Annotated in this window: 54 protein-coding genes (1 of these 54 running past the window's edge); 25 read left to right on the top strand and 29 right to left on the bottom strand. The window is 72.5% G+C overall.

Going from position 1 to position 56,192, the window contains the following annotated elements; genetic code table 11:
* Together AB0B68_RS18715 and AB0B68_RS18710 are read left to right on the top strand one after the other, a co-directional pair.
* Nucleotides 1-588: the 3' portion of an asparaginase gene (locus AB0B68_RS18715; protein ID WP_357203154.1), read on the top strand. Its footprint begins 432 nt before the window's first position; 588 of the gene's 1,020 nt are visible here — the last part of the coding sequence; the start codon falls outside the window, past its left edge; its stop codon occupies nucleotides 586-588.
* Complete coding sequence (locus AB0B68_RS18710; protein WP_357203157.1) at nucleotides 585-1,328, top strand: copper homeostasis protein CutC; 744 nt, start codon at nucleotides 585-587, stop codon at nucleotides 1,326-1,328. The genes AB0B68_RS18715 and AB0B68_RS18710 overlap by 4 nt, the downstream gene beginning before the upstream one ends.
* A gap of 118 nt (nucleotides 1,329-1,446) precedes the next feature.
* Here AB0B68_RS18710 and AB0B68_RS18705 read toward each other — a convergent pair whose 3' ends face one another.
* The 3 genes from AB0B68_RS18705 to AB0B68_RS18695 all read right to left on the bottom strand — a co-directional run bounded on the left by AB0B68_RS18705 (nucleotide 1,447) and on the right by AB0B68_RS18695 (nucleotide 5,001).
* Entirely contained in the window at nucleotides 1,447-1,983 is a 537-nt protein-coding gene (locus tag AB0B68_RS18705) for a hypothetical protein (RefSeq protein WP_357203160.1), read from the bottom strand.
* 72 nt (nucleotides 1,984-2,055) lie between these two features.
* On the bottom strand, nucleotides 2,056-2,226 hold the full coding sequence (locus AB0B68_RS18700; protein WP_357203163.1) for a hypothetical protein: 171 nt from the start codon (nucleotides 2,224-2,226) through the stop codon (nucleotides 2,056-2,058).
* A 309-nt stretch (nucleotides 2,227-2,535) separates the two neighbouring features.
* Entirely contained in the window at nucleotides 2,536-5,001 is a 2,466-nt protein-coding gene (locus AB0B68_RS18695) for a glycoside hydrolase family 2 protein (RefSeq protein WP_357203166.1), read from the bottom strand.
* Between the two features lie 112 nt (nucleotides 5,002-5,113).
* On the opposite strand from AB0B68_RS18695, the gene AB0B68_RS18690 reads away from it, so the two are divergent.
* Nucleotides 5,114-6,133, top strand: a complete 1,020-nt coding sequence (locus AB0B68_RS18690) for a LacI family DNA-binding transcriptional regulator (RefSeq protein WP_357203169.1) — start codon at nucleotides 5,114-5,116, stop codon at nucleotides 6,131-6,133.
* A gap of 6 nt (nucleotides 6,134-6,139) precedes the next feature.
* On the opposite strand, the gene AB0B68_RS18685 is transcribed toward AB0B68_RS18690, so the two are convergent.
* The gene (locus AB0B68_RS18685; RefSeq protein WP_357261371.1) at nucleotides 6,140-8,512 is read right to left on the bottom strand and encodes a GGDEF domain-containing phosphodiesterase; all 2,373 of its coding nucleotides are present in this window, start codon (nucleotides 8,510-8,512) and stop codon (nucleotides 6,140-6,142) included.
* Nucleotides 8,513-8,737: 225 nt separating this feature from the next.
* On the opposite strand from AB0B68_RS18685, the gene AB0B68_RS18680 reads away from it, so the two are divergent.
* A complete protein-coding gene (locus AB0B68_RS18680) occupies nucleotides 8,738-9,130 on the top strand; it encodes a PH domain-containing protein (protein WP_357199590.1) in 393 nt (130 codons plus the stop codon).
* Here the strand turns inward: AB0B68_RS18680 and AB0B68_RS18675 are convergent.
* Entirely contained in the window at nucleotides 9,124-10,050 is a 927-nt protein-coding gene (locus tag AB0B68_RS18675) for a 2-hydroxyacid dehydrogenase (protein WP_357199587.1), read from the bottom strand. The genes AB0B68_RS18680 and AB0B68_RS18675 overlap by 7 nt on opposite strands.
* Nucleotides 10,051-10,235: 185 nt before the next feature.
* Between AB0B68_RS18675 and AB0B68_RS18670 the strand changes: the two genes are divergently transcribed.
* The 3 genes from AB0B68_RS18670 to AB0B68_RS18660 all read left to right on the top strand — a co-directional run bounded on the left by AB0B68_RS18670 (nucleotide 10,236) and on the right by AB0B68_RS18660 (nucleotide 14,989).
* Entirely contained in the window at nucleotides 10,236-12,053 is a 1,818-nt protein-coding gene (locus AB0B68_RS18670; RefSeq protein WP_357261368.1) for a SpoIIE family protein phosphatase, read from the top strand.
* Between the two features lie 92 nt (nucleotides 12,054-12,145).
* Entirely contained in the window at nucleotides 12,146-13,318 is a 1,173-nt protein-coding gene (locus AB0B68_RS18665; RefSeq protein ID WP_357261365.1) for a PQQ-dependent sugar dehydrogenase, read from the top strand.
* Nucleotides 13,319-13,378: 60 nt separating this feature from the next.
* Nucleotides 13,379-14,989, top strand: a complete 1,611-nt coding sequence (locus tag AB0B68_RS18660; protein WP_357261362.1) for a metallophosphoesterase — start codon at nucleotides 13,379-13,381, stop codon at nucleotides 14,987-14,989.
* Between the two features lie 33 nt (nucleotides 14,990-15,022).
* Here AB0B68_RS18660 and AB0B68_RS18655 read toward each other — a convergent pair whose 3' ends face one another.
* Nucleotides 15,023-17,380, bottom strand: coding sequence for a pyruvate dehydrogenase (locus AB0B68_RS18655; RefSeq protein WP_357261359.1), 2,358 nt, complete (start codon nucleotides 17,378-17,380; stop codon nucleotides 15,023-15,025).
* Nucleotides 17,381-17,502: 122 nt separating this feature from the next.
* The gene (gatB, locus tag AB0B68_RS18650; RefSeq protein WP_145785165.1) at nucleotides 17,503-19,002 is read right to left on the bottom strand and encodes an Asp-tRNA(Asn)/Glu-tRNA(Gln) amidotransferase subunit GatB; all 1,500 of its coding nucleotides are present in this window, start codon (nucleotides 19,000-19,002) and stop codon (nucleotides 17,503-17,505) included.
* Nucleotides 19,003-19,197: 195 nt separating this feature from the next.
* Here gatB and AB0B68_RS18645 point away from each other — a divergent pair, with 195 nt between their 5' ends.
* Entirely contained in the window at nucleotides 19,198-19,725 is a 528-nt protein-coding gene (locus tag AB0B68_RS18645) for a hypothetical protein (protein ID WP_357261356.1), read from the top strand.
* 37 nt (nucleotides 19,726-19,762) lie between these two features.
* Here the strand turns inward: AB0B68_RS18645 and gatA are convergent, their stop codons facing one another.
* From gatA to AB0B68_RS18620, 5 genes are all read right to left on the bottom strand, one after another.
* Nucleotides 19,763-21,238: an Asp-tRNA(Asn)/Glu-tRNA(Gln) amidotransferase subunit GatA gene (gene gatA / locus AB0B68_RS18640; RefSeq protein ID WP_357199567.1), complete on the bottom strand. Its 1,476-nt coding sequence runs from the start codon at nucleotides 21,236-21,238 to the stop codon at nucleotides 19,763-19,765.
* Nucleotides 21,235-21,540, bottom strand: coding sequence for an Asp-tRNA(Asn)/Glu-tRNA(Gln) amidotransferase subunit GatC (gene gatC, locus AB0B68_RS18635; RefSeq protein ID WP_354889995.1), 306 nt, complete (start codon nucleotides 21,538-21,540; stop codon nucleotides 21,235-21,237). The genes gatA and gatC overlap by 4 nt, the downstream gene beginning before the upstream one ends.
* A gap of 145 nt (nucleotides 21,541-21,685) precedes the next feature.
* Nucleotides 21,686-24,346 carry a bifunctional diguanylate cyclase/phosphodiesterase gene (locus AB0B68_RS18630; protein WP_357261353.1) on the bottom strand — a complete coding sequence of 887 codons (2,661 nt, stop codon included), beginning with the start codon at nucleotides 24,344-24,346 and terminating at the stop codon, nucleotides 21,686-21,688.
* Between the two features lie 157 nt (nucleotides 24,347-24,503).
* Nucleotides 24,504-26,639, bottom strand: a complete 2,136-nt coding sequence (gene ligA / locus AB0B68_RS18625; protein ID WP_357199560.1) for an NAD-dependent DNA ligase LigA — start codon at nucleotides 26,637-26,639, stop codon at nucleotides 24,504-24,506.
* Nucleotides 26,640-26,747: 108 nt separating this feature from the next.
* Nucleotides 26,748-27,011: a hypothetical protein gene (locus tag AB0B68_RS18620; protein ID WP_357261350.1), complete on the bottom strand. Its 264-nt coding sequence runs from the start codon at nucleotides 27,009-27,011 to the stop codon at nucleotides 26,748-26,750.
* A 65-nt stretch (nucleotides 27,012-27,076) separates the two neighbouring features.
* On the opposite strand from AB0B68_RS18620, the gene AB0B68_RS18615 reads away from it, so the two are divergent.
* A complete protein-coding gene (locus AB0B68_RS18615) occupies nucleotides 27,077-27,613 on the top strand; it encodes a type II toxin-antitoxin system PemK/MazF family toxin (RefSeq protein ID WP_357261347.1) in 537 nt (178 codons plus the stop codon).
* A gap of 351 nt (nucleotides 27,614-27,964) precedes the next feature.
* Here the strand turns inward: AB0B68_RS18615 and AB0B68_RS18610 are convergent, their stop codons facing one another.
* The 7 genes from AB0B68_RS18610 to AB0B68_RS18580 form a co-directional block, all read right to left on the bottom strand.
* Nucleotides 27,965-28,975, bottom strand: coding sequence for an ADP-ribosylglycohydrolase family protein (locus tag AB0B68_RS18610; protein ID WP_357261344.1), 1,011 nt, complete (start codon nucleotides 28,973-28,975; stop codon nucleotides 27,965-27,967).
* Nucleotides 28,976-29,197: 222 nt separating this feature from the next.
* Entirely contained in the window at nucleotides 29,198-29,563 is a 366-nt protein-coding gene (locus AB0B68_RS18605) for a VOC family protein (RefSeq protein ID WP_357199553.1), read from the bottom strand.
* A gap of 36 nt (nucleotides 29,564-29,599) precedes the next feature.
* On the bottom strand, nucleotides 29,600-30,604 hold the full coding sequence (locus AB0B68_RS18600; RefSeq protein ID WP_357261341.1) for a methionine synthase: 1,005 nt from the start codon (nucleotides 30,602-30,604) through the stop codon (nucleotides 29,600-29,602).
* 37 nt (nucleotides 30,605-30,641) lie between these two features.
* Complete coding sequence (gene mnmA / locus AB0B68_RS18595) at nucleotides 30,642-31,715, bottom strand: tRNA 2-thiouridine(34) synthase MnmA (RefSeq protein ID WP_357199547.1); 1,074 nt, start codon at nucleotides 31,713-31,715, stop codon at nucleotides 30,642-30,644.
* Between the two features lie 252 nt (nucleotides 31,716-31,967).
* Nucleotides 31,968-33,143 carry a cysteine desulfurase family protein gene (locus AB0B68_RS18590; RefSeq protein WP_357199544.1) on the bottom strand — a complete coding sequence of 392 codons (1,176 nt, stop codon included), beginning with the start codon at nucleotides 33,141-33,143 and terminating at the stop codon, nucleotides 31,968-31,970.
* Between the two features lie 104 nt (nucleotides 33,144-33,247).
* Entirely contained in the window at nucleotides 33,248-33,913 is a 666-nt protein-coding gene (locus AB0B68_RS18585) for a class F sortase (RefSeq protein ID WP_357199541.1), read from the bottom strand.
* Entirely contained in the window at nucleotides 33,910-34,740 is an 831-nt protein-coding gene (locus AB0B68_RS18580) for a DUF4397 domain-containing protein (protein WP_357199538.1), read from the bottom strand. Before AB0B68_RS18580 ends, AB0B68_RS18585 begins: the two co-directional genes overlap by 4 nt.
* Nucleotides 34,741-34,970: 230 nt before the next feature.
* Between AB0B68_RS18580 and AB0B68_RS18575 the strand changes: the two genes are divergently transcribed.
* A complete protein-coding gene (locus AB0B68_RS18575; protein WP_357199535.1) occupies nucleotides 34,971-35,573 on the top strand; it encodes a sigma-70 family RNA polymerase sigma factor in 603 nt (200 codons plus the stop codon).
* Nucleotides 35,527-36,360, top strand: a complete 834-nt coding sequence (locus tag AB0B68_RS18570) for an anti-sigma factor (RefSeq protein ID WP_357261338.1) — start codon at nucleotides 35,527-35,529, stop codon at nucleotides 36,358-36,360. The genes AB0B68_RS18575 and AB0B68_RS18570 overlap by 47 nt, the downstream gene beginning before the upstream one ends.
* Before the next feature lie 93 nt (nucleotides 36,361-36,453).
* Here the strand turns inward: AB0B68_RS18570 and AB0B68_RS18565 are convergent, their stop codons facing one another.
* The 4 genes from AB0B68_RS18565 to AB0B68_RS18550 all read right to left on the bottom strand — a co-directional run bounded on the left by AB0B68_RS18565 (nucleotide 36,454) and on the right by AB0B68_RS18550 (nucleotide 39,602).
* Nucleotides 36,454-37,413 (bottom strand): electron transfer flavoprotein subunit alpha/FixB family protein, encoded by a 960-nt coding sequence (locus AB0B68_RS18565; RefSeq protein ID WP_354943294.1) that lies wholly within the window; start codon nucleotides 37,411-37,413, stop codon nucleotides 36,454-36,456.
* Between the two features lie 14 nt (nucleotides 37,414-37,427).
* Nucleotides 37,428-38,207, bottom strand: a complete 780-nt coding sequence (locus tag AB0B68_RS18560) for an electron transfer flavoprotein subunit beta/FixA family protein (protein WP_357199528.1) — start codon at nucleotides 38,205-38,207, stop codon at nucleotides 37,428-37,430.
* Between the two features lie 187 nt (nucleotides 38,208-38,394).
* Nucleotides 38,395-38,808 carry a hypothetical protein gene (locus AB0B68_RS18555; protein ID WP_357199525.1) on the bottom strand — a complete coding sequence of 138 codons (414 nt, stop codon included), beginning with the start codon at nucleotides 38,806-38,808 and terminating at the stop codon, nucleotides 38,395-38,397.
* The gene (locus AB0B68_RS18550; RefSeq protein WP_357199522.1) at nucleotides 38,805-39,602 is read right to left on the bottom strand and encodes a GNAT family N-acetyltransferase; all 798 of its coding nucleotides are present in this window, start codon (nucleotides 39,600-39,602) and stop codon (nucleotides 38,805-38,807) included. The genes AB0B68_RS18555 and AB0B68_RS18550 overlap by 4 nt, the downstream gene beginning before the upstream one ends.
* 42 nt (nucleotides 39,603-39,644) lie before the next feature.
* Between AB0B68_RS18550 and AB0B68_RS18545 the strand changes: the two genes are divergently transcribed.
* From AB0B68_RS18545 to AB0B68_RS18535, 3 genes are read left to right on the top strand one after another with little or no spacing between them, the layout of a single operon-like run.
* Nucleotides 39,645-40,037 (top strand): DUF202 domain-containing protein, encoded by a 393-nt coding sequence (locus AB0B68_RS18545; protein ID WP_355005360.1) that lies wholly within the window; start codon nucleotides 39,645-39,647, stop codon nucleotides 40,035-40,037.
* Nucleotides 40,034-40,339: a DUF202 domain-containing protein gene (locus tag AB0B68_RS18540; protein ID WP_357261335.1), complete on the top strand. Its 306-nt coding sequence runs from the start codon at nucleotides 40,034-40,036 to the stop codon at nucleotides 40,337-40,339. The genes AB0B68_RS18545 and AB0B68_RS18540 overlap by 4 nt, the downstream gene beginning before the upstream one ends.
* Before the next feature lie 27 nt (nucleotides 40,340-40,366).
* Nucleotides 40,367-40,774: a PLD nuclease N-terminal domain-containing protein gene (locus tag AB0B68_RS18535; protein WP_357199516.1), complete on the top strand. Its 408-nt coding sequence runs from the start codon at nucleotides 40,367-40,369 to the stop codon at nucleotides 40,772-40,774.
* Between the two features lie 48 nt (nucleotides 40,775-40,822).
* Here the strand turns inward: AB0B68_RS18535 and AB0B68_RS18530 are convergent, their stop codons facing one another.
* Nucleotides 40,823-42,445, bottom strand: a complete 1,623-nt coding sequence (locus tag AB0B68_RS18530; RefSeq protein WP_357261332.1) for an acetolactate synthase — start codon at nucleotides 42,443-42,445, stop codon at nucleotides 40,823-40,825.
* Nucleotides 42,446-42,527: 82 nt separating this feature from the next.
* The gene (locus AB0B68_RS18525; protein ID WP_357261329.1) at nucleotides 42,528-43,301 is read right to left on the bottom strand and encodes an enoyl-CoA hydratase-related protein; all 774 of its coding nucleotides are present in this window, start codon (nucleotides 43,299-43,301) and stop codon (nucleotides 42,528-42,530) included.
* 98 nt (nucleotides 43,302-43,399) lie between these two features.
* On the opposite strand from AB0B68_RS18525, the gene AB0B68_RS18520 reads away from it, so the two are divergent.
* From AB0B68_RS18520 to AB0B68_RS18505, 4 genes are all read left to right on the top strand, one after another.
* Complete coding sequence (locus AB0B68_RS18520) at nucleotides 43,400-43,879, top strand: DUF6232 family protein (RefSeq protein WP_355005365.1); 480 nt, start codon at nucleotides 43,400-43,402, stop codon at nucleotides 43,877-43,879.
* Between the two features lie 97 nt (nucleotides 43,880-43,976).
* Nucleotides 43,977-44,459: a DUF6232 family protein gene (locus AB0B68_RS18515; RefSeq protein ID WP_355005366.1), complete on the top strand. Its 483-nt coding sequence runs from the start codon at nucleotides 43,977-43,979 to the stop codon at nucleotides 44,457-44,459.
* Nucleotides 44,456-44,845 (top strand): hypothetical protein, encoded by a 390-nt coding sequence (locus AB0B68_RS18510; protein WP_357261326.1) that lies wholly within the window; start codon nucleotides 44,456-44,458, stop codon nucleotides 44,843-44,845. The genes AB0B68_RS18515 and AB0B68_RS18510 overlap by 4 nt, the downstream gene beginning before the upstream one ends.
* Before the next feature lie 47 nt (nucleotides 44,846-44,892).
* Nucleotides 44,893-45,621, top strand: a complete 729-nt coding sequence (locus tag AB0B68_RS18505; RefSeq protein WP_357261323.1) for a hypothetical protein — start codon at nucleotides 44,893-44,895, stop codon at nucleotides 45,619-45,621.
* 24 nt (nucleotides 45,622-45,645) lie between these two features.
* On the opposite strand, the gene AB0B68_RS18500 is transcribed toward AB0B68_RS18505, so the two are convergent.
* Nucleotides 45,646-46,104, bottom strand: a complete 459-nt coding sequence (locus tag AB0B68_RS18500; RefSeq protein WP_357206335.1) for a rhodanese-like domain-containing protein — start codon at nucleotides 46,102-46,104, stop codon at nucleotides 45,646-45,648.
* Between the two features lie 70 nt (nucleotides 46,105-46,174).
* On the opposite strand from AB0B68_RS18500, the gene ftrA reads away from it, so the two are divergent.
* Nucleotides 46,175-47,206: a transcriptional regulator FtrA gene (gene ftrA / locus AB0B68_RS18495; RefSeq protein WP_357261320.1), complete on the top strand. Its 1,032-nt coding sequence runs from the start codon at nucleotides 46,175-46,177 to the stop codon at nucleotides 47,204-47,206.
* A gap of 43 nt (nucleotides 47,207-47,249) precedes the next feature.
* Here ftrA and AB0B68_RS18490 read toward each other — a convergent pair whose 3' ends face one another.
* Both AB0B68_RS18490 and AB0B68_RS18485 read right to left on the bottom strand, forming a co-directional pair.
* Nucleotides 47,250-48,146, bottom strand: coding sequence for a ribokinase (locus tag AB0B68_RS18490; protein ID WP_357206332.1), 897 nt, complete (start codon nucleotides 48,144-48,146; stop codon nucleotides 47,250-47,252).
* 23 nt (nucleotides 48,147-48,169) lie between these two features.
* Nucleotides 48,170-48,970: an ABC transporter ATP-binding protein gene (locus AB0B68_RS18485; protein ID WP_357206330.1), complete on the bottom strand. Its 801-nt coding sequence runs from the start codon at nucleotides 48,968-48,970 to the stop codon at nucleotides 48,170-48,172.
* 119 nt (nucleotides 48,971-49,089) lie between these two features.
* Between AB0B68_RS18485 and AB0B68_RS18480 the strand changes: the two genes are divergently transcribed.
* Both AB0B68_RS18480 and AB0B68_RS18475 read left to right on the top strand, forming a co-directional pair.
* Nucleotides 49,090-50,088 carry an ATP-binding cassette domain-containing protein gene (locus tag AB0B68_RS18480; RefSeq protein WP_357206328.1) on the top strand — a complete coding sequence of 333 codons (999 nt, stop codon included), beginning with the start codon at nucleotides 49,090-49,092 and terminating at the stop codon, nucleotides 50,086-50,088.
* Nucleotides 50,085-51,098 carry an ABC transporter permease subunit gene (locus AB0B68_RS18475; RefSeq protein ID WP_357261317.1) on the top strand — a complete coding sequence of 338 codons (1,014 nt, stop codon included), beginning with the start codon at nucleotides 50,085-50,087 and terminating at the stop codon, nucleotides 51,096-51,098. Before AB0B68_RS18480 ends, AB0B68_RS18475 begins: the two co-directional genes overlap by 4 nt.
* 124 nt (nucleotides 51,099-51,222) lie before the next feature.
* On the opposite strand, the gene AB0B68_RS18470 is transcribed toward AB0B68_RS18475, so the two are convergent.
* Nucleotides 51,223-52,398, bottom strand: a complete 1,176-nt coding sequence (locus AB0B68_RS18470; RefSeq protein WP_357261315.1) for an ROK family transcriptional regulator — start codon at nucleotides 52,396-52,398, stop codon at nucleotides 51,223-51,225.
* Between the two features lie 168 nt (nucleotides 52,399-52,566).
* Here AB0B68_RS18470 and AB0B68_RS18465 point away from each other — a divergent pair, with 168 nt between their 5' ends.
* The 4 genes from AB0B68_RS18465 to AB0B68_RS18450 all read left to right on the top strand — a co-directional run bounded on the left by AB0B68_RS18465 (nucleotide 52,567) and on the right by AB0B68_RS18450 (nucleotide 55,863).
* Complete coding sequence (locus AB0B68_RS18465) at nucleotides 52,567-54,021, top strand: glycoside hydrolase family 3 N-terminal domain-containing protein (RefSeq protein ID WP_357206322.1); 1,455 nt, start codon at nucleotides 52,567-52,569, stop codon at nucleotides 54,019-54,021.
* A 135-nt stretch (nucleotides 54,022-54,156) separates the two neighbouring features.
* Nucleotides 54,157-54,711, top strand: a complete 555-nt coding sequence (locus AB0B68_RS18460) for a hypothetical protein (RefSeq protein WP_357261312.1) — start codon at nucleotides 54,157-54,159, stop codon at nucleotides 54,709-54,711.
* Nucleotides 54,708-55,202 carry a DCC1-like thiol-disulfide oxidoreductase family protein gene (locus tag AB0B68_RS18455; protein ID WP_357261309.1) on the top strand — a complete coding sequence of 165 codons (495 nt, stop codon included), beginning with the start codon at nucleotides 54,708-54,710 and terminating at the stop codon, nucleotides 55,200-55,202. Before AB0B68_RS18460 ends, AB0B68_RS18455 begins: the two co-directional genes overlap by 4 nt.
* Nucleotides 55,165-55,863 (top strand): TetR family transcriptional regulator, encoded by a 699-nt coding sequence (locus tag AB0B68_RS18450; protein WP_357208605.1) that lies wholly within the window; start codon nucleotides 55,165-55,167, stop codon nucleotides 55,861-55,863. Before AB0B68_RS18455 ends, AB0B68_RS18450 begins: the two co-directional genes overlap by 38 nt.
* The last annotated feature ends 329 nt before the right edge of the window (nucleotides 55,864-56,192 follow it).

Raw genomic sequence — 56,192 nt, 5'->3', positions numbered from 1 at the left:
TGCGTCGCCAGGTCCTGGAGCACCCACGACTACCTCGACCCCGACCACCCGCTCCAGCGGGAAACCGCCGCCGCCGTCGCCCGGCTGGCCGGCACGCCGGTCGCGCACCACGCTGTCGACGGCTGCGGTGCACCGCTGTTCGGCCTGTCGCTGACCGGCCTGGCCCGCACCTTCCAGGCGTTGGTCACCGCGCCCGCCGGCAGCGACGAGGCGCTGGTCGCGCAGGCCATGCGCCAACACCCGGAGTACGTCGGCGGCTGGAACGGGCACCCGAACACCGACCTGATGCGGGCGCTGCCCGGCGTCCTCGCCAAGGGTGGGGCCGAAGGCGTGCTCGCGGTGGCCGCACCGGATGGTCACGCGGTGGCGGTGAAGGCGATCGACGGTTCGCCCCGAGCCACCACCGCAATCGCCCTCGCCGCCCTCGACGCCGTGGGCGTACCGGTGGGTGGAGCCGACGCGCTGCGCCAGGTGCCGGTGCTCGGCGGCGGCGTACCCGTCGGTGCCGTCACGGCCGTCATCGACCGGGCCACAGCATCGTCTCGGACCGAAGCGGCATCGCCTCGCACGGAAAAGGAAGAATCATGAACACATTCGAGATCTGCATCGACAGCGTCGAGGGAGCGGTCGCCGCCGAGGAGGCCGGCGCCGACCGGGTGGAGTTGTGCTCCGCGCTCTTCGACGGCGGGCTGACCCCCAGCCTGGGCACCATCGAGACGACAATGCGCGCGGTCAGCCGGATCCGGGTACACGTGATCGTCCGTCCCCGGGCCGGCGACTTCATCTACTCGCCGTTCGAGATCGAGGCCATGGAGCGGGACGTCCGGGCCGCCGTGGCGGCCGGCGCGCACGGCATCGTGATCGGCGCGTTGACCGCCGAGGGTGACGTCGACGTGCCGACCACCCGCCGACTGATCGCCGCGGCGGGCGACGCCAGCATCACCTTCCACCGGGCGTTCGACATGACCCGTGACCCGCACGCCGCGCTGGAGCAGCTGATCGAGCTGGGCGTGCACCGGGTGCTCACCTCGGGTCAGGAGGTCAGCGTGCTGGAGGGTGCTCCGCTCATCGCCGACCTGGTGCGCCGGGCCGCCGGCCGGATCGTCGTCATGCCGGGCGGTGGCATCACGCCGCGCAACATCGCCCGGATCGTCGAGGCGACCGGCGCCGACGAGTACCACTTCGCGGCCCTGGTCAGCTCGGACAGCCCGGCCGTGCACCGCAACCCGGCGCCGCTGATGGGTGGCAGCCTGAACCGGCCCGAGTACGAGCGTTCGGGCACCTCGGGCACCCTGGTCGGCCAGGTGCTCGCCGCCGCCAGCGCCTGACCGACAACACGTCCTGACCAGCGGCGGGCCTGGAGGAAGACCTTCAGGCCCGCCGGTCACGGGTGCCAACCGACGGGCCAGCGCCGGCGATGTCACCCCGGTGTGACGGCGACCGGCCTCAGTAGCCCAACAGGGCGATGAGCAGCGAGGACACCTCGGCGACCAAGAGCACACCACCGGTGCCGAGCCCGACCACCGCGCTCACCGCCACGGCGCGCGCCCGGGCCACCGGCACCGCCGCGACGGCCACCACGGTGACGAGTGCGGCGACCAAGTAGATCAACGGGTAGTCGATCAGCGCCGCAACCGGGAAGAGGTGCACGCCCACAACGAGGGCGACCCAGGGGGCGGCCAGCTCATTGCGCCGCAGCAGAGCGAGCACCCCCGCACCGACCGCGGCGACGCCGAACTCGATGCCGACGACGATGCCGAAGGTGGGGCTGGTGTCGGCGTCGAACGCCGTACCGCCCGACCAGTGACGCCAGGCGAGCAAGGCCCCGGCGGCAGCCGTGAGCAGGGAAAGAACCGAACCGGCGATGAGCACCGGCCGCCACGGCTTCGGGGGCGCCTCCTGCGCCCAACCGAACCAGCTGGTGGCGAAGAAGCCGAAAACGAACGCCGTCGCCGCCGCGTCCCGGACATGGTCGGTGATCATTGGCTCCCCGATTACTTCCTGGGCTCGACGTCTGTCTTCGCCTCGTCTGTGAGCCGCACTGGCGAGCGGCAATCATGATCGCGGTAGATACTGCCGTAGCGGGGCGGCTGCTCTGCCCGCACCCGCCACGGTGAGCCCGGCCAGCAGGTCCCGGCGCGGCGAGCGGTGCACCGCCACCCGGTCGGCCCGGCCGGGCAGCAGCCCGAGGAGCCGCTCTCGGGCCACCAGGATGGCGAGGCTCATCGATGTCCGCTCGTGGCGCGCAGGTCGCGGACCGGCTTCGGGCCATCCTGGAGCAGTTCGAGGACCCCTTCGAGTGGTGAGGGGGCACAGGCCACCCCCGCCCCCTTTGCTCTGCACCCCGATAAGCACCAGTCGCAGACCGTAGCCGTCGCATCCGCGGGTGCAGAGCAAAGGACAATCGACGAGCCCTTACCTCCCGGCCACCTCAGGCACCCGGCACCAGAGACACCCAGCGGCCACGCAACCCGACATCAGGAAGCAGCGGCCTCCGCAGCCGTGGAAGCCCACTACTTCATCGTTCGAGCCTTATCATGGGGCCGTGAGCTGACTCGACGCGATGTCGTTGACGCAGCGCAGTACCGGGCGTGCGGTCAGTGCGGCGGGATCCAGCGACCGATCCACGTGCACGGTGAACGTCGTCGACTCGCCGGGCAGCAGCGTGACCAGGGCCGTGTCCACAGTGGCCGACGCGTCCAGCCGGTCCGGGAAGAGCGTCAGGTCGCGCAGCACCGTGCGGGCCGTGACCCGGACCCGCTGCCCACCGTCGACCGGCTCGACCGTCGCGTCCCAGGCCGCCGCCGGCCAGTCCACCTCCCTGTCCTCGGCGAAGAACCACAGCGCGCGCTCCGCGGTGCCACCGGACTCCGCGACCAGCAACTCGCGCCGGACATCCTCCGGCCGCGCCAGGTCCGCCGGCAACGGCAGCACCACCGAGGAGCACGCCGGGACGTCGAGGTCGACCGAGGTCTTCGCCCTCGGCTCCCCGGTGAGCGTGAACCGGGTGACCGCGGCCGATACGGCCCACGCCTCGGCGGTCTCGTTGACCGCCACCAGGGCCAGGCCGCCGTCGCGGGGTTGCACGGTGAGCAGCCGGTCGGCGTACGCGTGGCGCAGCGCGTACCACAGGGGTTTGCGGCGGCCGTCGCCGTCGACGGCCGACCAGGAGGTCACCGGCCAGCAGTCGTTGAGCTGCCAGACGATGGTGCCGGCGCAGATGTCCCGGTGGGAGCGGAAGTGCTCCACCCCGAGCTGGATCGCCCGGGCCTGGTTGAGCTGCGTCAGGTAGTGCCAGTCGTCGAAGTCCGCCGGGGTGGGCAGGTGCGCGTCGAGGCCCCGCTGGAGCTTGGCGTCACCGCCGGCCGCCTTCTGGTGGTGCGCCATGCCCGGTGAGTCGTGGGCCAGGGGTTCGTCGCTCAACGCGCGGCGCAGCGTCGCGTACGCCGGTGGGGCCTGATAGCCGAACTCGGCGACGAAGCGCGGGACGTACTCCCGGTATCTGGTGTAGTCGTCGGTGTTCCACACGTCCCAGATGTGGGTGGTGCCGTGCGCCGGGTCGTTGGGGTGGATGGCCTCGGTGCCCGACCAGGGGCTGCCTGGCCAGTACGGGCGGGTCGGGTCCAGCTCGCCGACGATCCGGGGCAGCACGTCGAGGTAGTAGCCGCGCCCCCAGGTGCGCCCGGCGAGGGCCTGCTGCCAGTCCCAGTCGTGCCAGCCCCAGATGTTCTCGTTGTTGCCGGTCCAGAGCACCAGCGACGGGTACGGCGCGAGGCGGGTCACCTGCTCGGCGGCCTCGGCGGCGACCTCGGTGCCGAACGGCTCCTCCTCCGGGTACGCGGCGCAGGCGAAGAGGAAGTCCTGCTGGACGAGCAGGCCGCGCTCGTCGGCGAGGTCGTAGAAGTCCGCCGACTCGTACCGGCCGCCGCCCCAGACCCGCAACAGGTTGACGTTGGCCGCGACCGCCTGGTCGAAGCGCTCGGCCAACCGGGCCCGGGTGATCCGGGTGGGGAACGCGTCGTCCGGGATCCAGTTGACCCCACGGACGAAGACCGGGACGTCGTTGACCGACAACGCGAACGGGGTGCCGTGCGCGTCGGGGGTGGTGTCGAGCCGTACCGAGCGGAAGCCGATCCGGTGCGACCAGCTGTCCACTGTGTCGCCGTCCGGTGCGTGCAGTGTCACAGCGATCGGGTGGCGGGCCTGCTCGCCGTACCCCCGGGGCCACCACAGCGCGGGCTCGCGGACGGTGAGGGTGAGCACGGCCGTGCGCTGCCCGGCCGGGACGACCACCTCGGCGCGGACGCCGGCCACGGCGGCGCGGACGGTCAGCGGGACGTCCGCGACACGCTCGACCTCGACGTGCACCTCCACCCGGCCGTCGCGACCGTCCATGGTGATCAGCGGACGGACGGTGGCCAGTCGAGCGGTCGACCAGGCGTGCAGGCTGATCTCCTGCCAGATGCCGGCGGTGACCAGTGTCGGCCCCCAGTCCCAGCCGAAGTTGCAGGCCATCTTGCGGATGAAGTGGAAGGGCTCCGGGTAGGCGTTCGGCCGGTCGCCGAGCCGTTCCTGCTGTGCCTCGGCGTAGCGGTACGCGGAGTCGAACGTGACGACCAGGTCGTTGTTGCCGTCGCGCAGCAGCGGTCGCACGTCGAACCGGTAGCCGCGGTGCATGTTCGCGGTCCGGCCGACCTCCACCCCGTTGACGGTGAGCGTGGCGACGGTGTCCAGGCCGGCGCAGACCAGGTCGACGCGCTCCTCGTCGCCCGCCCGGTGGACGAATGTGGTCTGGTAGACCCAGTCGGTGCGCCCGATCCAGGCCAGCGCCACCTCGTTGTCGTCGAGGTACGGGTCGGGGATCAGCCCGGCGTCGAGCAGATCGGTGTGCACGCAGCCCGGCACTGTCGCCGGCACCGACCGACCGGCGACCTCCTCGGGCACCTGCGCTCCGGGGGCCGCCCGCACCGTCCAACCGTCGTAGAGTGCCTGTCGACTCACGATGTCACCGCACCTTCCCGCATCGAAAGATGCCAACTGAACCGGATAAGCTGAGCCACGCTACGGTCCGGAATCGGGGCTGTCAACGGCCAGAGAGCGAAGGAGCACGCCGGTGAAGCGGCCGACCATCGCCGACGTCGCCCAACGCGCCGGGGTGTCCAAGGGCGCCGTGTCGTACGCGCTCAACGGGCAGCCCGGCGTCTCCGAGGCCACCCGGCAGCGAATCCTCGCCATCGCCACGGAGATCGGCTTCAGCCGCAGCAGCGCCGCCCGCGCCCTCTCGGCCGCCACCGCCGGTGCTGTCGGCCTGGCCCTGTGCCGCCCGGCGCGGACCCTCGGCGTCGAGCCGTTCTTCATGGCGCTGATCAGTGGCGTCGAGGCCGAACTCTCCGCCCGCTCGTACGCGCTGACCCTCCAGGTGGTGGCCGACCCGGACGCCGAGATCGCGGTCTACCGGCGTTGGTGGGGCGAACGACGGGTGGACGGGGTGCTCGTCTGCGACCTGCGCACCGACGACCGTCGCATCCCCGCACTCGAACAGCTGCAACTGCCGGCGGTGGTGATCGGCGGTCCCGGCGGCACCGGTGAGCTGGCGAGTCTCTGGTCCGACGACGCCGCCGCGCTGAGCGAGACGGTGGAGTACCTGGCCGCGCTCGGGCATCGCCGGATCGCCCGGGTCGCCGGTCTGCCCGAGCTGCGGCACACCGAGATCCGCACCGACGCCTTCGCGGCGGTCTGCCAGCGGCTCGGTCTGGTCGACGCGGTCACCGTCTGGTCCGACTACACCGGCGAGGAGGGCGGCCGGGCCACCCGCCGGTTGCTCAGTTCGGCCGGCCGGCCCACAGCTGTCGTCTACGACAACGACGTGATGGCCATCGCCGGCCTCTCCGTCGCTCAGGAGATGGGCCTTACCGTGCCCGGCGACCTGTCCATCGTGGCCTGGGACGACTCGCCGCTGTGTCGGCTGGTGCACCCGCCGCTGACCGCGCTGGGCCGGGACATCCCGGCGTACGGCGCGCACGCCGCCCGGCAACTGCTCGCCGTCGTCGCCGGGCAACCGGCCGGACGGGTGCAGGACGAGACACCTCACCTCACGCCGCGTGGCAGCACCGCACCGCCGCGAGGGAGATGAACCGGTTCAGCGGGACGCTGAGGGGAATTCCTCGAAGTACGCCTCGACCCGCTCGGCAGTCGCCGGCCGGGACAGCGCGAACCCCTGCCCGTACCGGCAACCGCCCCGGCGCGCGCCCTCGACCTCCGTCGACGACTCCAACTCCTCGGCGACGATCTCGACGCCCAACCGCTCGCCCACGTTGACCACCACGTCGATCAACGGCGGTTGCCCGTCCGGCCGTGCGCCCACCAACTCCGGGCCCACCTTGAGCAGGTCGATCGGCAGGCGGCGAAGCTGGGCCAGCGAGGCGTGCTCGGCCCGGAAGTCGTCCAACGCGGTGCGTACGCCCAGCGAGCGCAGCCCGGCCAGCCGAGCCACCACCGTCGACAGGTCACCGGCGACCCTCGGCTCGCTCACCTCCACCACCAGTCGCTCCGGCGGCACCCCGTACGCGGCCAGCACGGCCGCGAGCCGCTGGACGAAGTCGGGAGTGGTCAGCTCCCGGGTGGTGACGTTGACGGCCATCCACAGCTCCCGGACGCCCACCGACCAGTTGGACAACTGCCGGCAGGCCCGGTCCAGCACCCACCACTCCAACTCGCCGACCAGGTCCAGGTCCTCGGCGACCGGCAGCAACTCGGCCGGGAGCACAGTGCCGAGCACCGGGCTGCGCCACCGCAGCAGCGCCTCAGCGCCCACCGGCTGCCCGTCGGCCAGGTCGACCACCGGCTGGTAGACGAGGTCCAGCTCCCCGCGCGCCACCGCACCGGGCAGCTCGCGTTCCAGGTCGAGCCGGCGCACCAACTGTTCCTCCAGGAACGCGTCGTACCACTCCACCCGGTCCCGGCCCAGTTGCACGGCCCGTCGCCGGGCCAGCTCGGCCTGCCGGAGCACGTCCGCCGGCCCGGCGCCGCTCACCTCGGCCAACCCGATGCTCGTCTGCACGCGCAGCATCGCACCGGCCAGCCGGTAGGGCGGGTCGAGCGCGCTCAACAGTCGGGTGCCCAGCGCGTACGCCAGCACCGGGCCGGCGGCCGTGACCACAGCGAAGCCGGTTGCCGTGCAGCCGGTGACCAGGTCGTCGGGGGCGATGACCGCACGGGCCCGGTGCACCGCCTCGGCCAGCACGTCCTCCCGGGCCGTCGGGCCGAACCCCTCGGTGCCGTGCAGGTCCACTAGCAGCAGTGCACCGGCCGGCGCCGGAACGTCACCGATCGCGGCCAGGGCGTCCAGCAGGGCGACCCGGTCACCGGGGGTGCCGCCCGCCGACGCGGCTGGCCGGTTGAGCCCCGACCACGCGGAACTGTGGTCAGGCGACCAGGTGGAGCCGACGCCCGTGGCGGTGGCTGCGCCCTCCGGGACGCCGAGGGCCTGCTCGGGCGGCGACTCCGGCGTGTCCGGCCAGCGTGCCGGCACCCCACGGCGGTGCCGCAGCGAACGGCCGGCCGGTCGCCGATGAGCGGCCCGCCGGACGGACCTGGACGCGTCACCGGCGCGCAGCAGCTCGCGCAGCACCAGGGGCGGCACCGCCGCCAGGGCCAACAGCACGCTCGTCTGGTCCGGTGCGCGGCCGGCGCTCAGGTGCAGACCCGATGCCAGCAGCAGAACCGCCGCGGGGAGCACCGACCGGGGCCAGGCCGCGGCGACCGGCTCCACCGGCTCCGTGTCGTCAGTGGCATCCGCAGCGCCGACGGCGACGAGCAACATCCCGAACACCAATGGGGGTACGGCCAGCAGCGCCACCCGACCGGCCGGCGCGGCCGGCAACGTGGCCAGCAGCACCAGCCCACCCAGTGTGAGCAGCACGCCACCCCGGCAGACCGCGGCACCCGAGCGCCGTCGTGGCCCCGCGAACGCGTTCAACGCGGCCATGCCCAACCCGCCGAGTGCCAAAGCGGCGACCAGCCGGACCGGGGCCGGTGGGCCGTCGGGGGGCAGCAGCAACCAGCCGGCGAGAGCCAGACCGACGGCCGGGCCGGTCGACTCGACCAGCCACCGCAACCGGACCGGGGCCGCCGCCCGGGATCGGCCGGGGAGCCGGTGCAGACCGGCCGTCGAGAGGGCCGCCACGACCAACGACCCGATCAGCACGGCGACGGCGTGCCCGATGCCGGCCAGCGGCAACACGACGGCGGTGAGGCCCGCCGCCACCACCGCCGCGTCGAGCAGCACCCCCGCCGCACGCGGTGTCGGATCGGTGCCGCGCCGGGCGGCCAGCCGGGACAGTCGCAGGCCCGCGAGCGTGGCGCCGGCACCGGCGGCCAACGCGATCACCATCGAGGGCGGGACCAGGTCGACGGAGCCGGCGAGAAGGAGCAGCGCCACCGCCACGGACGTGGCGGCCTCCGGTGCCGCACGGCGGGGGACGAGAACGCGGAACGGGTACGCGAGGAGCACGGCGGTCGCCTTCGTGAGGGGGCACGGGGGCGGTGCGGCGGTGCGGCGGTGCGGGACATCGGACGTTGCGAGTCCGCTACCCACGATTGGCAACGATGGACGGCCGAATTGGTTACTTGCCGGTCACTCAGGGGAGACAAAGACCTGTGTCACTGTACGGCGTACCGCACGCTGCCGGCACCGCCCGCCGCGAGCCGAAACAACCCGGAGTGGGATCATCGGAGGGTGAGTAAGCCCGACACGGTCCGCTTCCGGTACAACCAAGCCATCCTGGTGGCCGCGATCATCGCCTTCGTCGGCGCCCTGCCACTGGCCAACGCCCGGGACTACCTGCTGCCGGTGCTGCTCGTCCCGCTCGCCGTCGCGGTGTGGGCCTGGCGGGCCGGCACCGACGCCGACGCGCGGGAGCTGCGCATCCGGGCGCTGGTCGGGCAGCGTCGGATCGACTGGAACCAGGTCCTCGAGCTGACCACCGACCAGCGCGGGCGCGCGGTGGCCCGGCTCGACGACGGCCACCAGGTCACCCTGCCGGCCGTCCGAGGAGCGGATCTGCCCCGACTGGTCGCGGCGACCGGCCAAACGCTGCCGGACGCTGCGGCGGAGACCCCCGGTCAGTAGCCGTCGACCACCGTGTTGATCAGCGGTTGCCCGGCGGCGAACCGGCGGACCTGATCGCCCACCAGTCGGTAGGCCCGTGGCAACAACCCGCGCACCGACCCGCCGACGTGCGGGGTGAGAAGCACGTTCGGCATGACCCAGAGCGGCGAGTCGGCGGGCAGCGGCTCCGGGTCGGTGACGTCCAACGCCGCCGAGATCCGACCGGTCCCCAGCTCGGCGACGAGCGCCTCGGTGTGCGCCACCGGGCCCCGGGCAGCGTTGACCAGCAGCGCCCCATCGGGCATCGCGGCCAGGAACTTCTCGTCGATCAGGCCACGGGTCTGGTCGGTGAGCGGCACGATCACCACCACCACGTCCGCGTCGGGCAGCAGCCGGGGCAGCTCCTCCACGGCGTGCACCCCCTGCTCCGGGCGGGCCGACCTGGCGACAAGGGTGAAGCTCACGTCGAACGGGGCGAGCCGGTCGCGCACGGCCGCGCCGATCGAGCCGGCCCCGACGATGAGCACCCGCTTGCCGGTCAGCTCGTCGGTCGGGGTGTTCTCCGCGAACGTCCAGCGCCGCTCGGCCTGCGCCCGGACGAACGCCGGGAACGCCCGCAACTGGGTGAGGATCGCGGTGACGACCCACTCGGCGGTGGACGGGTCGTGCACGCCCCGGGCATCGCAGAGCGTCACCGCAGGCGGTGTCCGGCCGGCCCAGGCGTCCGCCCCGGCGGAGAGCAACTGCACCACCGCCAGGTCGGGCAGCTCCCGCAGCACCGCCGTCCCGTCCGAGCCACCCAGGAACGGCGGCACCCAGAAGCGGACGTCGGCCGGCCCGGACGGCATCCGGTCGGTGTGCTCGAAGACCTCCACCGTCACGTTCGCGGGCAGCTCGCCCAGGAGGTTCAGGCCGGCCTGGTGCGGAATCCATACCTTCACGTCCGCCGACGATAGTCCCCGACGCGGCGGCTGGTGCGGGCACGGCGGCGAACGGGTATGCCGGACTGTGGCGCACGAGGCCGGGACGGGCGAGACTCAGCACACCGATGTTCGGCACGGGCCCGTGCGAGGTATAAGAAAGGGTCGGAGGGCCGGTCCGCCTCCGCCCGGCAGACAGGTGCACGATGACCGACGGCTCCCCCGCCACCAACCGGCGTTCGATCGCCCCACCCGCGGCGCTCGGCGATCCGGACCGGTTGCGCGCGCTCGCCGACACCGGGCTCGACGCCACCCCGGACGAGGCGTTCGACAGGTTCGCCCGGCTGGTCAGCGACCTGTTGGACGTGCCTGTCGCGTTGGTCTCCCTGGTCTCCGCCGACCGACAGTTCTTTCCGGGCGCTGTCGGGTTGCCCGACCCCTGGTCGCAGCGGCGGCAGACTCCGTTGAGCCACTCGTTCTGCCAGCACGTGGTGGACATCGAGGCCCCGATGGTGCTGCCGGACGCCCGGCTCTACCCCCGCGTCCGGGACAACCTGGCCATCGACGACCTCGGCGTGGTCGCGTACGCGGGAATGCCGCTGACCGACCTCTCCGGCAGGGTGCTCGGCTCGCTCTGCGCCATCGACAGCAAGCCCCGCGCCTGGACGGCAGCGCAGCTGCGGACCCTGGCCGACCTTGCCGCCGCCTGCTCGTCGGAGCTGCGGCTGCGGATCGCGCTCGACGGCGCACAGGAGGCGCAGCGGCGGACCGTGCAGGCACACGAGCGGCTGGAGCTGCTGGCCGGGGTGAGCGAGACGTTGGCCGGCACCCTGGACGTGGGCACCGCGCTGCGCCGGCTCGCCGCCACCATGGTGCCGTTGCTCGCCGACTGGTGCCTGCTCACCCTGATCGGGCCGACCGGCCTGCCCCGCGAGGTGGTGTCGGTGCACCGGGACCCGGCCCGCACGGCGGACATCGACCGGTTCGGCGAGCTGCTGGGCAGCGGGCTGAGCGCCGAGTCGGTCATCCGGGCGGTGCTCCGGACCGGCCAGCCCCGGCTCGGCAGCGTGGCGTCGCTGGCCGACGTCACGAGGGGCAGCACAAACCCGGAGATGACACTGATCGCGCAGCGCCTGGGCATCGCCTCCTACCTGAGCGTGCCGGTGCGGGCCGCCGGCGGCACGGTGCTGGGGGCGATCACGCTCGTCAACGGCGGCCAGCGTCAGCCGTTCGACGACCGCGACCTGCTCACCGCAGTGGACATCGGCCGCCGGGCCGGCCAGGCCGTCGGCAACAGCTCGATGTACGGCGAGCAGCGGCACGTCGCCGAGGTCCTGCAACACAGCATGCTGCCCCGGCTGCCGGTGGTGGCGGAGCTGGAGCTGGCGGCCCGCTACCAGCCGGCGGCCGACCGGGTGGAGGTGGGCGGCGACTGGTACGACACCTTCGTGCAGCCCGACGGCGACGTGATCGCGGCGATCGGGGACGTGGCCGGGCACGACATCGAGGCAGCAGCGACAATGGGCCAGCTGCGCAACCTGGTGCGGGGCGACGCCTTCGGCCGGCCGGACGCGGTCGGGGCACTGATGAGCAACCTGGACGGCGCGATCCGTGGCCTGCGGCTGCCGATCGCCGCCACCGCGACGCTGGTGCGGATCTGTCCGCAGCGCGCCGGCGTGCACGAGATGACCTGGTCCAACGCGGGGCACCCGCCGGCCCTGGTGGTCCGCTCCGGCGGGGCGGTCGAGGTCCTCCAGGCCACACCGGAGCCGCTGCTCGGCCTGGCCCGTCCGTCGCCGCGGAGCAGCCACAGCACCAGCCTGGCCACCGGCGACACCCTGCTGCTCTACACCGACGGGCTGATCGAACGGCGGGACCGCTCGATCGACGAGGGGTTGGCCGAGTTGGCGGGCCGGCTGTCCGACACCGACAAGCTGCCCCTCGACGACCTGTGCGACCTGCTGCTCGCCTCGATCCAGCACCGTGAGGACGACACCGCGCTGCTGGCCCTGCGGGCTCGGTGAGTGGCCCACCGGGGCTCATCGGGCGGGTCCATCGGCATCCGTTGCATCTCGACGGGCCCGGCCGGGTCGCGCGGCGGGCTACCCTGGGCCGGGTGAGCGCCCGTCCCCCGTACCCTCGCATCCGCCGCCTCCGGGTGGCCCTCGCGGCGTCCTGCGCGGCGCTGCTGTTCACCGCCGGTTGCAGTTTCGGTGAGCCGGAGCCCGACCCGGCCGGCGAACCGCCCAACCTGCCCACCCCGTCCGCGTCGGCGGGCCCCGGTGGCGCCGGCCAGCAGGCGGTCGCGACGGTGCTCGCCAAGGGGCTGCGGGTGCCGTGGGCGATCGCCTTCCTCCCGGACGGCGGCGCGCTGGTCACCGAACGGGACAACGGCCGGATCCTCCAGGTCGGGCCCGAGTCCGGGCCGGACGGGCTGCGGGTCCGCCCGGTGCAGACGATCCCCGACGTGGCCGCGGCGGGCGAGGGTGGCCTGCTCGGCATCGCCGTCTCCCCCGACTACGCCCGGGACCGGACGGTGTTCGTCTACTACACCGCCGAACGGGACAACCGGGTCGCCCGACTGCAACTCGGCGGGCAGCCCACCCCGATCCTCACCGGCATCCCCAAAGCCAATGTGCACAACGGCGGAGGGCTCGGCTTCGGCCCGGACAAGCAGCTCTACGTCAGCACCGGTGACGCCGGCCAGCGCCCCCTCTCGCAGGACGTGAAGAGCCTCGGCGGCAAGATCCTGCGAATCACCCCGGACGGCAAGCCCGCCGCCGGCAACCCGTACCCCAACTCCCCGGTCTGGTCCCTGGGGCACCGCAACGTCCAGGGTTTCGCCTGGGACGCCGCGAAGCGGATGTACGCCGTCGAGTTCGGCCAGAACACCTGGGACGAGATCAACCAGATCACCAAGGGCGGCAACTACGGCTGGCCGGAGGTCGAGGGCCAGGCCGGCGACAAGCGGTTCACCGACCCGATCGTGCAGTGGGCGACGTCGGACGCGTCCTGCTCCGGTCTGGCCGCCACGGACCGGCTGCTGGTCACCGGCTGTCTGCGCGGCAAGCGCCTCTGGGTGATGGAGGTGACCGACACCGGCACCCTGCTCGGAAAGCCCAGTGAGCTGCTCACCAACCGCTACGGTCGGCTGCGTGCGGTGGCCGCGGCACCGGACGGGTCGCTCTGGGTGAGCACCTCCAACCACGACGGCCGGGGCGACCCGGCGGGCGACGACGACCGGCTCCTGCGGGTGGTCTTCGCGGGTGGTGACGGCGGACGCAGCTGATTGCGTCACCATCCGTTCAGGTTTGCCAAGATCTTCCGACGGGCAGGTCAGACTCTCAGCATGGACGGGCAACGCGACGAGCGGCAGGACGACGCCGATGACCGGGACGACCCGGTGATCGGCGACGATCGGCCGCGCCGGACCGGTTGGTGGGTCGGAGCGGCCGGCCCGCTGCGCCGCCTCGGGCTGATCGTCGCCGTCCTCGCCGTGGCCCTGGCCGGGGCGGTGCTCGGGGTGCTGGCCGGTGGCCAGGTGAGCACCGACATCGGCCCGTTCCGGGCCAATCTCAGCATCTCCCCCGCCCGGGACGGCGGCACCACCGTCGACATCCCGCCGCTCGGCGCGCTGCTGCTCGACAGCCACGACGGGCCGACCCATCTCACCGTCCGGCTGGGGGCCCTCGACCAGGGGCGCACCGAGGCGCTGATCGACGACCCCGCCAGCATCAGCCGGGCCAGCCAGAGCGCGGTGGAGGACGTCCGCTCCGGGGTGATGCGCCTCGGTCTGCGTACCCTCGGCGCGTCGGTGCTCGTCACGTTGATCCTGGCCGGGCTGATCTTCCGCGACGTCCGGCGGACCGCCTGGGCGGGAGGGTTGGCGCTGCTGGTCACCGCCAGCAGCCTCGGCACGGCGGCGGCCACCCTTCGCCCGCAGGCCATCGAGGAACCGCGCTACGAGGGGCTGCTGGTCAACGCGCCGGCCATCGTCGGTGACGCCCGCCGGATCGCCAACGACTACACCAAGTACGCGGAGCAGTTGCAGCGCCTGGTCGGCAACGTCAGCCAGCTCTACACGACTGTGTCGGCGCTTCCGCTGTTGGAGCCGACCCCGGGCACCACCCGGGTGCTGCACGTCTCCGACATGCACCTCAACCCGACCGGCTGGCAGCTGATCCGGACGGTAGTGGAGCAGTTCGGCATCGACGTGGTGATCGACACCGGGGACATCACCGACTGGGGCAGCGAACCGGAAGCCTCCTTCGTGGCCTCGATCGGCCTGTTGAAGAAGCCGTACGTCTTCATCCGGGGCAACCACGACTCCGGCAAGACCGCCGCCGCGGTGGCCCGTCAGCCGAACGCCATCGTGCTGAACAACACGACGACGACTGTCGCCGGGCTGACCATCGCCGGCATCGGCGACCCGCGCTTCACCCCGGACAAGAACACCTCCCCGGCTGGCAGCGGGTTGACCCAGCAGGTGGCCGACCAGGTGATCGGGGCGGGCAACCAGCTCGCCGCGACGGTCCGCAGCTCACCGCGACCGGTCAACATCGCGCTGGTGCACGACCCGGCGTCGGCCGGGCCGCTCGCCGGCACGTGCCCGTTGGTGCTGGCCGGGCACACCCACTCCCGGCAGGTCTCCGAGCTGCCGCAGGCGCCCGGGCAGCAGCCCACCACGCTGATGGTGGAGGGCTCCACCGGCGGTGCCGGGCTGCGTGGCCTGGAGGGCGAGAAGCCCACCCCGCTGTCGATGAGCGTGCTCTACTTCGACCAGCAGAAGCTGCTCCAGGCGTACGACACCATCACCGTCGGCGGCACCGGGCAGGCCCAGGTCAACCTGGAACGACGCCTGGTGGAGAACCCGACCGCCGGCGTCCCCGCCACACCCACGCCCACACCTACGCTGAGCGGCGGCGTCCCCGCCACACCCGCGCCCACCCCGACCGGCTGAGCCCACGCCGACGTCCGCCAGCGGGCCGGCGGGTCAGCGCAGGGCGATGGCGGCCAGGGCGGCGTTGACGATGCTGCCGGGCAGCAGGTCGTGCAGTTCGTACAGCTCGGAGACGCTGCCGGACTGGCCGAACTCGTCCACACCGAGTGGCACCGCCGGTGCGCCGACCGCCGAACCGAGCCAGGCCATCGCGTGCGACGCGGCGTCGTGCACCGACACCACCGGCACCCGATCGGCGAACGCGGACCGCAACGCGCCCGGCACGCTGGGCACCGTGGCCGTCCGCACGCCCTGGCGAAGGGTGCGCTGCCAGGCCCGGTAGAGCCGGTCCAGCGAGGTCACGTCCACCACGTGCGCGGCGACGCCCTCGTCGGCCAGCTCCGCGGCGGCGGCCAGCACCTCGGGCAGCACCGCGCCGGAGGCGGCCAGCTGCACCACCGGGGCGTCGACCAGGTGCGGGTACGCCTGGTGCGCGTCGACCAGCCGGTACGCCCCGGCGACGACCTGCCTGCGCAGCACCGCGTCGCCGAGCCGCGCCCGGGCCGCCTCGAACGGCGCCTGGTCCAGCGGTCGGGTGCTCAACCGGAAGTAGTACGCGCCGTCCTCGGCGGGTGCGGCGGTGGCGGCCGGTGCCGACCCACCGGCGATCTGACCGAGCGCGTCGCAGAGCAGCCAATCGAGGGTGGCCGCGTACGCCGGCTCGATGAAGGTCACCCCGGGCAGTTCCAGGCCGACCGACGCGGTGATCGTGGACTGGTGGGCGCCGCCCTCCGGGGCGAGGGTGATGCCGGACGGGGTGCCGGCCACCACGAACCGCGAGCCGGAGTACGTGCCGTACAGGAACGCGTCCAGGCCGCGCAGCACGAACGGGTCGTAGACGGTGCCCACCGGTAGCAGCGGCTGCCCGGACAGGTCCCAGGACAGCCCGAGCTGACCGAGCAGCAGGAACAGGTTCATCTCCGAGATGCCCAGCTCGATGTGCTGCCCAGCGGGGCTCTCCGTCCAGCGCAGCATCCGGTCCTCGGTCCAGGAACGCTGCTCGGTGGGGGCGAACACCCCGGTCTTGTTGATGAACCCGGCCAGGTTGGTGGAGGTGGCCACGTCCGGGGCTGTGGTGACCAGGTAGCGGCCCACCTCCCGGTCGCGCGCCAGGTCCACCAGCACCCGACCGAAGACCTCCTGGGTGGAGATCGGCTTGGTTGCGCGTACTCCTGTGCTTTCCGGGACGGTGACCCCCAGCGCACGCTCGCGCGGCGCACGGGACAGCGCCTCCCGGCGGGCGCCGGCCTGGATCCCGGCGGGTGACGCCGGGTCGAGGCGGTCCCACTCGGTCTCGGTGGTCAACCCCTGCGCGGCGCGCAGCGTGTCGACCTGCTCCGAGCTGAGCAGCGCGGAATGGTTGCGCGGGTTGCCGGCGATGGGCAACCCCCAACCCTTCACCGTGTACGCGAAGACGACGCTGGGCCGGTCGGTGACCGCGTCGCACTGGGCGTACGCGTCGAGCATCGCCTGAAGGTCGTGCCCGCCCAGGTCGGTGACGAGCGGGCCGAGGTCCTCGTCGTCGATGCCGGCGATCAGCTCGGCGATCCCGGCCGGCGCGCCGTCCAGGAACTGCTTGCGCAGGGCCGGCCCGACCAGCCCGAACAGCGACTGGTACTGCTCGTTGGGCATCGCGTCGATCCAGTCGCGCAGCGCCTCACCGCCCGGCCGGGCGTACGCCTCGGCGAGCTTCCGGCCGTACTTGACCTCCACGACGTGCCAGCCGGCCGCCTCGAACTGGCCCCGCCACTGGTTGATCCGGATGCCGGGGACCACCCGGTCCAGCGACTGCCTGTTGAAGTCGACGAGCCACATGACGTTGCCCAGCCCGGTGGTCGCCGGGTCGGCCACCGCCTCCCAGATGTTTCCCTCGTCCAGCTCGGCGTCGCCGATCAGCGCCACGAACCGGGAGTGCGGGCGGGCCCCGAAGTGCGCGTCGACGTACCGCCGGGTGGCGGCGGCGAAGAGCGGCGCGGCAGCGCCCAAGCCGACCGAACCGGTGGAGAAGTCCACAGCGTCCGGGTCCTTGGTGCGCGACGGGTACGACTGGAGGCCGCCGCGGGCCCGCAGCCGGGGCAGGTAGGAGCGGTCCAGGTTGCCGAGCAGGTACTGGATGGCGTGGAACACCGGAGACGCGTGCGGCTTCACGGCGACCCGGTCCTCGGCGTCCAGGTGCGCGAACCAGAGCGCTGTCATCGCCGTGACCAGCGAGGCGCTGGACGCCTGATGGCCGCCGACCTTCACACCGTCGCCGGTGGCCCGGTCATGATTGGCGGCGTCCACGATCCGGGTGGCGAGCCAGAGCACCCGCCGCTGGATCTCGTCGAGGACATCGAGGTCATGCTGGGTCACTGTGGCTCCATCCAGGCGTCGCCGTTGACGCCCTCGCGAGGGGTGCGGGGTGGCCGCTCAGTCGGCAGGGGGTGGCGGAAGGCCGCCGCCGGGTCACGGCAGCGGCCTTCTCCGGGCGGGTCTCAGCCCTGGACGCCGAGGCGCTCCAGGATCAGCTCACGCAGCGTCTTCGCGTCGGCCTGACCACGGGTGGTCTTCATGACCGCGCCGACCAGCGCGCCGACCGCCGCGACCTTGCCGCTGCGGATCTTGTCGGCGATGCCGGGGTTCGCGGCGATCGCCTCGTCAACGGCGGCGGTGAGCGCGCCGGTGTCCGACACGACCTCCAGTCCCCGGCTGGTCATGATCTCGGTGGGCGAACCCTCACCGTCGACCACGCCCTCCAGCACCGTGCGGGCCATCTTGTCGTTCAGCTTGCCGGCGTCGACCAGACCCTGAAGCTCGGCGACCTGGGCGGGGGTGGCACCGATCTCGGCCAGCTCCACACCGCTCTCGTTGGCCCGGCGGGACAGCTCACCCAGCCACCACTTGCGGGCCGCCGCCGGGGTGGTGCCGGCGGCCACGGTGGCCTCGATCAGCTCGACCGCGCCAGCGTTCAACACCGACTGCATGTCCAGGTCGGAAAGGCCCCACTGCTCCTGAAGCCGACGCCGGTGCACCCGGGGCAGCTCCGGCAGAGCGGCCTTCAGCTCGGCGACCCAGGCCGGGTCCGGGGCGATCGGCACCAGATCCGGCTCGGGGAAGTACCGGTAGTCGGTGGCCGTCTCCTTCGAGCGACCCGGGGTGGTGTCACCGGTGTCCTCGTGGAAGTGGCGCGTCTCCTGGGTGATCCGGCCGCCCGCGTCCAGCACCGACGCCTGCCGCAGCATCTCCGAGCGGACCGCCCGCTCCACCGACCGCAGCGAGTTGACGTTCTTCGTCTCGGTACGGGTGCCCCACTCCGCGCCCGGCAGGTTGAGCGAGGTGTTCACGTCGCACCGCAGCGAACCCTCCTCCATCCGCACGTCGGAGACGCCCAGGGTGCGGATCACGTCCCGCAGCTCGGCGACGTACGCCTTGGCCACCTCGGGGGCGAGCGCACCCGTGCCCGTGATCGGCTTGGTGACGATCTCGACCAGCGGGATGCCGGCCCGGTTGTAGTCGACGAGCGACTCCGTCGCCCCGTGGATGCGGCCGGTGGCGCCGCCGACGTGCAGCGTCTTGCCGGTGTCCTCCTCGAGGTGCACCCGCTCGATCTCGATCCGCACCGTCTCGCCGCCCACCTCGACGTCCAGGTAACCGTCGACACAGATTGGCTCGTCGTACTGGCTGATCTGGAAGTTCTTCGGCATGTCCGGGTAGAAGTAGTTCTTCCGGGCGAACCGGCACCACTCGGCGATCGAGCAGTTCAACGCCAGGCCGATCCGGATGATCGCCTCGATGGCCGCCTTGTTGGCCACCGGCAGCGACCCGGGCAGGCCCAGGCACACCGGGCAGACCCGGGTGTTCGGCTCGCCGCCGAAGTCGGTCGGGCAACCGCACCACATCTTGGTGTTCGTGCCCAGCTCGACGTGGGTCTCCAGGCCGATCACCGGTTCGAAGCGCGCAACGACCTCGTCGTACGCGGGCAGTGTCGTGGTCATGAGACGCTCCAGGCGCGATCCGGACAGAACGTGTCCAGCCTAATGGGGTTGTCCGATCAATCCTCGGGCGGGTTTCGTCGGGGGCGCGTGGCGTCGTCGGCGGCGGGGTAGGGAACGGCGATGACGAATACGGGGAGAGAGCCAGGAGTGCGGGCCCGGCCAGTCATGGAGGCCCGGCGGCGCTCAAGCCGGCGGATGACCAAGGCTGCGGTGGTGCTGTTGGCGGCGACCGTCCCCGCCACGTTCGCCGTCGGGCTGCTGATCGCCGACGGGAAACGGGATGCCGGCGACCCGCTGATCCGGCTGCTGCTCCTCCTGGTGACTGCGACGCTGGGCGTCGCCGTCATCCTGCTGATCAACGCATGGATGACGAAGAACTCTTCTGTGTCCGACGGCACCGACCCGGCCAGCCGGCGGCGGGTGAAGGCGGCACTGCGCGATGGGTCGACCAGCGACCCACAGGTCGACGCGCTGGCCCGCAAGGAGGCTGAGCAGCAGGTACGTCGACGGTGGGTGCCCTGGGCCCTCGGTGTGGTCATGGCGTTGCAGGTGCTGCACGCCATCAGCACCGACCGCACGTCCACCCGTCGGACAGCCGGGCTGGGCGCGGTGGTCTGGGCGGTGGTGCTCTACCAGCACTGGCGCACCACCCAACGGGCCCGCCGCTATCTCGCCGGTCCGCCAACCGCCGAAACAGCCGAGGCGGGTCACGGACCGGCGTGAACCGCCCGTCCCGACCCGCCTCGGCCCCGTTCGTTTCCTACAGCGCCGGCGGGGTGAACGTGCCGATCGCCGACTCCAACGCGGCGGCGACCCGGTACATCCGGTCGTCGGCCATCGTCGGGGCCATCACCTGCAGACCGACCGGCAGCCCCTCGGAGAGCCCACACGGCACCGAGATGCCCGGCCCGCCGTACAGGTTCGTCGGAATCGTGTAAAGGTCGGCCAGGTACATCTGGTACGGGTCGGCGGTCCGCGCACCCATCGGGAACGCCACCGACGGGGTGGTCGGCGAGATCAGCGCGTCGACCCGCTCGAACGCGGCAGTGAAGTCCCGGGTGATCAGCGTCCGAACCTTCTGCGCCTGCCCGTAGTACGCGTCGTAGTAACCCGACGACAGCGCGTACGTGCCGATCATGATGCGGCGCTTGACCTCCGGGCCGAAGCCGGCCTCGCGGGTCAGCGACATGACCTCCTCCAGCGACCGGTTGCCGTCGTCGCCGACCCGCAGGCCGAACCGGACACCGTCGAACCGGGCCAGGTTGGAGGAACACTCGCTCGGGGCGATCAGGTAGTACGCCGGCAGGGCGTACGCGAACGTCGGGCAGGACACCTCGACGACCTCGGCACCCATCTTGGTCAGCGCGTCCACCGACTCACGGAACGCGGCCATCACGCCCGGCTCGGCACCCTCGCCCACGAACTCGCTCACGATGCCCAGCCGCACACCGGTCAGGTCACCCGTAGCGCCGAGCTTCGCCGCCGCCACCACGTCCGGCACCGGCTGCGGGATCGAGGTGGAGTCACGCGGGTCGTGCCCGCCGATCACCTGGTGCAGGAGGGCCGCGTCGAGCACGTTGCGGGCACACGGGCCCGGAGTGTCCAGCGACGAGGAGAAGGCCACCAGCCCGTACCGGGACGTGCCGCCATAGGTGGGCTTCGCGCCCACGGTGCCGGTGACCGCGCCGGGCTGACGGATCGAGCCGCCGGTGTCCGAGCCGATCGCCAGCGGCGCCTCGTACGCGGCCAACGCGGCAGCGCTGCCACCACCCGAACCACCGGGGATCCGGCTCAGGTCCCACGGGTTGTGCGTCGGGCCGTACGCCGAGTATTCGGTGGACGAGCCCATCGCGAACTCGTCCATGTTGGTCTTGCCGAGCATCACCGTGCCGGCCTCCCGCAGCCGCTGCACGATCGTCGCGTCGTACGGCGGGCGCCAGCCCTCCAGGATCTTCGACCCCACTGTGGTCGGAATGCCCCGGGTGGCGAGCACGTCCTTGACCGCGACCGGCACACCCGCGAGCGGGCCCAACTCCTCGCCGGCGGCCCGGCGCTCGTCCACCGCGCGGGCAGCGGCGAGCGCGCCCTCGGTATCGACGTGCAGGAAGGCGTGCACCCGGTCGTCGACCGCGGCGATCCGATCCAGGTGCGCCTGGGTCACCTCGACTGCGGACGTCTCGCCCCCAGCGATCAGGGCCGCGATCTCCGTCGCGGTCATACCAATGAGATCGCTCATGAGGCCACATCCTCGGTCAGGATCCGCGGTACGCGGAACCGCTGGTCCTCGGCGTCGGGCGCGCCCGACAGCGCTTCCTCCGGGGTCAGGCACGGCGTGACGACGTCCTCGCGGAAGACGTTCGTCAGCGGCACCGAGTGCGAGGTCGGCGGGATGTCCGCGGCGGCGACCTCGCCGACCTGGGCGACCGCCTGGAGGATCACGTCGAGCTGGCCGGCGAACGTGTCCAGCTCCTCCTCGGTGACGGCGAGCCGCGACAGGCGCGCCAGGTGCGCGACCTCCTCGCGGGAGATGGCGGCCATCCGTGCCCCCTTCTGAATTCCTGCTGGTCGGGCGATGTGCCGGCCGCGCGACAGGTGGAGCGTGACACGCGGTGACCGGAGCGAGTCTATTGTTCCGCTCCGGTGCCGCGTCCCCGACTCCCCCTCCAGCGGCCCTCGCGCCGGGTCAACGGGTGGGGCGGCGAGCGGCATCCGGCTGCGGGTGCCCGCCGGTCGGCCGGACCGGCCGGTACCGGGTCAGCCAGGTGACCAACTCCTCGGCCGGCATCGGCCGGGCGTAGAACCAGCCCTGCGCGGCGTCGCAGCCGGCGGCGTGCAGCATCCGCCAGGTCCGTTCGTCCTCGACACCCTCGGCCACCACGCGCAGCCCCAGCGCGCCGGCCAGCTCGATCATCGACCGGACGATCGCCGCGTCGTCGGTGTCGTCGGCCATACCGAGGACGAACGACCTGTCCACCTTCACCTCGGACAGCGGCAACCGGCGCAGGTGCTGGAGCGAGGAGTAGCCGGTGCCGAAATCGTCGAGCGCGATGGCCACCCCGATCCGGTGCAGCCGGGAGATGGTGGCCAGCACCCGACGCGGGTCGGCCATCAACGCGCCCTCGGTGATCTCGACCTGGAGCCGCTCGGCCGGCACCCCGTAGCGGGCCAGCCGGTCGGCGATCTGGTCGGCGATCTCGCCGGTGTGCAGGTCACGGACGCTCACGTTCAGCGCCGCACGCAGGCCGATGCCGGCCGCCGACCACTTGGCGAGCTGCTCCACCACGTCGTCGACGACACGACGGGTGAGCAGTCGCATCACGGCGCTCTGCTCGGCCACCCGGATCAGTTCCTCCGGGTCGACCATGCCCCGACGGGGGTGCCGCCACCGCAGCAGCGCCTCGACGCCGACCACCTCGCCGGTCGCGATGGCGATCTGCGGCTGGTAGTACATGGTGATTTCCCCGGCGTCGTCGGCCGGCTCCTCGTCCGCGTGTGCCCACCCGGTCGGTTCGAGCGGCTGCCCGGGTTTACCCGGGCCGACGTCCCGCCGCGCCCCGGTGCGACCCCTGCCCAGCGCGCTCCCGTTCGGGGACCGCCGGCCGATCCCGCCCCCGGCGCGCCGCTCCCGGGCCGAGCCGGAACGGGTGCCGGCGACAGTGGCACGGGCGTTGCGGCCCCGGATCGGGTCGGCTCCGGTGGCGATCCGGTTGATCAGCTCATCGGAGTGCACCAGGTCGGCGTCGGTGTGCCGACGGCGAGCCCACCACCGGGCAGCTCCCGGCCGTGCTGTGGCGACCGCCGACGCCGGGTCCGCCGCTGGCGCGGACCGGTCCGACGCCGCGGCGGGCAGCGCGCCCTCGGCCGGCGCGCCGGTGGGCAGCGCCGCCCCGTCACCGCCGCGAACCTCCGCCGACGCGACAAGGGGTACGTCGGCAGTCCGCTCGGCGTCACTCGGCCCGCTGTGCCGGCCTCTGCCCTCCGGCTGCGCGTCCTCTTCCTCTGCTGCCGCTTCGACCTCCGCAGGCAACTCGGTCGACGGGCTGGCTTCCAGTACGCGCCGCAGGTCGGCGAGGAGGCCGAGTCGCTCGGCGGAGTTGTGGTCGGACTCCGGGGCGTACACGGCCACCGTGTCGTTGCGGTGCTTGGCGTCGTACATCGCCACGTCGGCGTGGCGCATCAGGGTGGCGAAGTCCTCGCCGTGCTCAGGGAAGAGGGCGATTCCGATCGACCCGCCCACGTCCAACGGCAGCCCGTCGAGCGGCACCGGCTCGGCCAGCGCCTGGACCACCCGGTCGGCCAACTCCCGCGCCTGAGCGACGTCGGTCAGCCCGGTCATCACGATCGCGAACTCGTCACCGCCGAGCCGGGCGATCATCTGTGGTCGGGGCTGCATGTCGGTCAGCCGGGCGCTCACCTCGACCAGCAGCCGGTCGCCCACGGCGTGGCCGAGGGCGTCGTTGACGTTCTTGAAACGGTCCAGGTCGATCAGCAGGAGCGCGAGCTGCCCGTCGGGTTCGCCGCGTGCGGTCCGCTCGGCGTGCAGGTGCAGCTGCTCGGCGACCTCGGCCAGCAGCGCCTTGCGGTTGGGCAGACCGGTCAGCGGGTCAGCGGCGGCGAGGTGCTGCTGTTCGTTGGTCAACCGCGCCATCCGGTAGACGGCGAAGAGCGGCACCAGCACCAGCGGGATCAGCGCGGCGCTGACCCGCGCCGCCGCGACCAGCACCGGGGCGAGCAGCAGCAGCGAGCCGGTGGAGAGCAACTCGAAGCCGAGGCCCTGGCGGAGGGTGGGCCACCACCGGTCCCCGAAACGCAGCCGCACCGCCCAGCTGACCAACCCGTAGTTGACGACGAACCAGGCCAACGCGGCACCGCCGACGGCGGCCACGTCGGTCCAGTGCAAGCGCCCGCCGGAGAAGATGGTGCCCGAGCCGAGCTGGATCACCCCGTACGCGGCGGCGAGGGCACACACGTACTGGCCGACGTTGAAGGCCGTACGCCACGCGGCGTGCCGCATCCGCCAACCCGAGACGACCACGCCCACCGCCTGCACCACCACCGCCGGGCCGAGACCCCAGCCGAGCAGGATCGCGAAGGTGAAGCAGGTGGACGGGAACACCGCCGACGTCTGCCGGCGCCCCGGTGGCACGAACGGGCGCGCGTCGCAGACCACAGCGAGCGCGGCCATCGTCCAGAACGCCACCGGCAGGTCGGGCAACTCGTCGGGGAGCGTCGCGAGTGGAACGGCGGCGGTCAGCGCGGCGACCGCCAGGATGCCGGCGACGAAGGCGGCGAACGGTGCGACCCGTCCCGCAGGAAGCGAGTTGCGTGGGTCGGCGACCTCCACCACACCTCCTGACCGACCATCGGCGTGCCGGTGCGCGCGCCGTGACCCAATGAAACGCCCTCGGCCCCCAGTTTCCCGGTATGACAGTCACGAATCGGTCGTAGTCGTAATTAAGTTGGTATACGCGGCCAGTCGCCGTGCCCAGCGACCGGCCGGGTCACTCCCCCAGCTGAGCGACCTCGCGCGCGGCGTCCGGGCCCGCTTCCAGCAGAAGCCGGAACCCGTCCTCGTCGAGCACCGGCACCTTGAGACTGACGGCCTTGTCGGCCTTCGACCCGGGGTTGTCCCCCACCACCACGAAGCCCGTCTTCTTGGAGACCGACCCGCTGACCTTGCCGCCCCGGCTCTGCACGGCCTCGGCGGCCTGGTCGCGCGAATAGCCGGCGAGGGTGCCGGTCACCACCACAGTCAACCCCTCCAGCGGGCGCGGCCCCTCGTCGACGGCCTCCTCCGCCATCCGTACGCCGGCCTCGGCCCACTTGCGGACGACCTCGCGGTGCCAGTCCACAGCGAACCATTCCCGGATGCTGGCGGCGATGGTCGGCCCGACGCCGTCGACGGAGGACAGCTCCTCCTCGGTGGCCGCGTCGATGGCGTCCATCGAGCGGAAGTGCCGGGCGAGCGCCTGGGCAGCGGTCGGGCCGACGTGCCGGATGGAGAGCGCCACCAGCACCCGCCAGAGGTCCCGTTCCCGGGCGACCGCGAGATTGTCCAGCAACTTGGTGGCGTTGGTGCCCAGGCTGCCGTCCTTGTTGACGAAGAACGGCGACCGGGACAGTTGCTCGGCGTCGAGGTGGAAGAGGTCGCCCTCGTCGCTGATGATCTCCGCGTCGAGCAGGGCGGCGGCGCCCTTGTAGCCGAGCACCTCGATGTCGAAGCCACCCCGACCGGCGAGGTGGAACACCCGCTCCCGCAACTGCGCCGGGCAGCTGCGGGTGTTGGGGCAACGGATGTCCACGTCGCCCTCCTTCGAGGGCGCGAGCGGAGTGCCGCAGGCCGGGCAACTGGTCGGCATGACGAACGGCCGGGCGTCGGCGGGCCGCAGGTCCACCACCGGGCCGAGCACCTCGGGGATCACGTCGCCAGCCTTGCGCAGCACCACCGTGTCGCCGATCAGCACCCCCTTGCGCTCCACCTCGCGGGCGTTGTGCAGGGTCGCGAGCGCGACCGTGGAACCGGCCACCCGCACCGGCTCGAGCACGGCGAACGGGGTGACCCGGCCGGTGCGCCCCACGTTGACGTCGATGTCGAGCAACTTGGTGGTGACCTCCTCCGGCGGGTACTTGAAGGCGATCGCCCAGCGGGGGGCACGACTGGTCGACCCGAGCCGGCCCTGGATGGAGACCGGATCGACCTTGACCACCACGCCGTCGATCTCGTGCTCGACGTCGTGCCGGTGCTCGGCGTAGTAGGCGATGAACTCCGCCACGCCGGCCAGATCCGGGACGACCCGCCACCGGTCGCTGGTCGGCAACCCCCACGACCTGAGTGCCGCGTACGACTCGGACTGCGCCGTGGGCTGGAACCCACGACGGGCGCCGATGCCGTGCACCACCAGGCGCAACGGCCGGGTGGCGGTGACCCGTGGATCCTTCTGTCGCAGGCTGCCGGCTGCGGCGTTGCGGGGGTTGGCGAAGGGCGCCCTGCCCTGCTCCACCAGACCCGCGTTGAGATCGGCGAACGCCGCGATCGGGAAGTAGATCTCGCCGCGGACCTCCACCAACTCGGGGACGTCCGGGAATTCGGCGGACGGGACGAGCTGGCTGGGCACGTCCCGAATGCTGCGCACGTTTGCCGTGACGTCCTCACCGGTGCGCCCGTCGCCCCGGGTGGCGGCCCGGACCAGACGGCCGTTCTCGTAGGTCAGGTTGATCGCCAGCCCGTCGACCTTCAGCTCGCACAGGTAGGGCACCGGACCGCCCGCGTCCCGTTCGACCCGCTCGGCCCAGGCTGCCAACTCTTCGTCGGCGAAGGCGTTGTCGAGCGAGAGCATCCGTTCGGCATGGGTGACCGGGGTGAAGTCGGTGGAGAACGTGCCACCCACCCGCTGGGTCGGCGAATCGGGCGTCCGCAGCGCCGGGAACTCCTCCTCCAGTGCCTCCAGCTCGCGCAACTGCCTGTCGAAATCGGCGTCGGGGATGGTCGGCGTGTCCAGCACGTAGTAGCGGTACTGGTGCTCGGTCAACTCCTGACTGAGCGCGGCATGCCGTTCCCGGGCCTGCGGCGTCGGCTCAGCCCCGGCCGCCGCCTCCTGCGCCGGGCTGACCTGCTGACCGATCTGCTCCTCGGACACACCGCCACCTTCGGACACGCCTGCGACCTCCCTGATCACGCTACTCCGGCACCGTATCGGGCCGGTGGGACAATCCGCCGCCCACCCGCGCCCGAAGCGACCCTGCCCTCAGCCGCGTCCGGTGATCCCGTGACGCTCGGTAGCCGTCGGCCGGCCGTTCCAGCTACCGACCCACCGAGTGGCGGCCGGCGTGGCGTCGTCGAGGCGTGCGTGCGGGGCGGCGGCGGTGTGGTTGGCGGGCGGCGGGCGGTGGCGGTGTGGGTTGGCGGGCAGCGCGGCGGCGGTGTGGTTGGCGGGCGGCGCGGCGGCCGCGGTGTGGGCTGGCGGGCGGCACGGTGGCGGGGCGGCGGCGGTGTGGTTGGCGGGCGGCACGGGCGGCGGCGTGCAAGGATCGCCGGACGGTGCGACCGGCGGGTCGCCGCAACACGGAGGTACGGATGCGCGAGGCACTGCTCTGGGCGGTGGCGATCCTGCTGGCCGTAACCGCCGGCTGGGCGTGGAACAGTTGGCGGCACCGGGTGGCCAACCGGCGTCCGGGCACCCGGCCGGATCGGGGCGACGCCGGTGGCCGTCGTTCCACCCCGCCGCGCCCCCGTGGCGCCGAACGGCCCTCCACCAAACCCCGCTCGCGCGACACGGACCGGCATGGCGACGCCCCGGCGGCCGGCGAGATCTGGTGGGCCGACGTGCCGTACGCCGACGGCACCGGATCGAAGGTGCGCCCGTGCCTGGTCCTGCGTGCCGACTCCCGGGGCGCCGACGTCCTGAAGATCACCAGCCAGGACAAGAGCGACCGGGACGACCACGTCCGGATTCCGACCCGGGACTGGGACCCGGGCGCAGAGCACGACAGTTACCTCAGCCTCACCGAGCCGATCCGACTCAACTCGGCCGCCTTCGCCGACCACGCCGGCCGCTGCGACGCCGACCTGTGGCGGAAGGTCCGCAGCCTGCGCCACCTCCCCACCTCCTAATCACCCCGCGTGGCCGCCCGTCGACCACCCTCGACCGCCGTCATGCCCGCCCGCCAGCCATGATCGACTCGGGTTCCTGAAAGTCGCGGTGTCCCGAGCTCTCGGATGCCACGGTTTACAGGAACCCGAGTTGATCATGAGCGGGGGTCGGCCGTGCGGGCCGGGGCAGACCACGCCGGCCGCGGCAGTCGGGGCAGACCGCCCCCAGCCGCGCCGGTCGGGGCACACCACGCCGGCCGGGTCAGTCGGGGCAGAACACACGCCGGCCGCGCCGGTCGGGGCAGACCACGCCGGCCGCGCCGGTCGGGGCAGACCACGCCGGCCGCGCCGGTCGGGGCAGGCCGGGCCGGATCAGTCCCAGGTCGCGCCTAGTGTGGCGAGCTGGTCCGCGTACTCGATGCGGTTGACCCATTCCCGCGGCCAGGCGGTCATGCCGGCGGCCGCGCCCACGAACGCGCCGGCCAGGGCGGCGATCGAGTCGGAGTCGCCGGCGGTGGTCGCGCCCCGGGCCAGCGCCGAGACCGGGTCGTCGGCGTGCCGTACGGCGCAGAGCAGCGCGGTGGCCAGCGCCTCCTCGGCCACCCAGCCCTCCCCGGTGGCCTGGCACGGGTCACCACCGTCGTCCGGCTGCGCCAATGTGTCTGTCAGTCGGCCCAGCACCGCCAGGCACTCGTCCCAGCCTCGCGCGATGAACTCCTCCGGCGAGCCGACCCCCGGGCGCTGCCAGAGGTCGCCCAGCCACCGCTCGCGGTAGATCCCGCGTTGGGCGAGCGCCCGCTCGGTGAGCAGCGCGGGCACCTCAGGCAGGGTGGCGCCCGCGCGCAGCACGAAGACCGCATAAGCGGTGAGTTCGCTGGCGGCCAGCCCGGTCGGATGGCCGTGGGTCAGCCCGGCCTGCAACTGGGCCAACCCGGCGAGCGTGTCGAGGTCCACGTCGAGCAACCCGACCGGGGTGACCCGCATGTTGGCCCCGCAGCCCTTCGACCCGCTCACGGTGGCCTCCTGCCAGCGCACCTCACGGCTCAGCTCGGCGCAGGCGCGCAGGCAGGTCATGCCCGGGGCACGGTTGTTGTCCGGGCTGACCGCCCAGGCCAGGAAGCGTCGCCGCAGCAGTGGCTCGACCGCCTCCGGCGTGAACGACGGCGCCTCGTGCAGCGCCCAACCCACCGCCAGGGCCATCTGGGTGTCGTCGGTGACCAGTGCGGGCTCGCCGACCAGCTCGCGTGGACCGGTCGGGCCGTACCGGCGCTCGATCTCGGCGACGGTACGGAACTCGGTCGGCTTGCCCAGCGCGTCACCGTAGGCGAGGCCGAAGAGCGAACCGGAGGCGCGAAGCGCAGAGGTGTGGATCACGGCGGCCATGATGCCCGGCCGCCGCAACCCATGCCGGTCCGGCCAGCTCTTCCGAAACCATCGCCATAGGGTCTGTGTCAAAGCCCCTGGCCGGCCTGCGGCGGGCCCAGGCGACGACCGGCCGCGTTGGAGCTCCGCCCGGATACAACACCGGTATCCGAACGAATCTCCGCCTTGCCGGACCGCCGCCTGGACTCCACCTCGGCTCGACCGAGGACTTTGACACAGGCCCTAGTCCCAGCAGAGGCAGAACGGGTGGCCGGCCGGGTCGGCGTAGACGCGGAAGCCCTCACCCTCACCTGGCAGCCGCCGCGCGCCCAGCGCGAGCGCAGCCTTCTCGGCGGCCTCGATGTCGTCCACCGTCACATCGAGGTGGAACTGCTGTGGGCGCTCGGGATCCGGCCAGACCGGTGGGCGCAGGTTGAGCGCCCGTTGGAAGGCGAGGCGCGGCTGGTGACCGGGCGGGCCGCCCAGCACCACCCAGTCGTCATCGGAGTCGCCCTCGTCGAACGGTACGCCGAGCAATTCGGCGTAGAACGCCGCCAACGCCCGCGGATCCGGGCAGTCGATCACCACTGAACGCAGCTGTCCAATCATGACCGTCATCCTGCCCACCGGGTACGACAGGAAACCTCAGTCCTCGGCGAGGCGCCGGCCGGCGTCCCGGCACGCGGCGAGCACCGCCCGCGCGTACTCCGGGGTGGCACCGGCGAGGCCGCAGGCCGGGGTGACCACCACCTGTTGGGCCAGTTGGCGACGAGGGAAGCCGAGGCGGTCCCAGACCTGGCGTACCCGCTCGGCGATCTGCGCGGAGTTCGGCACGCCACCGGCCGACGGCAGCCGGGTCGGTGCGGCCCCGGCCAGCAACCCGAGGCCGGCGTCGATCGCCTCGCCCAGCGGGTCGAGCTTGGTGACCAGGTCCAGGTCGAGGGCTACCGCGACGGCGCCGGCGGAGCGGATCAGCTCCAGTGGTACGTCCGGGGCGCAGCAGTGCACCAGCGTCGGCACGCCGACCGCCTCGACGACAGTGCGCAGCAGGGCGGCGGCGTCCACCGAGTCGACCGCCCGGTACGCGCCGAACCCGCTCTCGGTCGGCACCCGCCCGGCCAGCACCGTCGGCAGTGACGGCTCGTCCAGTTGCAGCAGGACCGACGCCTGGGGCAACCGGCGGGCGACCGCCGCGACGTGCGCGCGAAGCCCTTCGGCGAGGGAGCCGGTCAGGTCGCGGACCGCGCCGGGATCGCGCAACAGTCGACCACCGATCGGCAACTCCAGCGAGGCGGCCAGCGTGAGCGGGCCGGCGGCCTGCACCTTCATCGGCCCGGCGTACCCCTCGGCCTGCTCGGCGAGCTGGTCCAGGTCGCGTTCCATCAGGTCGCGGGCCCGGCGCAGGTCGCGGCCCGGGCGTGGGGCGACCCGCCACCGCCCCGCGTACACCTCGACCGGCAGCTCGACGAGCAGTCCGGCGGACCGGCCGATGATGTCCGCTCCGGGGCCACGGGCCGGCAACTCGGGCAAGTGGGGCAGCTCGGGAAGCTCACCGAGGACCACCCGCTGAGCCTCGCCGATGTCGGTGCCGGGCAGCGAGCCGATTCCGGTTGCCGCGCCGGCCGGCCAGGGCCACGCCTGATCTGTCACGGGCGAAGGCTATCCCGCGAACACCCGGGCCGTGCGGTCAGCCGGTGATGGTCGCGGAGCCGAGGACCACGTCGCCGGCCGGATCCGGTCGGTACGCCACCACTGCCTGACCGGCGGCGACGCCGCGTACCGGTCGGCGCAGCTCGGCGTGCAGCCGGTCACCGTCGAGGGCGACGGTCGCCGGCACCACCTCGCCGTGCGCGCGCAACTGCACCTCGCACTCGACCGGGGCGTCCGGCCGGGCGCCGCCGGTCCAGACCGGACGTACGGCGTGCACGTCGGACACGTCCAGGGCCTCGGCCGGGCCCACAGTCACCGTGTTGGTCTTCGGCGTGATGGACAGCACGTAGCGTGGCCGACCGTCCGGGGCGGGCCGGTCCAGGTGCAACCCGCGACGCTGCCCCACCGTGTACGCGTACGCGCCGCTGTGACTACCGACGACAGCGCCGGTGGAGGCGTCCACCACGTCGCCGGGTGCCTCACCGAGCCGGCCGGCCAGGAAGCCGCGGGTGTCACCGTCGGCGATGAAGCAGATGTCGTGTGAGTCCGGCTTGTCGGCCACGGCCAGGCCACGCTCGGCGGCCTCGGCGCGGACCTGCGCCTTCGTCAGGTCACCGAGCGGGAAGATCGACCGGTCGAGCTGCTCGCGGGTGAGCACGGCGAGCACGTACGACTGGTCCTTGGCCAGGTCGACACTGCGCCGCAGCAGCCCGTCCGCGCCGAGGCGGGCGTGGTGCCCGGTCACCACCGCGTCGAAACCCAGGGCCACCGCCCGGTCCAGCACCGCCGCAAACTTGATCTTCTCGTTGCAGCGCAGGCAGGGGTTCGGCGTACGACCGGCGGCGTACTCGGCGACGAAGTCGTCGACCACGTCCTCGTGGAAGCGGTCGGCCATGTCCCACACGTAGAACGGAATGCCGATCACGTCCGCCGCCCGCCGGGCGTCCCGGGAATCCTCCAGGGTGCAGCAGCCGCGCGCCCCGGTCCGGTAGGTCTGTGGGTTGCGCGCGAGGGCCAGGTGTACGCCGGTCACGTCGTGCCCGGCCGCCACCGCCCGTGCCGCCGCCACGGCCGAGTCAACCCCACCCGACATCGCCGCCAGAACCCTCACTGACCCACTCCCCTTCCCGTCCCCGCCCGTTCCCCCACAACAACCCTATCCACCAGCCCCGAACCCCCCGCCACCCCACAAACCCTCAACCCAACCCCAAGCCCGAATGCCCACGCCCACGCCCACGCCCACGCCCACGCCCACGCGACCTTGCACTTTCTGCTGCGACATATGCCGCACAAGACGCGAACAGACGACAGAAAGTGCAAGATCGCGGAAATCAGAGGGTGGGGGCCCTGGGGCGAGGGGGGTTTAGCGGGGGGTGCGGAGGGCTGCGGCTCGGCGGGCTCGGTCGACTGCTGCCGGGAGGGCCGCGATCAGGGCGTCGACGTCGGTCTGGGTGCTGGTGTGGCCCAGTGTGAAGCGCAGCGAGGAGCGGGCACGGTCGTCGTCGGCACCCATCGCCAGCAGCACGTGCGAGGGCTGGGCCACGCCGGCCGAGCAGGCGGAGCCGGTCGAGCAGGCGATTCCCTGCGCGTCGAGCAGGAGCAGCAGCGCGTCGCCCTCACAGCCCGGGAAGGAGAAGTGCGCGTTGCCGGGCAGCCGATCGGTCGGGTCACCGTTGTAGATCACCTCGGGCACCGCCTGGCGGACCCGCTCGATCAGGTCGTCGCGGAGCGCGGCCACCCGGGCCGCGTACTCCTGCTGACCCTTCACCGCCGTCTCCACGGCGACCGCGAAGGCGACGATGCCTGCGGTGTCCAGGGTGCCGGAGCGGATGTCGCGTTCCTGGCCGCCGCCGTGCAGCAGCGGCGTGGCCGGCACGTCCCGGGCGAGCAGCAGCGCGCCCACTCCCATCGGGCCGCCCAACTTGTGCCCGGTGACGGTCAGCGCGGACACCCCGCTGGCGCCGAAGTCGACGGGCACCTGCCCAACCGCCTGGATGGCGTCGGTGTGGAAGGGCACACCGTGTTCGGCGGCGACGGCGGCCAGCTCGGCCACCGGCTGGACGGTGCCCACCTCGTTGTTCGCCCACATCGCGGTGACCACGGCCACCTGGTCGGCGTGCGCGGCCAACTCGGCGCGCAGGGTCTGCGGGTCGAGCCGACCGACGGCGTCCACCGGCAGCCAACCGACCTCGGCGCCCTCGTGCTGGGCCAGCCAGTCGACCGCGTCCAGCACCGCGTGGTGCTCGACGGCGCTGGAGACCACCCGGCGGCGGTCGGAGCGGGCTGCGCGGCGGGCCCAGAAGACGCCCTTGACCGCGAGGTTGTCGCTCTCCGTGCCACCACCGGTGAAGATCACTTCAGAGGGCCGCGCGCCCAGCACAGCGGCCACCTGTTCGCGTGACTCTTCGACCCGGCGGCGGGCACGGCGGCCCGACGCGTGCAGGGAGGACGCGTTGCCGACCTCGCGGGCGGTAGCGACGTACGCCTCCAGTGCCTCATCGAGCATGGGAGTCGTCGCCGCGTGATCCAGGTAAGCCATCACCGTTCAGCGTACGGCCGACACCTTGGGGACCGGATGCCGGAGGGGACTGCGCGCACGGGCCGGGGCGGAACTCCACCCCGGCCCGACGCGTGCGGGCCCGGTCAGGCGGGCACCGCGGTGACGACGATGTTGTCGCGGTACTTGCGCGCCTTGGCGTCGAACGGCCCACCACAGGTGATCAGGGTCAGCCGCGGCTTGCCGTCGCGGGCGAAGTACCGGTCCAGCGGGATCTTGGTCTTGTCGTACTCCTCCCGGGCCACGACCCGGTACTTGCGGGCCTCGCCATCACTGCCGGTCGCGGTCAGGGTGTCGCCCTGATCGAGCTCCCGCAGCCGGAAGAACGCGCCCTTGCCCTGCTGGGCGCTGTCCACGTGACCAGCGATGACGATCGAGCCGGCGTTCGCCTCCAGGCCGGGCCCGTACCGGTACCAGCCGATCTTGTCGACGCTCGGCGGCACCTCGAAATCGTTTGTCCGCTTGTTGATGCCGACCGCGTTGATCGTGGCGGTGACGTCGATCGCCGGGATCACCAGCCGCACCGGCGGGACGATCTCCGCCCCGGCCGGCAGTTCGCCGACGGTCACCGGGACAGACTGGCCATCGGCCGCGCTGGCCGACGGGGTCGGGGTGGCGGTCGCGAGGTTGGCCGCCTCGTCGCCGCCCACGTCCTCGGCCGGCTGGGAGCCGCACGCCACGAGCGTGGCGACGGTGAGCGCGGCAACGCCGGCGGCCAGGGCCGCCAGCGCGCCGCGATTGCGCACCGTCACTTGCGGCCGGTCCGCGCGGTCGCCATCCGCACCCCACCACCAAGGAGCAGGAGTACGCCGGCGCCGGTGAGCACGTACCACCAGGTGTCCACGCCCGTGCCGGCCTGACCGCCGTCACCGCTGGGCACGCCACCCGGGGCGGAGTGCAGGCCGGTGATGGTCTGGGCCACCACGTCGAGGGTCTTGCCCTCGGCGGAGCCGATCGCGTAGACGATCGTGGCGGTGCCCTCCTTGAGGTTGAGGTCCGCCGGGCCGATGGCCACGGTGTCGGTGCCGGCCAGCACCACGTCCGCCTTCACCTCGCCCGCGTCGACGTCGCCCTTGGCCTCGTTCGGGTTGGTGAGGTCCTCGAAGACCGGCTTGCCACCGGCGCGGACGTCGACCGCCGGAGCGGCGGCGGTGTGCCGGACGATCAGCCGCGCCTTGCCGGCGTCGACCTTCGAGACGTCGTTCACGAACGGGGTGATCTTCGGCTGGCCGGCGGCGTCGAGGTGGGCCGCGATGCTGATGTTCGCACCGCCCGGCACCGCGGCGTTGTCGACCTTGAGGATCGCGCTGCCGATCGGCTCGCCCGGCTTGGTGAGCGCGATGTCGTAGTCGCCCTCCTCCAGGTTCAGCGGGCCGGCGACGTCACCGGGCTTGAAGTTGTCCAGCGTCTTCTTGCCGTTGACGTAGACGTCGACCGGGGTGTCCGGAATGCCGTGCACGACGGAGACCTTCGACGTGGCGGCGTACGCCGGGCCGGCGGTGAGCCCACCGACGCCGGCGAAGGTCAGCGCGGCTACCGCGCCGCCCGCGGCGACCCGACGGAAGTACGAGAGCTGCATGTCTGCCTCCTGGTGATAACTGCTGATTCGTCAGGCCTGGCTTGCAGAACGGGTTACGCCGGCTGTCGGACGGGTGGATGCGCCCCGGAGGCACTTTTCTTTTCTGGCCCCGACCGCATCCGCAACGGGGTCGGGAGACGAAGAGCAGGTGAGATGACATCGACCGGGGAAGTGGGGCGGAGACTGTGGCAGCTACAGTCGGGTATGCCCCATCGAAGGCGAGCCGCCCGATGACGGCGCTACGACAGGAACCGGACCCTCCGGTGGACGACCTCGACCGCAGGTTCCGTGACGGCGACGACGTGGCGCTGCGCGAGGCGTACGACCGCTACGGTCGTGCCGTGCTCCATCTGGCCACGTCCATGCTGGCGAACCGCAGCGACGCCGAGGACGTCACCCAGGCGACGTTCGTCGCCGCCTGGTTGGGCCGCGACACGTTCGACCCGTCCAAGGGGTCGCTGATCGGTTGGTTGCTCGGTATCGGCCGGCGGAAGGTGATCGACCGGATGCGCGCCTCGGCCCGGGAGACCCGGGTGGTGGAGACGGTCCGACAACTGCCCGAGCCGGCGCAGACCGAGCCGGATCCGGACCGCGTGGTGGACCGGTTGGTGATCGCGGACGAGTTGGCTCGCCTCCCGGACGACCAGCGACGGATGCTGGAGCTGGCCTTCTACGACGACCTGACACACCAGCAGATAGCCGCGGTGACCGGTGTGCCGTTGGGCACCGTGAAGAGTCACATCCGACGCGGCATGGCGAGCTTGAAGCGCAGATGGGAGGTGGACGGTGCAGCACCTGGACCACGACCGGCTGGTATTTCTGGCACTCGGTGAGAGCGAGGCGGACAACGGGGAGAGCGCCCACCTCGCCACCTGCGCGCTCTGCCGCGCGGAGGTCGCGAGCCTTCAGCAGGTGGCGGGGCTCGGCACCGAGACGCAGGGCCTGGCCGACCTGCCCGACCCACCGGAGCACGTCTGGCAGGGCATCGAGGCCCAGGTCAGGGCGGCGGAGGCCGGGCCGTTGCTGACCGAGACCCGCCGACACCGGGTGCCCGGGCAGGCCGACACCACGACGGCCGGGCAGGCCGACACCACGACGACCGAGCGGACCTCCGACGCGGCCGCCGGGTCGACGGTGACCCGGCTGGACCCGGCGCGGCGATCCCGCCGGGGTCGCGGCTGGTCCGGTTGGGTGGCCACAGCGGTGACCGCGGCCGCCGCCGCGGCGGTCGCCGTCGTGGGCACCGTCTCGGTGCTCCGACCGGACGATCAGACGCCCACCCCGACGCCGGTGGTGGTGGCGAGCGCTCCGCTGGCCGCGTACGGCGCGACCCCGCCGACGGCCAAGGGCGACGCCCGGGTTTTCCAGGACGGCCAACTACATCTGCATGTGGCGAATCTCCCGACCGTCCCGGGGTACTACGAGGTCTGGCTCATCAATCCGACGACCATGGAGATGTTCTCGGTCGGCACCCTGGGTGGCGGCGCGGACGCCCTGCTACCCCTGCCTCCGAATGTCGACCTCAAGAGCTACTCGGTGGTCGACGTCTCCGCCGAGCAGTACGACAACAACACCCGCCACTCCGGCGACAGCCTGCTGAGGGGCTCCCTGACGGGCTGATCGGCGGGCCGGCTCAGCTCCCCGGCTCGCCGATCAGCTCCCATACGGCAGTGGCCGCCCGTGCGAACGGGCGGCCACCGACGTATCGCTGGCTTACTTGCGCTTGCGGATCTCCTCGGCGGCCTGTGGGACGATCTTGAACAGGTCGCCCACCACCCCGAAGTCGGCCAGCTCGAAGATCGGCGCCTCGCCGTCCTTGTTGACCGCGACGATGGTCTTCGAGGTCTGCATGCCGGCCCGGTGCTGGATCGCGCCGGAGATGCCGAGGGCGACGTAGAGCTGCGGGGAGACCGTCTTACCGGTCTGGCCCACCTGGAACTGGTGCGGGTAGAAGCCGGAGTCGACGGCCGCGCGGGACGCGCCGACGGCGCCGCCGAGCAGGTCGGCGAGCTCCTCGACCAGCTTGAAGTTGTCGGCGTTGCCGACGCCCCGACCGCCGGAGACGACCACGCCGGCCTCGGTCAGCTCGGGGCGGGAGCCCTTCTGCTCGGCGACCCGCTCGACGACGGTGGCCAGCTTGTCGGTGTCGGTGACCGACACACTGAGCTGCTCGATCGCCGGGGTGGCCGCCGCCGGGGCGGGGGTGACCGAGTTGGGCCGGACGGTGACCAACGGCAGGCCCTTGGTGACCTTGGACTTGACGATGGTGGAGCCGGCGAAGGCGATCTGGGTCGCGGTGCCGTCGGCGTCCAGGCCGACCACGTCGGTCAGGATGCCGTTGTCGAGCTTGACGGCGAGCCGGGCGGCGATCTCCTTGCCCTCCTGGGCCGACGCCAGCAGCACGGCGGCCGGCTGCACGCGCTTGACCAACTCGGCCAGCACCGTCGCCTTGGGGGCCACCAGGTAGCCGTCGATCTCGTCACCCTCGGCGGCGTAGATCTTCTCCGCGCCGTACTCGCCCAGCTTGCCGCTCAGCGCCTCGGCGGCGCCGGCGCCGCCGAGCACCACAGCGCTCGGGGTGCCCAGCTCACGCGCGAGGGTGAGCATTTCCAGGGTGACCTTCTTGACGCCGAATTCCTTTGTGGCTTCGACGACGACGAGAACCTCGGACATGTCAGACCCCCCTCTCACACGAACTTTTCGGTGGCGAGGAACTCGACCAGCTTGACGCCGCCCTCGCCCTCGTCAGTGATCTTGGCGCCGCCGGAGCGCGGGGGGCGCTTGGTGTGTTCGACGACGGCGCTGGTGGCACCGTCGAAGCCCACCTCGTCGGCCGCGACTCCGAGGTCGGCCAGCGAGAGCGTCTGCACCGGCTTCTTCTTGGCGGCCATGATGCCCTTGAAGGAGGGGTAGCGCGGCTCGTTGATGGTGTCCCAGACGGAGACGACGGCCGGGGTGGCGGCGGTGACCACCTCGTAGCCCTCCTCGGTCTGCCGCTCGACGGTCAGCGTCGTGCCGTCGACGGTGAGCTTGCGGGCACCGGTGAGCGCCGCGACGCCCAGCCGCTCGGCGATCATGTGCGGCATGACCTGGACCCGGCCGTCGGTGGACTCGGCACCGCAGATGACCAGGTCGGCGTTGAGCTGACCGAGCGCGGCGGCGAGTACCTTCGAGGTGGCGACGGCGCACGAGCCGTGCAGGGCGTCGTCCAGCACGTGCACGGCCTTGTCCGGGCCCATGGAGAGCGCCTTGCGGATCGACTCGGTAGCCCGGTCCGGACCCATGGTCAGGATGGTGACCTCGCCGCCGTGCGCTTCCTTGATCTTCAGCGCCTCCTCGATGGCGTACTCGTCCATCTCGTTGATCACGTTGTTCGCCGAACCGCGGTCGACGGTGTTGTCGTCATTGCGCAGGTTGCGGTCCGCGCCCGAATCAGGCACCTGCTTGACGAGTACGACGATGTTCATCGCGCTTCGACGACCCTCCTGTGTGGTGTTGCGATTCGCTCGCCCGGTATGGGGCGCAGCGTCGCGCGTCGGTCGACGCCAGGTCAACCGCGGGCGGTTGTGCAGTTGCCCACGGCGCAATGTTACCTGCCAGTAGGTTGCACTCCCGCAGCACTCAGAGTGACACAGCTCACCGACGCGCGGCCGGTCAGGCCGGCTCGGCCAACGCGACCCGGATCTGGTCGATGGCCGCCGCCTCGGCAGGCACCACCCCGTCGTGCGCGCGGGCCACCTGGTCCGCCGCGGCCAACACCAGATCGCGGTACGCGTCCACGTCGCCTGGGGACTTCTCGCGCAGGATCCGCACCGCCTCACCCAGCGCCGGCAGCACCACCGACTCGATCTCCAGCTGCGAGTCCCGCGGAAGTCGCGGCAGCGGGCCGGTGGTCAGCGCCTCCTTGACAGTGCCACTGGCGTCGGCCAGCGCGCCGGAAGCGGCGATGCTCTCCCGGATCACCCCCAGCACACCGGGATCGGCGTTGGAAACCAGGAAGACGGCACCGAAGGCACCGGTCTTGAGGGTCAGGCGCTCCTCGTCCGTCAACCGCTGTTCCATGATCACGGAGTGTAGACGTACGGGGTGGTGGTGGTGACCGCGACGAGGCCGAGCCGTTGGAGGATGGGCCGGCTGTCCTCGGAACAGTCGACCTGCATGAGCGTCCGACCCCGCTGCTCGGCGAGCCGCGCCCGGTAGTTGACCAACGCCCGGTAGATGCCCTTGCGCCGCCACTGCGGCAGGGTCGAGCCACCCCACATCGTGGCGAAGCCGGTGTTCGCCGGGAACCGCACCCAGCCCGCGCTCACCACCGTCCCACCCGCCTCGGCCACCACCACGGTGATCGAGTTCGGGTCGGCGTCGATCTCCTTGGCCAGTCCCGTCACGAGGTGCGAGCGATCCTCCTGCCAGACCTCCTCCTCCATGGCGGCGATCCGCTCCAGGTCCTCCCGGGCGGTCACCTCACGCAGGCGTACCCCCTCGGGAACGACAGGCAGCGCGGCGGCCAGCGGGGCGACCGGCCCGACCACGACGGTCTCGCGGTCCTCCGGCACGAAACCGGCAGCGCGCAGCCGGTCCGCCAGATCGGCCGGCTCGTCGTGCTCGTTGAGCTTCCACTCGACAGACTGGCCGCGCTCACGGAACAGCTGCACCTGCCGGGCGATCAGCTCGTCCAGCGCGTCACCTGTCAACCCGCCCAGGGTGCGGTAGGTGAGGAACCCGCCGGCGTCGAGCCCGATGATGCGGACCAGCGGCCCGTCCCGCTCCACGGAAACCCCGGCCGGAACCGGGTCGGGGATCTCCGGGCGGAGTTGGTTGTCGTAGGCGTCGCGCAGCGTCTGTACGTCGAGATCAGTCACCGGACCAGGCTAAGCGGGAAGGGAAACGGATATTCTCCCACTGTGTGGGAGGCGATCAGGCGGTGGTTCGACCCGGCGGAGGCACGCGCTGTCGGTGAGACACCGGACTACCGGTTCTCCCTGGCCAACGAACGGACCTTCCTCGCCTGGCTACGCACCGGGTTGGCACTCGTCGGAGGCGGGCTGGCCACCGCGCAGTTCCTGCCACCCCTGCCGATGAGCCACCTGCGGGAGGTGATCGCGGTGTCGTTGCTGCTGCTCGGCGCGGCGGTCGCGATCCGCGCGGTGGACCACTGGGCGCGTACCGAGCGGGCCATCCGGCTCGGTCAGGAGCTGCCCGCGTCCCGGTTTCCCGCCATCCTGGCGCTCGCCGTCGGCGTCGGCGCCTTACTGCTGGTGGTCGCCGTCCTGCTCCGCGCGGTCGGCGGGCGGTGAGCACCGGACGCGATCCCGGGCTGCAACCGGAGCGGACCCGGCTGGCCTGGCGGCGCACCCTGCTCACGGTGACCGTGGTGAGCGTGCTCGCCGTCCGGCTGGCGGCGACGGGCGGCCCGACCGGTGCGCTGATCGCCTGCGGCACCGTTCTGGTGTGGGGCACCCTGCTGGTGCTCTGCTGGCCCCGGGGCACCGGCACCGGTCCGGCCCGCACCGGCGGCCGGACACTGCCCCTGGTCACCGTGGGCACCGTGGTGCTGGCGTTACTGGGGGTGCTGCTGGTCCTGCGCGGACTGGGGTGACGCGCGCCGGTGAGTCATCATGGGTGCATGGCCCGGCTTGGCGTACTCCTCTTCCTGGTGCAGATTGTCCTCGCCGTCTGCGCGCTGATCAGCTGTCTCTCCGCCGAGGAGGGCAAGATCCGCGCCCTTCCCCGGATCGCCTGGGTGCTGATCATCTTGTTCTTCCCGCTGGTCGGCTCGATCGCCTGGTTCATCGTCGGCCGGGAGCCCAGCGCCGGCGCGGGCAAGGGTTGGCCGGGCGGCGGCGAGCGGCAGCGTCCTCGGCCGGTGGCCCCCGACGACGACCCGGAGTTCCTGCGCTCCGTCGAGGAACGCGCCCAGCAGCAGGACCAGGAGCTGTTCCAACGCTGGGAGGAAGACCTGCGGCGACGCGAGGACGACCTGCGCCGCCGCGACGGTGAGCCGCCGCGCGAGGGCGACCGACCGGAGGTGTGAGCGCACCGCCGCCGCCGGCGCGGGAGCGACGGCGGCGGCGGGTGCGACTCAGGCCAGGTTCGACGACCGGGGGTACGCGTCGGTCGGGTCGGTGAGCACGTTCACCAGGTACGGCACTCCGGAGTCGAACGCCCGCTGGAGCGCCGGGCCCAGGTCGGCCGCCTTGGCGACCGTCTCCCCCGCACCGCCGAGCGCGCTGACCACCGTGTCGTACCGCAGCTCCGGCTGGAGGTCGGCGGCGATGTCGTAGCCGTACATGGCACGCATCGGGTGCTTCTCCAGCCCCCAGATGCCGTTGTTGCCGACGACGATCACCACCGGCAGCTTCTGGCGGACCAGCGACTCGACGTCCATCAGCGAGAAGCCCGCCGCGCCGTCGCCCATCAGCACGCAGATCTGCCGGTCCGGGTGGCTGACCCGGGCCCCCATCGCGTAACCCATGCCGGTGCCCAGGCAGCCGTACGGGCCCGGGTCCAGCCACGTGCCGGGCTGGGCCGGCTCCAGGTACCGCCCGGCGTACGACACGAAGTCGCCGCCGTCGCCGATGGTGATCGCGTCCGGGGCGAGCGCCCGACGCAGCTCGCCGTAGATCCGGGCCGGGCGGATCGGGTCGGTCTCGGCGGCCATCTCCGCGGCGTCCCGAGCCTTCGCCGCGTCCTCGGCCACCCGCAGGTCGGCGATCCAGTCGGAGTGGTCGGCCCGGTCACCGGAGTGATCGGCCAGCGCGGAGAGGATCAGGCGCAGGTCACCGGCGGGTGCGGCGGCCGGCTGCACGTGCGTCGCCCGCTGGCTGGGGGCGTCGACGATGTGCACCACCTTGGCGTCACCGAAGTCACCGAAGCTGAGCCGGAAGTCCAGCGGAGTGCCCACCACCACGACCACGTCGGCGCCGGAGAGCGCGGCCCGTCGGGCCTTGGCGAACGCCAGCGGGTGCTCCGGCGGGAGCGAGCCGCGACCCATGCCGTTGGTGAAGACCGGCACCTGCAACGCCTCGGCCGCCTCGCGCAGCGCGGCGACCGCGTCGCCCGCGTACACGTCGGAGCCGGCGATGATGACCGGCCGCTGCGCCCCGGCGATGAGCAACGCCGCGCGGCCGACCTCCTCCGGGTCCGGGGCGATCGGGTCGACACCCGTCACGGTGGGCAGCTCGGCCTCCGCGACCGAGAAGACCGTCTCCAGCGGGAAGTCGAGGAAGGCCGGGCCCCGGTGCGGGGTGAGCGCGGCGTTCAGCGCCGCACCCACAGCACGCGGGATGTCGTCGGTGCTGAACACCGTCTCGGCGTGCTTGGTGACCGGGGCGACCAGCGGCAGGTGGTCCATCTCCTGGAGGCTGCCCGAGCCCCAGCGGAACGCGGGCGCACGCCCGCCGAGCACCAGCACCGGCGAGGCGTTGAAGAACGCGCTGGTCATGCCGGAGATGCCGTTGGTGACACCGGGCCCTGCGGTGAGCACGGCGAGGCCGGGGCGGCGCTGGAGCTTGGCCACGGCCTCGGCGGCGAAGACCGCGGACTGCTCGTGCCGGACGTCGTAGATCGGGAAGTCGGTCTTGTACGCGGCGTCGTAGAGCGGGAAGACGTGCCCGCCGGACAGCGTGAACATCTCCCGTACGCCGTGCGCGCGTAGTGCCGCGAGCGCCAACTCGCCGCCGTGACCCTCGATCCGCTCCGTCATCCGCCGCTCCCCTTCGTTCCTTGTGACCGACGCCCCACGCTACTGGCCGGTAGGAACAATGTGAACTGTTCTCGGCTAATAGTCAGCGGCCGGTGAAGCCCGGCTTGCGCTTTTCGACGAAGGCCGCCATGCCCTCGCGCCGGTCGTCGGTGGCGAACAGCGCCGCGAAGAGCTGACTCTCCCAGGCCAGGCCCGAGTTCAGGTCCATGTCCAGGCCGCCGTCGACCGCCAGCTTCGCCGCGCGCAGCGCCTGCACCGGGCCCGTCAGGTACGGCTTCACGTAGGCGACAGCGGCCTCGTAGACCTCGGCGGCCGGGACCACTCGGTCGGCCAGGCCGATCCGCAGGGCCTCCTCGGCGTCGACCATCCGGCCCGTCATGATCAGATCCTTGGCGCGGGCCGGGCCGACCAGGCGGGCCAGCCGCTGGGTGCCGCCGGCACCCGGGATGATGCCGAGCTTGATCTCCGGCTGGCCGAGCTTGGCGTCCTCGGCGACGATCCGCCAGTCACAGGCCAACGCCAGCTCACAGCCGCCACCGAGGGCGTACCCGGTGATCGCGGCGACCACCGGCTTGGGGATCCGGGCGATCGCGCCGAGCGCGCTGGACAGGTTCGCCGCCCGGTCGGCCATGTCCACGTAGGACATGTCAGCCATCTGCTTGATGTCGGCGCCGGCGGCGAAGACCTTCTCCCCGCCGTACACGATGACCGCGCGGACCTCGGGATCGGCGGTGGCCGCCGCCGCGGCGGCGCGCAGCTCCTCCTGCACCTGGGTGTTGAGCGCGTTCATCGGCGGCCGCTCCAGCCGGATCGTGCCGATGCCGTCAGTGGTCTCCAGCCGAACGAACTCGCCCACGCTGCCCTCACTTCCTCGTCGAAGTCGCGTGCCAACCTTACGACCCGGCTCGTTTGGGTAAGTAGTGTGGTGTCAGCCCCGTGGGCGGGAGTCCAGCCATGATCACGTATTACGACGACAGGTCGGTGCAGGTCACCTCCACCACCCTTCGCGTGGACGGTCGCAGCTACAAGCTGGCCGACATCACCATGATCTGGCACCGCCGGGGCACCCGCTCCTGGCGTGTGCTGGTGGGGCGGGGCGCGCTCGGCGCAGCCCTCGCCGGCCCACTGGTCGCGGCGGTGCTCGGCATCGGCGTGGCCGTCTGGCTGCACCGCTCCCCCACCGTGACGATCGCGATCGTCGGCGCGTCGGTGCTGGTCGGCCTGGCCGTCGGGCCGGTCGCCGACTTCCTCTTCGAACACCTGGACCGCTCGTACGCCCGGGGCAGCCGCCAACTGGAGATCTGGGCCCGTTGGCGGGGCCAGCCGGTGCGTCTGCTGCACACCGGTGACGCGCTGCGCTTCGGGCAGATCTACCGGGCGGTGCAACGCGCGGTGGAGCACAGCCAGCCGGCCCACCCCGTCACGCGCCGCTAGCCAGTCTGTCCCGTTTGAGGCACGGGCACGGCGGACCGCACGGGCACGGGCACGGCCGGACTCGGCGAGGTTTGCCCCCCGGTGGTTAGGCTTAGTGATGACCCTCTATTACCGGGACGACGCGGTGCAGGTGACCTCCGAGTCGATCCGGGCGGGTGGTCACGTGATCGCCCTGTCCGACGTGACGTTCGTCTGGCACGCACGGGGGCAGAAAACCCTCGCCGTACGCGGCCGTGTGCTGGGGCGCGGTGTCCTGGTCCTGCTGCTCTCGCTGCCGCCGCTGGTCGCCGTGGTCTGCGTGCTGTCGTTGGCCTGGTCGGCTCAGGATCGAGGCAACTGGCAGCTGGCGCTGATCATCCTGGCCGCCTGCGCGGCGGGGGCGCTCGCGCTGGCACCGTTCCTGGAGATTCCCCTCGGCTGGCTGGACCGCTCCTACGAGCGCGGCAGCCACGTGCACGAGTTGTGGGTGCAGCACCACGGCCGGGAGGACCTGCTGGTGCGCACCCCGGACGCGCTACGGTTCGGGCAGATCTACCGGGCCGTGCAGCGCGCCGTCGAACAACAGGGGGACCACCGATGACCACCCGCCGCCGCGAGGCCGTCGCCCTGGCCGGCCTGCTCGCGACGGCCGGCGTCACCCATCTGGTACGCCCCGGCGTCTACGACCCGATCGTGCCGCGTGCGCTGCCCGGACCGCCCCGTTTCTGGACGTACGCCAGCGGGGTCGCCGAACTGGTGGTGGCTGCGGCTGTCGCGAACCCGGCCACCCGGCGGGCCGGTGGCCGGGCAGCCGCCGCCCTCTTCGTCGCCGTCCTACCGGCGAACGTCAAGATGGCCGTGGACTGGCGGCGCCGACGCCCGGCACAGCGGGCCATCGCGTACGGCCGGGTGCCGTTGCAGGTGCCGCTGATCTGGTGGGCGCTGCGGGTGGCCCGCGACGACACCGCCGGTCGACAGTCACGCTGACCTGCTCCGACGGGCGGTTGTGGCACGGCCGACGCACACTTGACCCCATGGCGATTCCCCTCCCCACCCCGACTGCGGTGGTAGGTCTGACCCGCTACGCCCTCGACCAGGCGCTCGGCTCGGCCGCCTCGATGGCCGCCGTGCCCGCCCGCGCGTTCGCCGTGCTCGACGGGGTGGAGCAGCTGCTGGCCCGGATCAACGGCGTGGTCGACCGGATCGAGACGACCCTGGATCGGACCGACCAGGTGCTCACCGACGCCGAGGGCGCGGTTCGCGAGGTGGCCGTCATCAGCGCCGCCGCGACCACCGCCATCGACACGGCCACCGAGGTGGCAACGGCCGCCGCCGCTGTGGTCGCCGAGGCCGACCGGGTCTCCCGGGTGGCGGGCACCGTGGTCGCCGAGGCCGACCGGGTCGCGAACCGCGCCTCAGCCACCGTGGGCACCGCGACGGAGGCCGCCGCCACCGCGGCCGAGTTGCTGGCGGCGTACGAGCCGGCGCTGCGCCGGGCCGCACCGATGGCCGAGCGGTTCGTCGGGGAGCTGAGCCATGAGGAGATCACCGCGGCGATCCATTTGATCGACGAGCTGCCGAAGCTCCGGGAGCATCTGACGGCGGACATCCTGCCGATCCTGGCCACGCTGGACCGGGTCGGCCCGGACCTGCACGACCTGCTCGACGTCACCCGTGACCTCAAGCTCGCCGTGGCCGGCATCCCCGGGCTGGGCATGCTGCGCCGCCGCGGCGAGAAGCTCGCCGACGAGCCGGTGGGGTGAACGCCGGCCCGCCCGTGCCGTGGATCAGCAGTCGCAGGTGATCGTCGTGGCGGGCGCGGTGAGGTCATCGACCGGTCGTCGGGTCAGCCCGGCCTCCGTCACCACCGGCAGCCCCTCCCTGACCCAGTATTCGAACCCGCCGAGCATCTCCTTCACGGGATGGCCCAGCTGGGCGAACTCCAGCGCCGCCCGGGTCGCGCCGTTGCAGCCGGGACCCCAGCAGTAGGTCACGACCGCCGACCCCGGCGGGATCAGATCCGCCGCCCGGGTCGCGATCTCAGCGGTGGGCAGGTGCACCGCGCCGGGGAGGTGCCCCTGCGCCCAGGCGGCCGCGCCTCGGGAGTCGACGACCACCAGACCCGGGGTACGTGCCGACAGGTCGGCGTGCACATCACTGACGTCGGTCTCGACGCTGAGCCGATTGCGGAACCAGGCGGCGGCGGTGGCCGGATCGGGCTGCGGAACGGCGAAGGTGAAGGTCATGCACCGATCCTCGCCGGGGCCCGACCACGGGACGAGTGGCGGGAACGACATCCTGCGCTAACATCCCGCCATGCCGATCCCGACGGCCACCACGACCGGTCCGCGCCCGCTCCCCGCGCCTCGACGACCGGCGGCCGCGCACCGGGTCGCCGTGCTCGCGTACCCGGGGATGTCGGTGTTCGAGACCGGGATCGTGACCGAGGTGTTCGGACTGGCCCGGCCCGAATTCGACGTCGACTGGTACGACCCCGTGGTCTGCGCCGAGCGGCCGGGGCCGGTGCCGGTGGTCGGCGGGGCGAGCCTGCACACCCCGTACGGCCTGGCCGAGCTGGCGGCGGCGCGGACGGTGATCGTGCCCGGCGTACCGGACGTGACCGCTGACCCGTCGCCCGAGCTGGTGACCGCGCTGGGTGAGGCGCACCGGCGCGGGGCCCGGATCATGTCGATCTGCTCGGGCGCGTTCGCGCTGGCGGGGGCGGGCCTCCTGGACGGCCGCCGGGCCACTACCCACTGGCGGTACGCGGAGCTGCTGGCGCGGCGCTACCCACTGGTCGAGGTGGACCCGGACGTGCTCTACCTCGATGACGGCGACCTGCTCACCAGTGCCGGCAGCGCAGCCGGGCTGGACCTCTGCGTACACGTCATCCGGCGTGATCACGGCGCGGCGATCGCCAACGCGGTCGCCCGACGACTGGTGATCCCGCCGCACCGCGACGGCGGGCAGGCCCAGTTCGTCGAGGCGCCGGTGCCCGCCGACCCGGCCGACGACCGGATCGCGGTCAGCCTCGACTGGGCACTCGCCCACCTCGCCGAGCCGCTGAGCGTCGCCCAGCTCGCCGACCGGGCGCACATGTCGTCCCGCACGTACCTGCGGCATTTCGCCCGAGCCACCGGCACCAGCCCGATCCGTTGGCTGGTCGAGCAGCGGGTCCGCGCCAGCCTGGCACTGCTGGAGGAGACCGACGCCGCTGTCGAGCAGGTCGCCCGCGCCGTGGGCTTCGACACCCCGGCGACCTACCGCCACCACTTCGGCCGGGTCATGCTGACCTCACCGTCGGCGTACCGCCGGGCCTTTCGCACCGGCGTCGGCGAGCGGGCGTGACACGCCGCGACCGTCGGGCCGGCTCGGTGCGCGAGCAACGGGGTCAGGCCGGCGCGTACAGCTCGTCGATCTCGGCGCGTTGCGGCAGCGCCACCGAGGCGCCGAGCTTGCGGACGCAGGCAGCGCCGGCCGCCGACGCCCAGCGCACCGCGTCGACCAGGTCGCGCCCTTCGCCCCAGCCGACGGCCAGCGCGGCGGTGAACGCGTCACCGGCGGCGGTGGAGTCGACCACGTCGACCCGTACCGCCGGCACGTGCACCTCGGTGCCGTCCCGGTCGACGTACCAGGCGCCCTCCCCGCCGAGAGTGAGCACGGCCCGGGGAGTCAGGTCGAGCAGCGCGCGCGGCTCCTCCCGACCCCGGCCGGCGAGCGCCTGCGCCTCGCCCTCGTTGACGACCAGCAGGTCCACGGCGGCGAGCAGCTCGGGTGGGAGGTCCCGCGCCGGGGCGGCGTTCAGGATGACCCTGGTGCCGGCCTCGCGGGCGGCCACCGCGGCGGCAGTCACGGTCTGCACCGGGATCTCCAGTTGCGCGACCAGGACGTCCGCCGTACGGACGGTGGTCAGCTCCTCCTCGCTGAGGCCGACCAGGGCGTCGTTCGCGCCGGGGGTGACCACGATGGCGTTGTCCCCCTGGGCGTTGACCATGACCAGCGCCACTCCCGAGGTGCCGTAGACCACGCGAAGCTGACTGGTGTCCACACCGGCCGCTGTGATGCGGGCCTTGAGGGTGACGCCGAAGGCGTCCGAGCCGATCGCGCCGAGGAAGGCACAGGAGGCGCCGGCGCGGGCCGCGGCCACGGCCTGGTTGGCGCCCTTGCCGCCGGGCACCATCACGAAGTCGGTGCCGAGCATGGTCTCGCCCTGACGAGGCAGCGCGGGTGCCATCGCGACCAGGTCCATGTTGGCGCTGCCCACCACGGCGATCCGGGTCTGCGGCACGGCCGTCTCCGCCTGTCCGGCGATCAGGCGGCGCGGGCGGTGAAGCGGTCGCCCGACCGCTCGACGACGAGTGGCAGCCCGAAGGTCTTGGAGAGGTTGTCACCGGTCAGCGTCTCGGCGAGCAGGCCCTGGGCGACCACCCCGCCCTCGCGCAGGAGCATCGCGTGGGTGAACCCGGGCGGGATCTCCTCGACGTGGTGGGTGACCAGCACCATCGCCGGGGCGTCCGGGTCGTACGCCAGCTCGGCCAGTCGGGCGACCAGGTCTTCCCGACCGCCCAGGTCGAGCCCGGCGGCGGGCTCGTCGAGCAGCAGCAGCTCCGGGTCGGTCATCAGGGCACGGGCGATCTGCACCCGCTTGCGCTCACCCTCGGAGAGGGTGCCGTAGCGGCGTTCGGCGAGACCACCGACGCCGAGTTGACTCAGTAGTGCCCGCGCCCGCGCCTCGTCGCCACGGTCGTAGTTCTCCCGCCAACGGCCGACCACCGACCAGGCGGCGGTCACCACCACGTCGCTGACCCGCTCGTCGGCGGGCAGCCGCTCGGCGATCGCGGCGGTGGTGAGCCCGATCCGGGTACGCAGCTCGTTGACGTCGGTGCGGCCGATCCGCTCGCCGAGCACGTGCGCGACACCAGTGGTGGGGTGCAGGCGACCGGCGGCAAGGTTGAGCAGTGTGGTCTTGCCGGCGCCGTTCGAGCCGAGGACGACCCACCGCTCGTCCAACTCGACACGCCAGGTCAGGTCCTCGAGGAGGGCGGTGCCGGAGCGGCGCACGCCGACGCCGTCGAGGCTGACCACCAGATCCGGGTTCACCGCACCATCCAACCACGCAGCGCCGGGGTGCCCCCCATGGGCGGCACCTCAGCCATAGGGTGAAGCGCCGTGTCATTGATCACCAAGCCCGAAGGACGACCCATGCCCAGCCGACGTACGGAGCTGCGCAGATGAGCGCGGTCATCGAGATCGAGGGTCTACGCAAGAGCTTCCGCAGCCTGCGCAGCGGCCGACGGGTGGCGGTGGACGGGTTCGACCTGCTGGTCGAGGCGGGCCAGGTCCACGGCTTCCTGGGCCCCAACGGCTCGGGCAAGACCACCACCCTGCGGGCCCTGCTCGGGCTGGTACGCGCCGACAGCGGCCGAATGATGGTGCTCGGCGAACCGTCGCCGGAGTTGCTGCCCCGGGTGGCGGGTCAGGTCGGCGCCATCGTGGAGAGCCCGCAGTTCTTCGGCAACTTCACCGGCTACCGGACGCTGCGGCTGTTGGCCCGCGCCGGTGGTGTGCCGGTCTCGCGGGTGGACGAGGTGCTGGATCTGGTGGGCCTGCACGACCGGGGCGATGAGCGGGTGAAGGGCTACTCGCTGGGCATGAAGCAGCGTCTGGCGGTGGCGTCCGCGCTGTTGAAGGACCCGCGTCTGCTCATCCTGGACGAGCCGGCGAACGGGCTGGACCCGGCGGGCATCCGGGAGATGCGGGACCTGATGCGGTCGCTGGCGGCCAACGGGGTGACAGTGCTGGTGTCCAGTCACATCCTGGGCGAGATCCAGCTGATCTGCGACCACGTCACGATCATCTCCCGGGGGCGGCGGGTCGCGACCGGTCGGGTGGACGAGGTGCTGGCGGGCCACGACCGGCACGAGTTCCTGGTCCGGGTGGCCGAACCGGAGCGGGCCGTCGAGCTGCTGCACGCGGCCGACCTGACGGCGGTGCTGGACGGCGGAGCGTTGGTGGTGAGCGGGGTGAGCGACCCGACGGCGATCAGCCGGGTGCTCGGTGAGCAGGGTCTGTGGGTGGGCGAGCTGACGCCGCTGCGGCCGGATCTGGAGAGCGTCTTCCTGGAGCTGACCGGGGCGTACGAGCATCCGTCGGTGCCCCGGCAGGTCGGCGACCCGGCGCTGCCGCAGGACGAAGCTGTGATCGACCTCGATCGGGGAGTGGACGCGTGAACCTGGTGCGTGCCGAGTTGGAGCGACTGTCCGCGCGTCGCTTCGTGCAGCTCATGGTCGTCCTGTTGGCGTTGGCGTTCGCCGTCACGGCGGCGACCACCCTTGCCGGCTCCCACAAACCGAGCGTCAGTGAGTTGAACTCGGCGCGGACGCAGGCCGCCGAGGCGCGGCGTGACCTGGAGGCCACCCACCAGGAGTGCCTGGCCCGCCAGGACGGCACCTCGACCTCCGACACGGACAGGTACTTCCCCAGCGACTGCTCCGAGATCGACCCGATCCGGCAGGACCGGCTGCCGATCGCCGCCGACTTCCTGCCGGGTGTGTTCACCTTCGCCGAGCAGGCCGAACCGCTGCTGTACTTCCTCATCGCGTTCCTGGTGTTGTTCGGGTTCCTGGTCGGCGCCTCCTACATCGGCGCGGACCTGACCTCGGGCGGGGTGGTGAACCTGCTGCTCTGGCGACCGCGCCGGTTGACGGTGCTCGCGACCAAGCTGGGCACCCTGCTCGGCGCGGTGCTGGTCCTGGCCCTGCTGGCGTCGGTGGTCTATCTCGCCACGTTCTGGGTGATCGGGCAGGCTTTCGGGTTGCCGGGCCGGCTGGACGGCGACTTCTGGCGCTCACTCGGCGCGGTGCACGGCCGTGGCCTGGTGCTGGTGCTGCTGGCCTCCGCGCTGGGCTTCGCGATCGCCACGCTGGGTCGGCACACGTCCGCGGCGCTCGGCGCGCTCGCCGCGTACGCGGTGGTCTGGGAGTTGGGTGGCCGAGTGGTCCTGGAGATCATCGACGCGCGGAAGTCGGACCTGTTCATGCTGTCCAGTCACATCGGGGCGTGGCTCAACGGCGAGGCGCGGTTCTATGACGAACAGGTCTGCCGGGGCAGCGGCCAACTCCCCTACTGCGAGGGGTTCTACACGGTGACCTGGCTGCCGGCGCTGTTGGTGCTGCTGGCGATCACCGGCGGTCTGACCGCGGCGGCGTTCGCCGTGTTCCGTCGCCGCGACCTGATCTGAGTCGAGGCCGTCGGGTCGCCCCGGTCCGGGCGGCCCGACGGAACGGCCGAGCCGACGCCTGGCAGGAGCTTGCAAGCTGCGGGCGTGCGGTGAAATATTCCTTCACATGACCGCCGCAGCGGGCTCAGCCGACGGTGGAGCCGAACACCTCGTCGCGTACGGCGTTCAGGGCGGTGCGCAGCGCGCCGTGCAGGATCGGCTCCTCGGTCAACCCGGTCGGCACCACTCGTGGCTGGACCAGGGTGATCGCGGCGACCTCCTGCTGCACCCGGTCGGCGAGCGCCGCGCCACCGGCCTGGCCCACCTCGCCGGCGAGCACGACCAGCGGCGGGTCCAGCACCACGCAGGTGCTGGCCACGCCGAGCGCGAGCCGACGGGCCAGTTCGTCGAGCATCGGGCCGCCGTCAGCGCCGGCCGCGACGGCCACGCGGACCGCCTCTGCGGCGTCGGCGTCCGGGTAGCCGTGCTCGCGGGCCACCGCGCGCACCGAGTCCGCACCGATCAGCTGCTGGAAGGCCGGCTTGGCGCGACGCGAGACGTCGCGCGGGATGGGCGCGCCGGGCACCGGAAGGTAGCCGATCTCGCCGGCGGCACCGCTGCTGCCGTGGTGCAACCGCCCGCCCAGCATGATCGCCAGGCCGACGCCGGCGCCCACCCAGACCAGCACGAAGTCCGACAGCCCCCGCGCCGCGCCGGACTGCGCCTCGGCCACGGCGGCCAGGTTGACGTCGTTCTCGAAGACCACAGGCGTGTGCAGGTCGTCCCGCAACGCGGCGAGCAGACCACTGTGCCAGCGCGGCAGGTTGAAGGCGAAGGTGATGTCGCCGGTGCCGGGGTCGACCAGGCCCGGTGTGCCGAGCACGATCCGTCGTACGCTGCTCAGCTGCGCCTGGGCGCTGCTCGCCGCCTGCACGACGGCGTTGTGCACCACGCCCACCGGGTCGTCGGTGTCCCGGGTCGACTGCTCCACCCGGCCGATGACCGCGCCGGTGATGTCGGCGCACGCGGCCACCACCCGGTCCGGCCCGACGTCCACGCCGACGACGTGCGCGCTGCTCGGGCGGACGGCGTAGAGCTGGGCGTTCGGCCCGCGCCCGCCGGCCTGCTCGCCGACCCGCGCGACGAGGCCGCGCTCCTCCAGCCGCTCGACGAGCTGCGAGGCGGTGACCTTCGACAGGCCGGTCAGCTCGCCGAGTCGAGCCCGGGTCAGCGGGCCGCGTTCGAGGAGCAGTTCCAGCGCGGCACGGTCGTTGAGCGCCCGCAACAGACGGGGGGTGCCGGGCAGCCGGGTCGCACTCATGACACGTCCTCTAGTTTTAGTAAACTTTGCTAACTGTAAACCGACCTGCGAACGGGTAGCCGTAGCGTAACGGTCACCCGACGGTGGGACGCTCGGCCGAGTCGGCAGGGCCACGACCACCACCGGTACGACGTTTCGTACCCGCGGGGGCACCGAAGGGGGAAACACGTGGGGTTGGATCCAGGACTGCGCCGGCTCGCGCTGGGCACGCTGCTGGCCGCGTACCCGGGACCGGTTCCGCCGGACTGGGCGGTCGACCTGCTGGCCGACGGGCTGGCCGGGCACACCCTGTTCGGCACCAACGTGCACGACCCCGCGCAGGTGGCGGCGAGCACCGCCGCACTGCGCACCGGTCGACCCGACGCGCTGATCGCGATCGACGAGGAGGGTGGCGACGTGACCCGGCTGGCGCACGCCACCGGCAGCCCGTACCCCGGCAACGCCGCCCTGGGTGCGATCGGCGACGTGGCCCTCACCCGACGGGTCTATCAGTCGATCGGCGCCGAACTGGCAGCGCTCGGCATCACCGTCAACCTCGCCCCCACTGTCGACGTCAACACCGCCGACGACAACCCGGTGATCGGCACCCGGTCCTTCGGCGCGGATCCGGTGCGGGTGGCCGCCCACTCGGCCGCCGCCGTGGCCGGGTTGCAGGCCGCCGGCGTGGCCGCCTGCGCCAAGCACTTCCCCGGGCACGGTGCCACCGTCACCGACTCCCACCACGAACTGCCCACAGTGGATGCTCCGCTGAGCCTGCTCCGCCAGCGGGACCTGCCGCCGTTCGCGGCCATCGTCGCCGCCGGGGCGCGCGCCGTGATGACCGCCCACATCCGGGTTCCGGCGCTCACCGGCGCCGACCCGGCGACCTTCAGCCGAGCCGTCCTGGTCGACCTGTTGCGCACCGAGTACGGCTTCACCGGCACCGTCATCACCGACGCGCTGGAGATGAAGGGTGCCGCAGTGGCCGCCGGTGGGGTCGGGCCGGCTGCGGTCCGGGCCCTGAGCGCGGGCGCCGACCTGCTCTGCATCGGCGCGAAGGTCGACGCCGAGTTGGTCGAGCGGGTGGCCGCCGAGATCGTCGACGCGCTCGCCGACGGCCGGCTGGCGAGGCCGCGGGTCGAGGAGGCGGCCGGCCGCGCCGCCAATCTCGCCGCCTGGACCCGGGCCGCCAGCGGGTCACCGGTCACCGGCGACACCGAGCTGGGGTACGCCGCAGCGCGCCGAGCGGTCCGGGTGGACGGCCTGCTCACCGGCTTGGACCAGCCCCTGGTGGTGCAACTGCACACCGAGTCGACGATCGCCGAGGGGCGGGTTCCGTGGGGCCTCGGTCCGCACCTGGACGGGGTGTCGGAGATCCGGGTGATCGCCACCGAAACCGACCCGGCCACGCTGCGCGGACTGGCGGGCGACCGTCCCATCGTCCTGGTCGGACGACACCTGCACCGGCTGCCCGGCGGCCCGGACCTGATCGCCGACCTGGCGGCCCAGCACCCCGTGACAGTGGTGGAGATGGGCTGGCCGGCACAGTGGCGGCCCGTTGGCGTCCGCGCCTTCGTTACCACCTACGGCGCGAGCCACGCCAACGGTCGCGCGGCGGCCGAGGTGCTCGGCCTGGCCGGCTGAGCCACGGCGCTCTCCGGCCGGGCTGAAAAGCTCGGCCGGATGGCGCGCTCCAGCACCGCACCGAAGTGTCCACAGTCACTGGTCGCCACTTCTTGAACATGTTCAACATCGGCCCTAGTCTGTTGACGTCGGTAGTTGAACACGTTCAAGAAGGGCGTCCACATGGACATCAAGGTCTGGATGTACGTGATCTACCTCGCGGTCAGCGTCGGTCTGACCATCTGGGTGGCTCGAGCACTGTCCCGCAACGGGCAGGTCTTCCTGGAGGAGGTGTTCGCCGAGGAACGACTCGCCCGGGCTGTCAACAGCCTCCTGGTGGTCGGCTTCTACCTGCTCAACCTCGGCTATGTCACGGTGGCGATGAAGCACCCCGACCCGGTCGATTCGACCAGCCAGGCCATGGAGGAGCTGTCCCTCAAGATCGGCTTGGTGCTGCTGGTGCTCGGCGCGCTGCACTTCTTCAACGTCTTCGCGCTCGGCCGCTACCGCCGAAACCGACTCCGCCAGCTCGCCACCCACCCCCCGCTCGCCCCGATCGGCCGACTCCCCATGCCGTCCGCCCCTCCCGGATCGCAGTTGGTCGGCGCGTACCCGGGCGGAGGCCAGCCGACCGGCGCACACCCGGCAGGACCTCCGCCGGACGGCCCGCAGCCGGGCGTCGGCCCGACGAACAACCCACAGGCCCGATGACCGCGCCCCCGACCGGTGGCGGCGGTCGGCTCCCGGATCCCACCGCGCTCGGGGGCGGTGGGATCCGGGGGTTCACCGTCCTGTTCGACGCCGCCTGCCCGATCTGCCGCGCCGCCCGCCGCTGGTTGTCGTCCCGCGCCCAGCTCGTACCCCTGGAGTTCGTGCCGGCCGGGTCCGCCGAGGCCCGGCGGCGCTTCCCCGGCCTGGACCACGACGCGACGCTGCGCGACCTCACCGTGATCGCCGACACCGGCGAGGTGTACGCGGGCGACGGCGCCTGGTTCGCCTGCCTCTGGGCGCTGACCGACCACCGGTCCGCGGCCGAGCGGCTGGCCCGACCGCACCTGCTGCCCCTCGCCCGCCAGACGGTGGCCGCCGCCTCGGCGATCCGCGAGCGGATCCGCGACCCGTGGGCCGAGCCGACCGACGAACCGGCGGGATACGGTGACCTCGATGACCGAACAGCCTGCGCAGACGACCACTGCGGGTGACCCAGCCACCGCCCGGGGCGAGCAGACCCGGCAGCTGATCCGGGACACCGCGATGCGGCTGTTCCGCGAACGCGGATACGCACAGACCACCATGCGGGCGATCGCGCAGGAGGCCGGCGTGGCGGTGGGCAACGCCTACTACTACTTCGGCTCCAAGGACCACCTGATTCAGGAGTTCTACGCCCAGTCCCAGGTCGAGCACCGGGCCGCCGCGCAGCCCGTGCTCGATCGGGAGGAGGCGTTCGGTCCCCGGCTCGCCGGAGTGCTGCACGCGGGGATCGACGTGTTGACGCCCTCACACGGATTCGCGGCGACCTTCTTCAAGACGGCGGCGGAACCCACCTCGCCGCTGAGCCCCTTCTCCGCTGAGTCCTCCGGCCCCCGACAGGCGGCCATCGACCTCTTCGGCGAGGTGTTGACCGGCTCGACGGCCAAGGTCGACGCCGAGCTGCGTCCACAGCTACCCGAGCTGCTCTGGCTCGCGTACATGGGCGTGATCCTCTACTGGGTGCACGACCGATCGCCGGGCCAGACCAAGACCCGCCAACTGATCGACGGGGCCGTGCCACTCGTCGATCGGCTCGTGGCGCTGTCCCGACTCCGGGTCCTTCGGCCGGTGACCCGACAGGTGCTCGACCTGATTCGTACGCTCCGTCACTGATCCGACCGACCTCCTTCGGCTGGCGAAGCAGCAGGTCAAGTCCGCTTTTCGACACTCCGAACCGACAGCTTCAACCTTGCCCCGAGCCTGTTCGATACGTAGCGTGATCGACACGTAGCGGCCCGCCGCTACACCCGGAACCGGGGCCTGGGGGGAGGTTGCGGACCGTGGATCCGGCCCGGGATCCACGGTCCGCGCCCATCACCCCCCCCCCCCCCCCCCCCCCCCCCCCCCCCCCCCCCCCCCCCCGGGGGCGGGGGGGGGGGGGGGCGGGGGGGGGGGGGGGGGGGGGCATACACGGAGGTGGGGGCTAGGCCGTAGGTCAGGGC

This window comes from Micromonospora sp. NPDC049049, from assembly GCF_040649115.1.
GTDB lineage: Bacteria > Actinomycetota > Actinomycetes > Mycobacteriales > Micromonosporaceae > Micromonospora.
Note: the sequence above shows the minus strand (reverse complement) of the source record. Positions and strands in the feature narration are given on the sequence as shown.

Coding starts and splice junctions, on each gene's coding strand:
- gatB (WP_145785165.1), bottom strand. CDS start 19,002: ATGACCACGACACTGCCCGCGTACGACGAGGTCGTTGCGCGCTTCGAA.
- AB0B68_RS18500 (WP_357206335.1), bottom strand. CDS start 46,104: ATGACCTTCACCTTCGCCGTTCCGCAGCCCGATCCGGCCACCGCCGCC.
- AB0B68_RS18520 (WP_355005365.1), top strand. CDS start 43,400: ATGATCACGTATTACGACGACAGGTCGGTGCAGGTCACCTCCACCACC.
- AB0B68_RS18700 (WP_357203163.1), bottom strand. CDS start 2,226: ATGAGCCTCGCCATCCTGGTGGCCCGAGAGCGGCTCCTCGGGCTGCTG.
- AB0B68_RS18645 (WP_357261356.1), top strand. CDS start 19,198: ATGACCAAGGCTGCGGTGGTGCTGTTGGCGGCGACCGTCCCCGCCACG.
- AB0B68_RS18575 (WP_357199535.1), top strand. CDS start 34,971: ATGACGGCGCTACGACAGGAACCGGACCCTCCGGTGGACGACCTCGAC.
- AB0B68_RS18515 (WP_355005366.1), top strand. CDS start 43,977: ATGACCCTCTATTACCGGGACGACGCGGTGCAGGTGACCTCCGAGTCG.
- gatC (WP_354889995.1), bottom strand. CDS start 21,540: ATGGCCGCCATCTCCCGCGAGGAGGTCGCGCACCTGGCGCGCCTGTCG.
- AB0B68_RS18705 (WP_357203160.1), bottom strand. CDS start 1,983: ATGATCACCGACCATGTCCGGGACGCGGCGGCGACGGCGTTCGTTTTC.
- AB0B68_RS18450 (WP_357208605.1), top strand. CDS start 55,165: ATGACCGAACAGCCTGCGCAGACGACCACTGCGGGTGACCCAGCCACC.
- AB0B68_RS18505 (WP_357261323.1), top strand. CDS start 44,893: ATGGCGATTCCCCTCCCCACCCCGACTGCGGTGGTAGGTCTGACCCGC.
- AB0B68_RS18535 (WP_357199516.1), top strand. CDS start 40,367: ATGGCCCGGCTTGGCGTACTCCTCTTCCTGGTGCAGATTGTCCTCGCC.
- AB0B68_RS18480 (WP_357206328.1), top strand. CDS start 49,090: ATGAGCGCGGTCATCGAGATCGAGGGTCTACGCAAGAGCTTCCGCAGC.
- AB0B68_RS18470 (WP_357261315.1), bottom strand. CDS start 52,398: ATGAGTGCGACCCGGCTGCCCGGCACCCCCCGTCTGTTGCGGGCGCTC.
- AB0B68_RS18565 (WP_354943294.1), bottom strand. CDS start 37,413: ATGTCCGAGGTTCTCGTCGTCGTCGAAGCCACAAAGGAATTCGGCGTC.
- AB0B68_RS18455 (WP_357261309.1), top strand. CDS start 54,708: ATGACCGCGCCCCCGACCGGTGGCGGCGGTCGGCTCCCGGATCCCACC.
- ftrA (WP_357261320.1), top strand. CDS start 46,175: ATGCCGATCCCGACGGCCACCACGACCGGTCCGCGCCCGCTCCCCGCG.
- AB0B68_RS18660 (WP_357261362.1), top strand. CDS start 13,379: ATGGACGGGCAACGCGACGAGCGGCAGGACGACGCCGATGACCGGGAC.
- AB0B68_RS18605 (WP_357199553.1), bottom strand. CDS start 29,563: ATGATTGGACAGCTGCGTTCAGTGGTGATCGACTGCCCGGATCCGCGG.
- AB0B68_RS18670 (WP_357261368.1), top strand. CDS start 10,236: ATGACCGACGGCTCCCCCGCCACCAACCGGCGTTCGATCGCCCCACCC.
- AB0B68_RS18580 (WP_357199538.1), bottom strand. CDS start 34,740: ATGCAGCTCTCGTACTTCCGTCGGGTCGCCGCGGGCGGCGCGGTAGCC.
- AB0B68_RS18560 (WP_357199528.1), bottom strand. CDS start 38,207: ATGAACATCGTCGTACTCGTCAAGCAGGTGCCTGATTCGGGCGCGGAC.
- AB0B68_RS18615 (WP_357261347.1), top strand. CDS start 27,077: ATGCGCGAGGCACTGCTCTGGGCGGTGGCGATCCTGCTGGCCGTAACC.
- AB0B68_RS18510 (WP_357261326.1), top strand. CDS start 44,456: ATGACCACCCGCCGCCGCGAGGCCGTCGCCCTGGCCGGCCTGCTCGCG.
- gatA (WP_357199567.1), bottom strand. CDS start 21,238: ATGAGCGATCTCATTGGTATGACCGCGACGGAGATCGCGGCCCTGATC.
- AB0B68_RS18610 (WP_357261344.1), bottom strand. CDS start 28,975: ATGGCCGCCGTGATCCACACCTCTGCGCTTCGCGCCTCCGGTTCGCTC.
- AB0B68_RS18530 (WP_357261332.1), bottom strand. CDS start 42,445: ATGACGGAGCGGATCGAGGGTCACGGCGGCGAGTTGGCGCTCGCGGCA.
- AB0B68_RS18710 (WP_357203157.1), top strand. CDS start 585: ATGAACACATTCGAGATCTGCATCGACAGCGTCGAGGGAGCGGTCGCC.
- AB0B68_RS18590 (WP_357199544.1), bottom strand. CDS start 33,143: ATGGCTTACCTGGATCACGCGGCGACGACTCCCATGCTCGATGAGGCA.